General features: G+C 71.3%; 51 protein-coding genes. 21 read left to right on the forward strand and 30 right to left on the reverse strand.

Annotated elements, in window-relative coordinates; genetic code table 11:
* The 4 genes from DVH02_RS13890 to DVH02_RS13905 form a co-directional block, all read right to left on the reverse strand.
* On the reverse strand, positions 1 to 1,225 hold a 1,225-nt coding region (locus DVH02_RS13890; RefSeq protein ID WP_114624114.1), incomplete at its 3' end, for an acyl-CoA mutase large subunit family protein.
* A gap of 123 nt (positions 1,226 to 1,348) precedes the next feature.
* Positions 1,349 to 1,675, reverse strand: a complete 327-nt coding sequence (locus tag DVH02_RS13895; RefSeq protein WP_114624115.1) for a DUF3817 domain-containing protein — start codon at positions 1,673 to 1,675, stop codon at positions 1,349 to 1,351.
* A gap of 89 nt (positions 1,676 to 1,764) precedes the next feature.
* Positions 1,765 to 2,271: a MarR family winged helix-turn-helix transcriptional regulator gene (locus DVH02_RS13900; RefSeq protein WP_114624116.1), complete on the reverse strand. Its 507-nt coding sequence runs from the start codon at positions 2,269 to 2,271 to the stop codon at positions 1,765 to 1,767.
* A 10-nt stretch (positions 2,272 to 2,281) separates the two neighbouring features.
* Positions 2,282 to 3,541, reverse strand: coding sequence for an MFS transporter (locus tag DVH02_RS13905; protein WP_114624117.1), 1,260 nt, complete (start codon positions 3,539 to 3,541; stop codon positions 2,282 to 2,284).
* 85 nt (positions 3,542 to 3,626) lie between these two features.
* On the opposite strand from DVH02_RS13905, the gene DVH02_RS13910 reads away from it, so the two are divergent.
* Together DVH02_RS13910 and DVH02_RS13915 are read left to right on the forward strand one after the other, a co-directional pair.
* Positions 3,627 to 4,625, forward strand: a complete 999-nt coding sequence (locus tag DVH02_RS13910; RefSeq protein ID WP_114624118.1) for an ArsR/SmtB family transcription factor — start codon at positions 3,627 to 3,629, stop codon at positions 4,623 to 4,625.
* Positions 4,626 to 4,705: 80 nt separating this feature from the next.
* The gene (locus DVH02_RS13915; RefSeq protein ID WP_114624119.1) at positions 4,706 to 5,758 is read left to right on the forward strand and encodes a glycoside hydrolase family 6 protein; all 1,053 of its coding nucleotides are present in this window, start codon (positions 4,706 to 4,708) and stop codon (positions 5,756 to 5,758) included.
* Between the two features lie 24 nt (positions 5,759 to 5,782).
* Here DVH02_RS13915 and glxA read toward each other — a convergent pair whose 3' ends face one another.
* The 4 genes from glxA to DVH02_RS13935 form a co-directional block, all read right to left on the reverse strand.
* Positions 5,783 to 7,777, reverse strand: a complete 1,995-nt coding sequence (gene glxA / locus DVH02_RS13920; RefSeq protein ID WP_114624120.1) for a radical copper oxidase GlxA — start codon at positions 7,775 to 7,777, stop codon at positions 5,783 to 5,785.
* 3 nt (positions 7,778 to 7,780) lie between these two features.
* The gene (locus DVH02_RS13925) at positions 7,781 to 9,688 is read right to left on the reverse strand and encodes a glycosyltransferase family 2 protein (protein WP_233518215.1); all 1,908 of its coding nucleotides are present in this window, start codon (positions 9,686 to 9,688) and stop codon (positions 7,781 to 7,783) included.
* A 262-nt stretch (positions 9,689 to 9,950) separates the two neighbouring features.
* Positions 9,951 to 10,244 carry an MTH1187 family thiamine-binding protein gene (locus DVH02_RS13930; protein ID WP_114624121.1) on the reverse strand — a complete coding sequence of 98 codons (294 nt, stop codon included), beginning with the start codon at positions 10,242 to 10,244 and terminating at the stop codon, positions 9,951 to 9,953.
* Positions 10,241 to 10,585 (reverse strand): DUF3817 domain-containing protein, encoded by a 345-nt coding sequence (locus DVH02_RS13935; RefSeq protein ID WP_114624122.1) that lies wholly within the window; start codon positions 10,583 to 10,585, stop codon positions 10,241 to 10,243. The genes DVH02_RS13930 and DVH02_RS13935 overlap by 4 nt, the downstream gene beginning before the upstream one ends.
* A gap of 217 nt (positions 10,586 to 10,802) precedes the next feature.
* Here DVH02_RS13935 and DVH02_RS13940 point away from each other — a divergent pair, with 217 nt between their 5' ends.
* The 4 genes from DVH02_RS13940 to DVH02_RS13955 all read left to right on the forward strand — a co-directional run bounded on the left by DVH02_RS13940 (position 10,803) and on the right by DVH02_RS13955 (position 13,454).
* Positions 10,803 to 11,441, forward strand: a complete 639-nt coding sequence (locus DVH02_RS13940) for an AIM24 family protein (protein ID WP_114624123.1) — start codon at positions 10,803 to 10,805, stop codon at positions 11,439 to 11,441.
* Positions 11,441 to 12,091: an AIM24 family protein gene (locus DVH02_RS13945; protein WP_114624124.1), complete on the forward strand. Its 651-nt coding sequence runs from the start codon at positions 11,441 to 11,443 to the stop codon at positions 12,089 to 12,091. Before DVH02_RS13940 ends, DVH02_RS13945 begins: the two co-directional genes overlap by 1 nt.
* Positions 12,092 to 12,129: 38 nt before the next feature.
* Positions 12,130 to 12,858 carry an AIM24 family protein gene (locus DVH02_RS13950; RefSeq protein ID WP_114624161.1) on the forward strand — a complete coding sequence of 243 codons (729 nt, stop codon included), beginning with the start codon at positions 12,130 to 12,132 and terminating at the stop codon, positions 12,856 to 12,858.
* Positions 12,859 to 12,977: 119 nt separating this feature from the next.
* On the forward strand, positions 12,978 to 13,454 hold the full coding sequence (locus DVH02_RS13955) for a MarR family winged helix-turn-helix transcriptional regulator (protein ID WP_114624125.1): 477 nt from the start codon (positions 12,978 to 12,980) through the stop codon (positions 13,452 to 13,454).
* Between the two features lie 169 nt (positions 13,455 to 13,623).
* Here DVH02_RS13955 and DVH02_RS13960 read toward each other — a convergent pair whose 3' ends face one another.
* Positions 13,624 to 15,168 (reverse strand): sensor histidine kinase, encoded by a 1,545-nt coding sequence (locus DVH02_RS13960; protein WP_114624126.1) that lies wholly within the window; start codon positions 15,166 to 15,168, stop codon positions 13,624 to 13,626.
* Positions 15,165 to 15,827, reverse strand: coding sequence for a response regulator transcription factor (locus DVH02_RS13965; RefSeq protein ID WP_114624127.1), 663 nt, complete (start codon positions 15,825 to 15,827; stop codon positions 15,165 to 15,167). Before DVH02_RS13965 ends, DVH02_RS13960 begins: the two co-directional genes overlap by 4 nt.
* A 126-nt stretch (positions 15,828 to 15,953) precedes the next feature.
* On the opposite strand from DVH02_RS13965, the gene DVH02_RS13970 reads away from it, so the two are divergent.
* Positions 15,954 to 16,655, forward strand: a complete 702-nt coding sequence (locus DVH02_RS13970; RefSeq protein ID WP_114624128.1) for a PepSY domain-containing protein — start codon at positions 15,954 to 15,956, stop codon at positions 16,653 to 16,655.
* Between the two features lie 128 nt (positions 16,656 to 16,783).
* Here DVH02_RS13970 and meaB read toward each other — a convergent pair whose 3' ends face one another.
* The gene (meaB, locus tag DVH02_RS13975; RefSeq protein ID WP_114624129.1) at positions 16,784 to 17,743 is read right to left on the reverse strand and encodes a methylmalonyl Co-A mutase-associated GTPase MeaB; all 960 of its coding nucleotides are present in this window, start codon (positions 17,741 to 17,743) and stop codon (positions 16,784 to 16,786) included.
* Positions 17,744 to 17,802: 59 nt separating this feature from the next.
* On the reverse strand, positions 17,803 to 19,002 hold the full coding sequence (locus DVH02_RS13980; RefSeq protein ID WP_114624130.1) for an acetyl-CoA C-acetyltransferase: 1,200 nt from the start codon (positions 19,000 to 19,002) through the stop codon (positions 17,803 to 17,805).
* 180 nt (positions 19,003 to 19,182) lie between these two features.
* On the opposite strand from DVH02_RS13980, the gene mce reads away from it, so the two are divergent.
* From mce to DVH02_RS14015, 7 genes are all read left to right on the forward strand, one after another.
* The gene (gene mce / locus DVH02_RS13985) at positions 19,183 to 19,611 is read left to right on the forward strand and encodes a methylmalonyl-CoA epimerase (RefSeq protein WP_114624131.1); all 429 of its coding nucleotides are present in this window, start codon (positions 19,183 to 19,185) and stop codon (positions 19,609 to 19,611) included.
* 159 nt (positions 19,612 to 19,770) lie between these two features.
* Positions 19,771 to 23,487 carry a polarized growth protein Scy gene (gene scy / locus DVH02_RS13990; protein ID WP_114624132.1) on the forward strand — a complete coding sequence of 1,239 codons (3,717 nt, stop codon included), beginning with the start codon at positions 19,771 to 19,773 and terminating at the stop codon, positions 23,485 to 23,487.
* Between the two features lie 114 nt (positions 23,488 to 23,601).
* A complete protein-coding gene (locus DVH02_RS13995) occupies positions 23,602 to 24,540 on the forward strand; it encodes a coiled-coil domain-containing protein (RefSeq protein ID WP_114624133.1) in 939 nt (312 codons plus the stop codon).
* Between the two features lie 149 nt (positions 24,541 to 24,689).
* Positions 24,690 to 25,688 carry an ABC transporter ATP-binding protein gene (locus tag DVH02_RS14000; RefSeq protein WP_114624134.1) on the forward strand — a complete coding sequence of 333 codons (999 nt, stop codon included), beginning with the start codon at positions 24,690 to 24,692 and terminating at the stop codon, positions 25,686 to 25,688.
* 2 nt (positions 25,689 to 25,690) lie between these two features.
* A complete protein-coding gene (locus DVH02_RS14005) occupies positions 25,691 to 26,470 on the forward strand; it encodes an ABC transporter permease subunit (RefSeq protein WP_114624135.1) in 780 nt (259 codons plus the stop codon).
* A gap of 174 nt (positions 26,471 to 26,644) precedes the next feature.
* A complete protein-coding gene (locus DVH02_RS14010) occupies positions 26,645 to 27,844 on the forward strand; it encodes an ABC transporter ATP-binding protein (RefSeq protein ID WP_114624136.1) in 1,200 nt (399 codons plus the stop codon).
* Positions 27,841 to 28,743 carry an ABC transporter permease subunit gene (locus tag DVH02_RS14015; protein WP_114624137.1) on the forward strand — a complete coding sequence of 301 codons (903 nt, stop codon included), beginning with the start codon at positions 27,841 to 27,843 and terminating at the stop codon, positions 28,741 to 28,743. Before DVH02_RS14010 ends, DVH02_RS14015 begins: the two co-directional genes overlap by 4 nt.
* A 31-nt stretch (positions 28,744 to 28,774) precedes the next feature.
* On the opposite strand, the gene DVH02_RS14020 is transcribed toward DVH02_RS14015, so the two are convergent.
* Positions 28,775 to 29,104, reverse strand: a complete 330-nt coding sequence (locus DVH02_RS14020) for an ATP/GTP-binding protein (protein WP_114624138.1) — start codon at positions 29,102 to 29,104, stop codon at positions 28,775 to 28,777.
* Positions 29,105 to 29,312: 208 nt separating this feature from the next.
* Here DVH02_RS14020 and DVH02_RS14025 point away from each other — a divergent pair, with 208 nt between their 5' ends.
* Positions 29,313 to 30,452 carry an LLM class flavin-dependent oxidoreductase gene (locus DVH02_RS14025; RefSeq protein ID WP_114624139.1) on the forward strand — a complete coding sequence of 380 codons (1,140 nt, stop codon included), beginning with the start codon at positions 29,313 to 29,315 and terminating at the stop codon, positions 30,450 to 30,452.
* Positions 30,453 to 30,539: 87 nt separating this feature from the next.
* On the opposite strand, the gene DVH02_RS14030 is transcribed toward DVH02_RS14025, so the two are convergent.
* Positions 30,540 to 30,932 carry an SCO5389 family protein gene (locus DVH02_RS14030; RefSeq protein ID WP_114624140.1) on the reverse strand — a complete coding sequence of 131 codons (393 nt, stop codon included), beginning with the start codon at positions 30,930 to 30,932 and terminating at the stop codon, positions 30,540 to 30,542.
* Between the two features lie 214 nt (positions 30,933 to 31,146).
* Here DVH02_RS14030 and nucS point away from each other — a divergent pair, with 214 nt between their 5' ends.
* Complete coding sequence (nucS, locus tag DVH02_RS14035) at positions 31,147 to 31,818, forward strand: endonuclease NucS (protein WP_199566277.1); 672 nt, start codon at positions 31,147 to 31,149, stop codon at positions 31,816 to 31,818.
* 70 nt (positions 31,819 to 31,888) lie between these two features.
* Here nucS and DVH02_RS14040 read toward each other — a convergent pair whose 3' ends face one another.
* The 3 genes from DVH02_RS14040 to DVH02_RS14050 form a co-directional block, all read right to left on the reverse strand.
* Positions 31,889 to 34,678: an ATP-binding protein gene (locus DVH02_RS14040; protein ID WP_114624142.1), complete on the reverse strand. Its 2,790-nt coding sequence runs from the start codon at positions 34,676 to 34,678 to the stop codon at positions 31,889 to 31,891.
* A gap of 331 nt (positions 34,679 to 35,009) precedes the next feature.
* Positions 35,010 to 35,333, reverse strand: coding sequence for an STAS domain-containing protein (locus tag DVH02_RS14045; protein WP_114624143.1), 324 nt, complete (start codon positions 35,331 to 35,333; stop codon positions 35,010 to 35,012).
* 156 nt (positions 35,334 to 35,489) lie between these two features.
* Positions 35,490 to 36,338, reverse strand: a complete 849-nt coding sequence (locus DVH02_RS14050; RefSeq protein WP_114624162.1) for a 3-hydroxyacyl-CoA dehydrogenase family protein — start codon at positions 36,336 to 36,338, stop codon at positions 35,490 to 35,492.
* A 478-nt stretch (positions 36,339 to 36,816) separates the two neighbouring features.
* Between DVH02_RS14050 and DVH02_RS14055 the strand changes: the two genes are divergently transcribed.
* Positions 36,817 to 37,404 carry a cob(I)yrinic acid a,c-diamide adenosyltransferase gene (locus tag DVH02_RS14055; protein ID WP_114624144.1) on the forward strand — a complete coding sequence of 196 codons (588 nt, stop codon included), beginning with the start codon at positions 36,817 to 36,819 and terminating at the stop codon, positions 37,402 to 37,404.
* A gap of 74 nt (positions 37,405 to 37,478) precedes the next feature.
* Here the strand turns inward: DVH02_RS14055 and DVH02_RS14060 are convergent, their stop codons facing one another.
* On the reverse strand, positions 37,479 to 38,063 hold the full coding sequence (locus DVH02_RS14060) for a hypothetical protein (RefSeq protein ID WP_114624145.1): 585 nt from the start codon (positions 38,061 to 38,063) through the stop codon (positions 37,479 to 37,481).
* A gap of 153 nt (positions 38,064 to 38,216) precedes the next feature.
* Between DVH02_RS14060 and DVH02_RS14065 the strand changes: the two genes are divergently transcribed.
* The 3 genes from DVH02_RS14065 to DVH02_RS14075 all read left to right on the forward strand — a co-directional run bounded on the left by DVH02_RS14065 (position 38,217) and on the right by DVH02_RS14075 (position 42,140).
* Positions 38,217 to 39,509 carry a sensor histidine kinase gene (locus DVH02_RS14065; protein WP_407697623.1) on the forward strand — a complete coding sequence of 431 codons (1,293 nt, stop codon included), beginning with the start codon at positions 38,217 to 38,219 and terminating at the stop codon, positions 39,507 to 39,509.
* Positions 39,506 to 40,156, forward strand: coding sequence for a response regulator (locus DVH02_RS14070; protein ID WP_114624147.1), 651 nt, complete (start codon positions 39,506 to 39,508; stop codon positions 40,154 to 40,156). Before DVH02_RS14065 ends, DVH02_RS14070 begins: the two co-directional genes overlap by 4 nt.
* 127 nt (positions 40,157 to 40,283) lie before the next feature.
* Complete coding sequence (locus DVH02_RS14075; protein WP_114624148.1) at positions 40,284 to 42,140, forward strand: glycoside hydrolase family 18 chitinase; 1,857 nt, start codon at positions 40,284 to 40,286, stop codon at positions 42,138 to 42,140.
* Positions 42,141 to 42,209: 69 nt separating this feature from the next.
* Here DVH02_RS14075 and DVH02_RS14080 read toward each other — a convergent pair whose 3' ends face one another.
* The 12 genes from DVH02_RS14080 to DVH02_RS14135 form a co-directional block, all read right to left on the reverse strand.
* Complete coding sequence (locus DVH02_RS14080) at positions 42,210 to 42,656, reverse strand: DUF2550 domain-containing protein (RefSeq protein ID WP_114624149.1); 447 nt, start codon at positions 42,654 to 42,656, stop codon at positions 42,210 to 42,212.
* A 125-nt stretch (positions 42,657 to 42,781) separates the two neighbouring features.
* Entirely contained in the window at positions 42,782 to 43,156 is a 375-nt protein-coding gene (locus DVH02_RS14085) for a F0F1 ATP synthase subunit epsilon (protein WP_114624150.1), read from the reverse strand.
* 122 nt (positions 43,157 to 43,278) lie between these two features.
* Positions 43,279 to 44,727, reverse strand: a complete 1,449-nt coding sequence (atpD, locus tag DVH02_RS14090; RefSeq protein WP_114624151.1) for a F0F1 ATP synthase subunit beta — start codon at positions 44,725 to 44,727, stop codon at positions 43,279 to 43,281.
* Positions 44,728 to 45,660 carry a F0F1 ATP synthase subunit gamma gene (locus DVH02_RS14095; protein WP_114624152.1) on the reverse strand — a complete coding sequence of 311 codons (933 nt, stop codon included), beginning with the start codon at positions 45,658 to 45,660 and terminating at the stop codon, positions 44,728 to 44,730.
* Between the two features lie 20 nt (positions 45,661 to 45,680).
* Positions 45,681 to 47,276, reverse strand: a complete 1,596-nt coding sequence (gene atpA / locus DVH02_RS14100; RefSeq protein WP_114624153.1) for a F0F1 ATP synthase subunit alpha — start codon at positions 47,274 to 47,276, stop codon at positions 45,681 to 45,683.
* A gap of 196 nt (positions 47,277 to 47,472) precedes the next feature.
* Positions 47,473 to 48,294 carry a F0F1 ATP synthase subunit delta gene (locus tag DVH02_RS14105; RefSeq protein ID WP_114624154.1) on the reverse strand — a complete coding sequence of 274 codons (822 nt, stop codon included), beginning with the start codon at positions 48,292 to 48,294 and terminating at the stop codon, positions 47,473 to 47,475.
* Entirely contained in the window at positions 48,291 to 48,836 is a 546-nt protein-coding gene (locus DVH02_RS14110) for a F0F1 ATP synthase subunit B (protein ID WP_114624155.1), read from the reverse strand. The genes DVH02_RS14105 and DVH02_RS14110 overlap by 4 nt, the downstream gene beginning before the upstream one ends.
* 43 nt (positions 48,837 to 48,879) lie before the next feature.
* Positions 48,880 to 49,113: an ATP synthase F0 subunit C gene (gene atpE / locus DVH02_RS14115; RefSeq protein ID WP_114624156.1), complete on the reverse strand. Its 234-nt coding sequence runs from the start codon at positions 49,111 to 49,113 to the stop codon at positions 48,880 to 48,882.
* Positions 49,114 to 49,195: 82 nt separating this feature from the next.
* Positions 49,196 to 50,053, reverse strand: a complete 858-nt coding sequence (atpB, locus tag DVH02_RS14120; protein ID WP_114624157.1) for a F0F1 ATP synthase subunit A — start codon at positions 50,051 to 50,053, stop codon at positions 49,196 to 49,198.
* A 183-nt stretch (positions 50,054 to 50,236) separates the two neighbouring features.
* Positions 50,237 to 50,674 (reverse strand): hypothetical protein, encoded by a 438-nt coding sequence (locus tag DVH02_RS14125; RefSeq protein ID WP_114624158.1) that lies wholly within the window; start codon positions 50,672 to 50,674, stop codon positions 50,237 to 50,239.
* 276 nt (positions 50,675 to 50,950) lie between these two features.
* Positions 50,951 to 52,405: an MraY family glycosyltransferase gene (locus DVH02_RS14130; RefSeq protein WP_114624159.1), complete on the reverse strand. Its 1,455-nt coding sequence runs from the start codon at positions 52,403 to 52,405 to the stop codon at positions 50,951 to 50,953.
* 323 nt (positions 52,406 to 52,728) lie between these two features.
* Positions 52,729 to 53,934, reverse strand: a complete 1,206-nt coding sequence (locus tag DVH02_RS14135) for a serine hydroxymethyltransferase (RefSeq protein WP_114624160.1) — start codon at positions 53,932 to 53,934, stop codon at positions 52,729 to 52,731.
* 111 nt (positions 53,935 to 54,045) lie between these two features.
* Between DVH02_RS14135 and DVH02_RS36090 the strand changes: the two genes are divergently transcribed.
* A partial coding sequence (locus DVH02_RS36090; protein ID WP_233518218.1) for a serine hydroxymethyltransferase occupies positions 54,046 to 54,160 on the forward strand: 115 nt, incomplete at its 3' end.

The raw sequence follows: 54,160 nt of genomic DNA on the forward strand, positions 1-54,160 counted from the left end.
CGATCCGGTCGGTGAGCTGCTCGACGTACCAGGAGCCGCCGAGCGGGTCGGCGACATTGGCGACGCCGGTCTCCTCCATCAGCACCTGCTGGGTGCGCAGCGCGATCTCGGCGGCCTGCTCGCTCGGCAGGGCGAGGGTCTCGTCCAGCGCGTTGGTGTGCAGCGAGTTCGTACCGCCCAGGACGGCCGACAGCGCCTCCACCGCCGTCCGTACGACGTTGTTGTACGGCTGCTGGGCGGTGAGCGAGACTCCGGCGGTCTGGGTGTGGAAGCGCAGCCACTGCGCCTTGTCGGTGCGCGCCCCGTACACGTCCCGCATCCAGCGCGCCCAGATCCGCCGGGCCGCGCGGAACTTGGCGATCTCCTCGAAGAAGTCGAGGTGCGCGTCGAAGAAGAAGGAGAGGCCGGAGGCGAAGACGTCGACGTCCATCCCCCGGCTGAGCCCCAGCTCCACATAGCCGAAGCCGTCCGCGAGGGTGTACGCCAGCTCCTGCGCGGCCGTCGAGCCCGCCTCGCGGATGTGGTAGCCGGAGACGGAGAGCGGCTTGTACGCGGGGATGGCGGCGGCGCAGTGCTCCATCAGGTCGCCGATCAGCCGCAGATGGGGCTCGGGCTGGAACAGCCACTCCTTCTGGGCGATGTACTCCTTGAAGATGTCGGTCTGGAGCGTGCCGTTGAGCACGGCGGGGTCGATGCCCTGGCGCTCCGCCGCGACGAGGTACATGCAGAAGACGGGGACGGCCGGGCCGCTGATCGTCATGGAGGTGGTGACGTCCCCGAGCGGGATGCCGTCGAAGAGGATCTCCATGTCGGCGGCGGAGTCGATGGCGACCCCGCAGTGGCCGACCTCGCCGAGCGAGCGGGCGTCGTCGGAGTCGCGGCCCATGAGCGTGGGCATGTCGAAGGCGACGGAGAGCCCGCCGCCGCCGTTGGCCAGGATCGTCTTGTAGCGGTCGTTGGTCTGCCGTGCGTTGCCGAAGCCGGCGAACTGCCGGATGGTCCAGGTCCTGCCCCGGTACCCGGTCGGGTGCAGGCCCCGGGTGAACGGGTACGCACCGGGCCAGCCGATCCGTTCGAATCCCTCGTACGTGTCACCGGGCCGGGGCCCGTAGACCGGCTCCACCGGGTCGCCGGAGAGCGTGCTGAAGTCAGCGTCACGCTTGCGGGCCTTGTCGTAGCGGGCCTGCCAGCGCAGGCGGCCCTCCTCGATCGCGTCAGCGTTCATACCTTCAAATTTACTAGGACGTCCAAGTAAATGTCGATGGAAAACCGCCCGCACACCGTGCGGGCGGAGAGGGGCGGCGCCGTGCGGGCGGGGAGAGTGCCGCCGCGGGGGCCGCGGGGGGCGCTACGCCTTGGCGGCGACCGGCTCGCGGTCCGTCAGGAGCGGCCGGATCTCGCGCGTGATCTTCGGCTCCACGAAGAACGACGCCGCCGGGATGCAGCCGGCGGCCAGCACCCAGAGAAGCTTGCCGAAGGGCCACTTCGCCTTGGAGCCCAGATCGAAGGCGAAGACGACGTAGACGATGAACAGCACGCCGTGGATCTGGGAGATCAGCATCGTGTCACCGGTGTCGAACCCGTACTTCATGACGATCGCGACGGTGAAGACCAGCAGCCAGACGGCGGTGATGTACGCCATCACCCGGTAGCGCGACAGCACATTTGACTTCATGGAAGGAGCCTAACCGGGCACATTGGGCGATCTTCGCGCGCCCCCGGACGCGCGCCCACGCCCCCCGGGCACGCCCTCCCACCGCTGGGCTACTGCTCGAAGTCCCGCGCCGCGACGCGCAGCGGGCGCAGCACCGCGAAGATCTCCGCGCACTCCTCGGCGTCGTACGCGCCCAGCCCGAAGTCCATGTCCATCAGGTCCTTGGTGGCCGACTCCACCACGTCGCGGCCCTTGTCGGTGATGGAGGCGAGGGTGCCCCGGCCGTCGGCGGGGTTGGGCCGCTTGTCGACCAGACCGGAGGTGACGAGCCGGTCCACCGTGTTGGTGACCGACGTCGGGTGCACCATCAGCCGCTCGCCGATCTTGGACATCGGCAGCTCGCCCGCCTGGGAGAAGGTGAGCAGCACCAGCGCCTCGTACCGGGCGAAGGTCAGCCCGTACGGTTTGACGACCGCGTCGACCCCGGCCAGCAGGATCTGGTGCGCGCGCATGACCGAGGTGATCGCGGCCATGGAGGGGACGGGACCCCAGCGCTGCCGCCAGAGTTCGTCGGCGCGGGCGATCGGGTCGAAGGGCAGACCGAGCGGTTTTGACACGCCCTCGACCTTACCGATCGGCCACGTACGGGTCAGCCCCGTCTCGCACTCCGAGCACCTCAGCCCGCCGGACCGCGCGGACCTCCCGTACGAGCAGCAGGCAGCACCCGGTCCCGACCGCGCCCGCTCCGGCCACGACGTGGTGGACCGGGAAGAACTCGGCGGCCAGACCGGCGAGCGCCATGCCGAGGCCCTGGACCGTCATCAGCCCCGCCGTGAGCAGGGTCATCGCCCGGCCGCGCAGCTCTTCGGGGACCGCGTCGACGAACCACCGGTCCAGCCCGACCACGTACGCGGCGCCCGCCCCGGACAGCGCCAGCGCCGCCACCGCCCCGCCGAGACCGGGCTCGGCCGCGTACACCAGGAGCGGCAGCAGCCCGGTGGCGGCGACCGGCAGCACGATCCGGGTCCTGGCCCGCGGGGAGAGCACCGAACCGACGTACAGCTCGGCCACGATGTGCCCCACGGGCATCGCGCACATCAACAGCCCCAGAGCGACCGGGCCAGCCCCGAGCGAGTCGACGTACGGGGCGACCAGGGCCTCCGGGGCGACGACGAACATCGCGGGCACCCAGAAGAGCAGCAGCAGCGCCCGGGTCCCGCGCTCGCCGAGCACGAGCCGGGCTCCGGCGAGCGAGTCCCGAAGCAGCGCACCGCCCTGCCCGGCGCTTCTGGCCGGCCGGTCGCGGGTGCCGAAGCGCAGCAGCGTGGCCGAGCACAGGAACGTCGCGAGGGTGACGGCGATCGCGGCGCGGGCGGGGATGACGGCGAGCAGGACCCCTCCCACCCCGAACCCGACGAGCTGCGCGCTCTGCGAGACGATCCGCAGCAGCGAGCGGCCGAGGACGTAGAGGTCGCCGCCGCCGAGGATGTCGGTGAGCGCGGCCGTCCTGGTCCCGGTGAACACCGGCGCGACGGCGGCGATCAGGCAGCGCAGCGCCAGCAGCCCGGCGATCGGGATGCCGGGCAGCACCATCACGCCGACGCAGCCGGCACACAGCAGGTCGCAGACCACCAGGACCCGCCGGGCGGGGTAGCGGTCGGCGACCCCGGCGAGCAGTGTGCCGCCGACGAGGTACGGCAGCAGGCCGAGCGCGAAGGTGAGCGCGCTGAGCAGCGGGGAGCCGGTGAGGACGTAGACGAGGTAGGTCAGCGCGATCTCGCTGACGACCACGCCGAGCAGCGAGAGCAGGTGCGCGGCGAACACGAACCGGAACTCGCGCACGGCGAAGACGGCCCCGTACCCGCCGGGGGCTGGGTTCTTGGACATGGTCGGAGCGTGGCGGGACGCAGGTGTCCGGACCTAAACTTTCGGCCAGGTCCGAATCTTCCGCCCCCAGGGGTCGTCCGCCGCCATGCCGTTCCAGCTCCACTTCACCGAGAGCGACCTGCTCCGCTGCCGCTTCGCGATCTCGCCGCTCTGGGAGACCCAGGAGGCCGTAAGGACCCTCGTGCGACCCCGGCGGCACGGGTACCACCTGCCGTGGCTGCGGCGGATCCGGCAGGCCGCCGACGGGCTGGATCTGCGTCCGCTCCATCTGCTGATGCCGGAGTTCGGCCACAACCCCGACCTTCTCAGCCGGGTGCCACCCGGCCCGAGCCCCGTCTTCGAGGACGAGATCGCGGCCGTCCGCACCACCGACCCGCGGGCGGCGGGGGCCGATATCGCCCTGGCGCTCGCCGAGACCCCCGGTGCCGCGGAGAGCCCGGCGGGACGGGCGATGCTGGCGGATCCGGCGCGGGCCGTCGGTGAGCTGGCCGGGCTGCTGGAGCAGGCGTGGCGGGTGCTCGTGGAGCCCGACTGGCCCCGGCTGCGGGCGCTGCTGGAGGCCGATGTGGCCTATCACTCGCGGCGGTTGGCGGAGGCGGGCTTCGAGCGGCTGATAGCGGAGCTGAGCCCGCAGCTCGGCTGGACCGGCGGATCCACCCTGACCATCACCGGGATGAACGGCAGCCACGCGCGGGTCCTGGGCGGCGACGGGCTCGTGCTGATGCCGAGCGTCTTCTGCTGGCCCCGGGTCGTGAGCGGTTATCTGCCGCCGTGGCAGCCCGCCGTGATCTATCCGGTGCGCGGGATCGGCGGTCTGTGGACGGAGCCGTCGGACCGTACCCCCGAGGCGCTCGCCCGGCTGCTGGGCCGGGCGCGGGCCCGCGTGCTGTGCGCCCTCGACGAGCCGGCCTCCACCACGGCGCTCGCCCGGATGCTGGGGCTGGCGCCCTCCTCGGTGTCGGCGCATCTGTCGGTGCTGCGCGGGGCGGGGCTGCTCGGGGCGCGGCGGTACGGACATGAGGTGCTGTACGAGCGGACCCCGCTCGGGATCGCGCTCGCGGTGTCGCACCCCGGAACCGACTGAGCGTCATGTAACGATATGCCGGTCTTGCCATTCCCGTGCGCTCCCCCAGTCGCTCCCCAGTCGTTCTCCGAGGGGTATGGATGTCCGGCCGCAGACCACACCGCTCCCGCACCGCAGCCGCCGCAGTCGCGGCCCTTCTCGGGCTGGCGGTGAGCGGCTGCTCGGCCTTCTCGTCCGGCCCGGCGTCCTCCGCCGCGTCCGCCCCCGGGCCCTCGGGACCGGCGTCGGTCCTGGGCGAGGCCGCCCCCTCCGTGGCGTCGCCCTTCTGGGTCGACCCGGACAGCGACGCGGCCCGGCAGGTCAAGGCGTGGGAGAAGCGGGGGCGCGAGGGCGAGGCGAAGATCCTGCGACGCATCTCGGAGCGGGCGGTGGCCGAGTGGCCCGCGGGCGACGACCCAGAACCGCAGATCCGCAGAACCGTACGGGGCGCCAAGGCCGACAAGCGCACCGCCGTCCTCGTCGCCTACAACATCCCGCACCGCGACTGCGGCCTCTACTCGGCGGGCGGCGCGCACGACGCCGCCGCCTACCGCTCGTGGATCGGCGCCTTCGCCGACGCGATCGGCGACGCCGACGCCATCGTCGTCCTGGAGCCGGACGCCGTACCGCACCTCGCGGACGGCTGCACGCCCGAGCAGCACCAGGGCGAGCGGTACGAGCTGCTCTCCGAGGCCATCGGCACCCTCAAGCGTCGGCCGCACACCCGCGTCTACCTGGACGCGGGCAACCCGGCCTGGGTCACCGACCCGGGCAAGCTCGCCGACACGCTCCGCCGCGCGGGCGTCGAGGCGGCCGACGGCTTCTCCCTCAACGTGTCCAACTTCCAGACCGACGACGCGGTCAAGACGTACGGCACCCGGCTCTCCGGCCTGCTGGGCGACGCCCACTTCACGGTGGACACCAGCAGGAACGGCGCGGGCCCGCTCTCCGGCGACCGCGACCAGGGCTGGTGCAACCCACCGGGCCGGGCCCTGGGCACCCCGCCCACCACCAACACCGGCAACGAACTGCTCGACGCGTTCCTCTGGATCAAACGCCCCGGCGACTCCGACGGCCCCTGCCGCGGCGGCCCGGCCGCCGGCACCTGGTGGCCGGAGTACGCGCTCGGCCTGGCCCGCCGGGCGAAGAACTGACGCACGGCGCAGCGCCGCCGCCCGTCAGGTGACCTGGATCCACTTCGCCTCCGACGGGACACCCGCCTTGTCCGTCGCGAAGAGCATGTACCAGCCAGGCGGGACCACGGCCCGGTCGTTCGGGGCCTCCAGCGTCACCGCGTTCTTCGACTTGCTCAGCGTGAGTTCCACGGAGCGCTGTTCCACGTCCGTCGTGTGGGTGACGGCGCTCGGGCGCATCAGGCGGGCCTTGGCGATGCGGTCGGGGTGGGCGGTGCGGAAGGTGGCGCGGCCCTTGGCGTCGAGCCGGTCCGGGCCCTTGCCGAGGTCCGGGCGGTTCTCCTTCTTTCCCTTGTCGCCCTGGAGGTAAGGGGGCGTGTAGATCTCCACGCGCTGTTCGAAGGTGCCCAGTTTGGTGTTGTCGGCGTCGTTGAACAGCGGGTCGGAGCCGAAGGTGACGACCCGGCCGTCGGGCAGCAGCAGCGCCTCCGAGTGGTAGTTGCGGCCGACCGTGGGGTCCGCCGCCGGGCGGAACGAGTTGGTCGCGGGCTCGTAGAACTGCGCCTTGAGGATGTCGCTGGCGCTGCGCCCCCGGTAGTCGGAGGAGCCACCGGTGGTGAACACCGTGTCGTCGGGCAGCAGCACACTGCTCAGATAGCGGGTGCCCTGCGGCAGCCTGGGGCCTTCCCGGAAGGCGGGGCTGTCCTTGCCGAGGTCGACGATGGCGGTGCGGGCGGTGGCCTTGGAGGACTCGCCGACGCCGCCGCCGCCCAGCAGCATCACGCGCTGGTCCTGGACCGGGGGCAGCATCAGGGAGGCGGAGGTCTCCGTCTGGTCGGCGTCGGTGAGGCCGTCGACCTTGGTGAAGGTGTTCTTCTTCAGGTCCCACAGCCCCGGCTGCCGGCCCTTGTCGGCGGGCCCGTACCCGGCGTTGGAGCCGGAGTAGAAGAGTTTGCCGCCCTTGGTGAGGAAGAGCGCCGGGTAGGTGGGGAAGTAACGGGTGGGGCCCTGGCTCCACTTCTTGGTCTTCGGGTCGTACAGCTCGTTGTCGCCGGTGACCACGGCGCCGACGTCGTCGAGACCGGAGACGGCGAGGACTTTGCCGTCGTCCAGGGTGACCAGGGTGGGGTACCAGCGGGCCTCCCTCATCGGGTCGACGGGGACGTACTTCTCGGCCCTGGGGTCGAATTCGTAGGCCGACTTGATGCCCTGGAAGTCCTGCTTCTCCGTGGTGAGCTTCTGCGCGAGTCCGTAGAGGTTGTCCGCGTCCTTGCCCTTCAGCCCGAGGATCTCGTACTGCGCGGCCTGGGTGGTGAGCGCCTGCGGGCCCTTGTCGACCGCCTCCACGAAGACCCGGGCCTCACCGGCGGTGACCTTGGTCTGCCAGGGGAGCATCCGGCCGCTCTTGCCGTAGCCGACCTTGAACTCCTTCTTCGCCTTGGGCACGGTGACGTCGGAGGTGCTGACGTACTCGACACCCGACGGGGAGCGGAAGCGGGTGCCTTTCTTGAACGTGTGCCCGCGGTCCGGGTTCTCGTTCTTGACGCGCATCCCACCGCCCGCGCGGCTGACCTCGCCGTCGAGCACCTCGTAGCGCGCGGTGCCGCCCGCCACCAGCAGGCGGCCGTCGGGGAGCTGGGAGTGACCGGCGCAGAAGAAGTCCTCGGGGGTGGGGATCTTCTTGAAGGAGTCGTCGGCCGGGTTCCAGAGGATCGTGTCGAAGGAGCCCTCGTCGAACTTCTTCTGGTTGTTGCCGGAACCGGCGATGATCAGCACCTTGCCGCTGTGCAGCAGGGCCGCGTGGATCGCGTTCGTACGGTACTGCTCGGGGACGTCGAGCATGGCCCACGAGCCGTACTGGCGCTTGTAACCGGGCTGGGCGATCTTGTACGCGTGGTACTTCTCGGAGGCGAAGGAGTAGGCCGCGGGCGCGTTGAGGCCGACGAGCACCACCAGCGCCCCGCCGCCCAGCAGCGTCTTCTTGAACTTGTCGGACGGCCGGTACCGCGATGTCCCGGCCTTCCTGCTGCGCTTGGCCATGGCTCAGTTCCCTCCTGACGTCGATACGGTCGCGGTCTGTACCGTGTTGGCGGCGAACGCGGGCCGCGGCTCGTCGTCCGCGGGGCGCCCTGCGGGGCGCCCTGCGGGGCGCTCGGCGGGGCGCTCGGCGGGCCGCTCCGTCGTCATGGAGGCGACGCCGGTCGCCGGTACGGGCCCGGTGAGGGCGGCCGTACGCTCCGCGCGTTCGCCCCACAGCGTCCAGCACCACACGGCGACCGGCGCGAGCGCGATCACCAGCGCCAGTACGGCCCAGGTGCGCATCGCCACATGGGTGTGGCCGAGGAAGACCGACGCGATGAGCGAGCCGACGAGGACGGCGGCCCAGAAGAGATGGAGCCGGAACGTCATCGGCCGGTCGGGGCTGGCCTGGCCGCCCTTGGGGGTGACGACGAACCGCCCGTCGGTGCGCAGCAGCGCCGCGCCGAGCGACTTGAGGTAGAGGGGCGCGGAGAGCGCCGACATGGCCATCCCGGCGAGTCCGCCGGAGCCGCTCGGCTCGTGGGGCGAGACGTTGTGGCGCCTGTTCCAGAGGTAGAGGCCGATCTGGAGGGCGGCGGCGTCGCTGTAGAGCATCAGCAGGACCGCCGAGGAGACCTGGGTGCCGGAGGCGCCGAGCCAGAGGAAGAGGACGCAGCTGAGGATGCCGAGGAACCAGTTGACGGCCGTCATCGGGTAGTACACGAGCATCAGCGTGTAGCTGAGCAGCCGCCCCGGCGGCACCCGGAAGGGCGCCTTCCAGTACTGCTTGATGAGCGTCTCGTAGGTCCCTCTCGACCAGCGCAGCTGCTGGGTGAAGAAGTCGGTCCAGGACGCGGGCCCCTCCCCCACGGCGAGCACGTCGGGGGTGTAGACGGAGCGCCAGAACCGGCCGGTGAGCGGGTTTCTCGTGCGGTGCAGCTCGAAGCCGGTGGCCATGTCCTCGGTGATCGAGTCGTACAGCCCGCCTATCTGCTTGAGCGCCTTGATCCGTACGACGTTGTTGGTGCCGACGAACATCGGGGCGTGGTAGCGGTTGCCTGCCCGCTGGATCAGCGCGTGGAAGAGGAACTGCTGCGACTCGGCGGCCTTGGTGACGGGCGAGGTGTAGTTGCCGTACACCTGAGGGCCGACGACGAAGGCGATGTCCGGGTCGCGGAAGTAACCGAGCATCCGCTCCAGGAAGTTGGGCAGCGGTATGTGGTCGGTGTCGACGGAGGCGAAGAAGTCGTAGTCGTCCCCGTGCATGGCGAGCCAGGCGTTGTAGTTGCCGTGCTTGGTGCGGGTCTTGTGGACACCTTTCGCACGGTTCCACTGCGGGACACCCTTACGGGTGAAGTGACGCACCCCCAGCTCCGCGCAGAGGGCGCGGGCGGCGGAGTCGTCGCCCTCGTCGAGCAGCCAGAGGTCGAGCGGGCCGCTGTGGCGCAGCCGTACGGCGCCTTCGAGGGTGGCCCGCACCATGGCGAGCGGTTCTTTGCCGGGGACGTACGTGGTGAGGAAGGCGACCCGGGTGCCCACTTCGGCGGCGACGGGTATCGGATCCCTGGCGACCATGGTGGCGTGGGCCACCGAGGCGACGTTGACCAGCATGAACAGGGCGATGAACCCGATCGAGCCGAGCATCACGTGGTCGAAGGCGATGAGCCAGCGGTCGCCGCCCTCGCGCTCGGTGCGGTGGCTGGGCCAGACCAGATAGGCCAACAGGGAGCCGGAGAGGACCGGCGCCAGGGCCATCAGCAGCACGGCGCGTATTCGGCGGGGCTCCCGGGCCAGCAGACTGCGGTACTCCACCCGGTAGGGGGCCCTCGGGTCCGGCTCCGTGAGCGGGCCGGCCAGACGGCTGTGGAGGTCGTAGTCGTAGTCGGGTTCGTCGTCGGGATCGAGGTCGTGGTCGTAGCCCTCGGGCCGCACGGTGCCTCCAGCTGAGTCGCGAGGTCGATATCCCCACAGAAAGGGAGATTGACCGGCGTGTCGACTGGAGGCGTCCGTGCGAGGGGTTTTACGCTCGCGGGTTACTGCGTACGGGGCGTCGGGCACGTGCCGAGGGCTATGCGCCGTGGGCTATGTGCCGTCAGCTACGGGGCGTGGACTACGTGCCGTGGGCTATGTGTCGTCGGCTACGGGGCGCGGGCTACGTGCCGTGGGCTATGTGTCGTCGGCTGTCTACCGTGGACTACGGGGCGAGGTGGCGCTCGACGGTCTCGACCTTCGAGGTGAGTCCGTCCGTGACGCCCGGCCTGATGTCGGCCTTGAGGACCAGTGAGACGCGGCCCGACCGGGCCTCGACGGCGGCGACGGCGCGCTTGACCACGTCCATCACCTCGTCCCACTCGCCCTCGATCGAGGTGAACATGGCGTCCGTACGGTTCGGCAGGCCGGACGCACGGACGACCCTGACGGCGTCGGCGACGTACTCGCCGACGTCCTCCCCGACACCGAGGGGAGAGACGGAGAAGGCGACGATCATGCGCTCACCGTACCCTCGCGCCGGGCGCGGGAGGCGATGACGGCGTCGTCGGCGGCGCGCTTGAGCCTGCGGTCGGCGTAGAAGCCGCCGAACGGCAGGACGGAGAGGACGAAGTAGAGCGCGGCCGTGCCGAGGGGCCACTTGACGCGGTTCCAGGCGTCGGCCCAGAAGATCACGTAGATGATGAAGAGAACACCGTGGACGGCCCCCATCACAGGAACCGCGTTGAACTCGGTCGTGCGCTTCAGCACCGAGCAGACAGCGAGCACCAGGAAGGACACGGCCTCCGGGGCCGAGATCAGGCGGAGGCGGTGGAGGGCGGATGCGGTCTTGATGTCCACGAGGCAGGCACCTTCGTCTTCGGGGGTACGTGATCTCGCGCGCGCGATCTTGTGAACGCGTGCACAAGCGCTCCGGTCATTGTGACAGCCCGGCACCGGACGGCCGTGGTCAGGGTCGGTACGGGGTGCGGACCGGGGGTCGGGTCAGGGACGGATCCGGGGCGGATCGGGGGCGGGAGCCCTGTCCCGCGCCGGTGGCGCCGGATACCTTCGACCTGTGGCTCAGTTCCGACTGCAAGGCAGCAGGGTGCTCGCCGTCGAGATGACAGGCGACGCCGTCAAGGCGAAGAACGGGTCGATGGTCGCGTACGACGGCCGGATGACCTTCAAGAAGCTGACCGGGGGCGGTGAGGGACTGCGCGGGATGGTGACGCGCCGGCTCACCGGCGAACAGATGACCGTGATGGAGGTGAAGGGCCAGGGCACCTGCTATTTCGCCGACCGCGCGAGCGAGATCAACCTCGTCTCGCTGCACGGCGACAAGCTCTATGTCGAGTCGAGCAATCTGCTCTGCACGGACGCGGCCCTGCGTACGGGCACGACCTTCACCGGCCTGCGCGGCGGAGCGTCGGGAAATGGCCTGTTCACGACCGTCGTGGAGGGCACGGGGCAGGCGGCGATCATGTCGGACGGCGAGGCGGTGGTGCTGCGGGTCTCGTCGCGTTACCCGCTGTACGTGGACCCGGGGGCGTACATCGCGCATCAGGGCAAGCTCCAGCAGAAGCTCCAGTCCGGGGTGAACTTCCGCACGCTCATCGGCGAGGGCTCCGGCGAGTCCTTCCAGATCCGCTTCGAGGGCGAGGGGCTCGTGTACGTACAGCCGAGCGAGCGGAACACGATCGGGGGCGATCTGTAGTGCCGTTCCGTGAGATCAACTCGAAGATGGTCGAGGCCACGGTGGTCCCCGGCCAGAAGCTGTTCAGCCAGCGCGGCGCGATGCTCGCGTACCGGGGGGAGGTCGGTTTCACACCCGACATCCGGGGCGGGCAGGGCGGCCTCATGTCGATGATCGGCCGCCGCGTGGCCAACGAGGCGACCCCGCTGATGACGGTGGAGGGCAGCGGCACGGTGATGTTCGGCCACGGCGGGCACCACATCCAGGTGATCGACCTGGCCGGGGACACGCTGTACGTCGAGGCGGACCGGCTGCTCGCCTTCGACGGGACGCTCCAGCAGGGGACGATGTTCATGGGCTCGCAGGGCGGGGTGATGGGCATGGTGCGCGGCCAGGTCACCGGCCAGGGGCTGTTCACCACCACCCTGAAGGGCCACGGCTCGGTCGCGGTGATGGCACACGGCGGGGTGATCGAGCTGCCGATCACCCCGGGCACGGAGATCAGGGTGGATCCGCAGGCGTACGTGGCCCACCACGGCGACGTACGCAACAAGCTCTCCGCCGCGCTCGGCTGGCGCGAGATGGTGGGGCGCGGCTCGGGCGAGGCGTTCCAGCTGGAGCTGAGCGGAAACGGCGTGGTGTACGTCCAGGCATCGGAGGAGAAGCTGTGAGCACGGGAGCGGCGAGCGCACCGGTGGTGTTCGACCCGATGACGCTGCCGGGTGACGACAACGTCAACGCGTACACCTTCTGTGTGGAGCTGACGGGGAGCCGGTGGTTCCTCCAGAAGGGGAAGATGATCGCCTATTACGGGCAGATCGTCTTCGACGGGATCGGCCACGGGCGCTTCGAGGGGCTGGTGCGCAGCAGCTTCCACTCGCCGCTGCACACCGCCGACTGGGTGGTCGCGGAGGGCGAGGGCAAGATGCTGCTGGCCGACCGGGCCTTCGACGTCAACTCCTTCGACCTGGAGGACGGGAATCTGACGATCCGGTCCGGGAATCTGCTGGCCTTCCAGCCGTCGCTGGCGCTCAAGCAGTCGATCGTGCCGGGCTTTCTGACCCTGATCGGCACGGGGAAGTTCGTCGCCGCGTCGAACGGGCCCGTGGTGTTCATGGAGCCGCCGCTGCGGGTGGATCCGCAGGCCCTGGTCGGCTGGGCGGACTGTCCGTCCCCCTGTCACCATTACGATCATGGCTATATGTCCGGCGTGCTGGGCGGGATCCGGTCACTGACGGGCATCGGAGGCGCTTCGGGCGAGGAGCACCAGTTCGAGTTCGTCGGGGCGGGGACCGTGCTCCTCCAGTCGACGGAGGAGCTGATGGCGGAGCAGCCGACCGGCACGGCGCCCTCCGAGGCAGGGGTGCCCGGCGGCGGCGCCCCGGCGGGCGGGGGCGCGGGCCGGCCGGGCGACCTCCAGCGTCGCTTCGGGCTGTGAGCGGTAGTCTGCGGAGTGTCACGTCGAACGCGTGGTCTCCCTTCGCGCGCGTGGCTGGCATCACACTCCACAGACCGGCAATTTCGTCCAGAATTCAACTTCTTAGGTAGAATAGATACATGGAGACCGAGACGGCCACCCGGTGGCTGAGCGACGCCGAGCAGTGTGCGTGGCGCACGCATCTGGATGTCAACAAGCTGCTGACGCATCAGCTGGAGAAAGATCTCCAGCCGTTCGGCCTGACCATGAACGACTACGAGATCCTGGTGAATCTCTCCGAGTCCGAGGAGCGGCGTATGCGGATGAGCGACCTCGCCGCCACCACGCTCCAGTCCAAGAGCCGCCTCTCGCACCAGATCACCCGGATGGAGAGCGCCGGGCTGGTCCGCAGGGAGCACTGCGAGTCGGACCGGCGCGGCCTGTTCGCGGTGCTCACGGACAGCGGCATGGAGACCATGCGGAAGGTGGCGCCGCACCATGTCGAGTCCGTGCGCAGGCACTTCATCGATCTGCTCTCGCCCGAGGCGCTGGCGGAGCTGCGGGCCTCGCTGACCCCGGTCGCCGAGCATCTGCACGGCCGGCGCGGCAAGGTCTGAGCCCGCTCGCGGCGGCCCCGTGCCGGGACCGGCCCGCGCCGGAGATGCCGGGTGCCGGGTCCGCCGAGGATGCCGTGGATGCCGGGATGTCGGAGATCCCGGGGATGCCGGGAGGCCGTGGATGCCGGGATGTCGGAGATCCCGGGATGCCGGGGATGCCGGGACGGCCTCAGTCGGCCGCGGGCAGCCGCAGCTCGAACAGGGCGCCGCCCCGCTCCGCGCGGCCGGCCGTGAGCGTACCGCCGTGCCGCTCGGCCACATCGCGGGCGATGGCGAGACCGAGCCCGGCACCGCCGTCGTCGCGGCTGCGGGCGTCGTCGAGCCGTACGAACCGCTCGAAGACCCGCTCACGCTCCGCCTCCGGCACCCCGGGACCGTCGTCGGCGACCGCGAGCACAACCGTGGCGCCCGACCGCCGCACGGACGCGGTGACCGAACCGGCGGCGTGGCGCTGCGCGTTGTCCAGCAGATTGCCCAGCACCCGCGCCAACTGGCCACTCGATCCCGCCACTTCCGCCCCCGGCCGCACATCGAGAACGACCGGGCAGCGGTCCGCGGTCCGCTGCGACACCTCCTCGTGCGCCAGAGCGCCCAGATCGAACCGGGCGGCACGCACGGGCCGCTCCCCCGCGTCCAGCCGGGCCAGCAGCAGCAGATCGGCCGCGAGCCGCTGAAGCCGTACGGTGTCCGCGACCGCGCCGGGAACGTCCAGCAGCGCCGGATGCGCCTCGCCCACCTCCAGCTGGGTACGGAGCGAGGCGATCGGGCTGCGCAGCTCGTGCGAGGCGTCCGCGACGAAGCGGCGCTGCCGCTCCACGGACGCCTCCAGCGCCGTGAGCGTCTCATTGGTCGTACGGGCCAGCCGCGCCACCTCGTCGTGCGTGGCGGGCTCCGGCACCCGTCGGGACAGGTCCTCGGAGGCGGTGATGGCCGCCAGCTCGCGCCGGATGCCCTCGACGGGCCTGAGCGCCCGACGGGTCATCAGCCAGGTCACTCCCCCGACGACCAGCAGCAGGACGGGCAGCCCCGCCAGCATGGCGAGCCCGGTGGTGCGCACGGCGCTCTGCCGGTCCGCGAGCGGGGCGCCCGCCTGGACGAGGACCGTCTCACCGGCCCGGTCGGTCGCCTCGATCGTCGCGAAGCGGTAGTCGGCGCTGTCACCGTCCACCGTGGCGCTGCCCGAGCCGTACGTGGTGGTGTCGCCGATCTCGCCGACGGCGGGGTCGTCGTCGTCCCCGTCGCGGCCGTCCCCGTCTCTGCCGTCCCCGTTCCTGTCGCGGCCGTCCGCTTCGTCGTCCCCTTCGGCCTGCCGGGAGCCGGAGGCGGTGCCGCCCGCGCCCGGCCTCGCGGTGGCCCTCTCCCCTGCCGCGCGGACCCCGGTGCCGCTGATCCGTTCCAGCCCCTCACCGGCCACCAGCAGCCGGCCGTCCTCGTCGGTCACCCGCACCGGGTGGTCCTCCTCGTCGGGCAGTTCGAGGTCCGCGTACGCGACCCGGTCCGGGACCTGGGAGGCGATGTCCAGCGCGACCTCGCGCGCGGCCCTGTCGGCCTGCCGGTCCGCCTGCTCCGTGAGGTTCGAGCGCAACGAGAGGAGCACCGCGAGGCCGGCGGCCACCAGCGCGACCGCCACCACGGCCGTCGCGCCGAGGGACGCCTTGGCGCGTACGGAGCCGAACCGGCGGCGTCCCACCAGGCGTCCCACAGGGCGTCTCATGACGCGACCAGCCGGTATCCGGCACCGCGCACCGTCTGGATCGCCGGGGCGCCGAGCTTGCGCCGCAGCGCGCTGATGTAAACCTCAATGATGTTCGGGTCACCGTCGTAGGCGAAGTCCCAGACGTGCTCCAGGATCCACTGCTTGCCGACCACCTCGCCCGCCCGCACCGCCAGCTGCTCCAGTACGGCGAACTCCTTCGCCGTCAGGGCCACCTCGGTCTCCTCCCGGAAGACCCGGCGGGCCGCCGTGTCGATGCTCAGCGCCCCGACGCGCAGCACGGGCGAGGCGCCGGGGGACCCGCGTCTGCGCAGCAGCGCCCTGACCCGGGCGACGAGCACGACGTACGAGAACGGCTTGGTCAGATAGTCGTCGGCGCCCGTGTCGAGCCCCTCCGCCTCGTCGTACTCGCCGTCCTTCGCGGTGAGCATCAGGATCGGTACGTCGTGCCCGGCGGCGCGCAGGGCCGCGCAGACCCGGTAGCCGTTCATGCCGGGCAGCATGATGTCGAGCACGACGAGGTCGTGGACGCCCTCACTCGCGCGGTGCAGCCCTTCGAGGCCGTCGTGCACGACATCGACGGCGAAGCCCTCGGCCCGCAGTCCCCCGGCGAGGGAGACCGCGAGCCGCTTTTCGTCCTCCACGATCAGCAAGCGCATGCCCTCAGCCTGCCAAACAGAACCTGAAGACCGCTTCAGCCGGCTTCAGGTGGCCTTCAGCCTCCGTGGGACACATTGAGAACCGGATCGACACGGATCACACCGACCGACTCGGGAGGACCCCTCATGAAGCTGAAGCTCGCCATCTCCGCGATCACCGCGGCGGTGCTGATCGGCGGCGGCACCTACACGGCGCTCGCCGCCTCGCACGGCACGGACAGCACGGACAGCACGGACAGCGCTCGGGCGGAGCGGTCGGATCGGGCACCGGCCGCCGACGGCCCGGCCGCCGACGGCCCGGCCGCGACGCCCACGGCGGCGACCGCGCCCGGCGCCCGCGGGGAACTCACCGCGGGCGAGGCGGTGGCCGCGGCGCTCGCGAGGTTCCCCGGCGCCGTGTCCTCCGTCGAGCGGGACGACGACCGCGCCGGCCGCTGGGAGGTCGACCTGTTCGGCGCGGACGACGTCCGGCGCGAGCTGACGGTCGACGCGGCCGACGGCACGGTGCGCGTGGACCGCGCGGGCCGGGACGACGACGGGGACGACGACGCCCGGGACCGTGCCGCGCTGCGCGCCGCCGCCGTGGACGTCCGGCAGGCCGCGGTCGCCGCCCTCGCCTCCGTACCGGGCACCGTGACGTCCGCCGAGATCGACGACGCCCCGGGCGCCCGCTGGGAGGTCGAGGTACGCGGCGAGGACGGACGTGAGCACGAGCTGAACGTCGACGCGCGGACGGCGAAGGTGACGGCGGACCACGACGGCGACCACGACGACCGAGACGCCCACGACGACCACGACGGCGACCGAGACGCCCGCGACGACGACTGAGGCGCGGCTCCCCGGCCCGCACGCGACGGACGGCCCCGCGCGGGACGCATGAGGTGCGCGGGGGACGCGGGACGCCTCGGGGGAGGTCCTGACGGGCGCCAGGACCTCCCCCGAGGGCCGCGGACCGGTCAGCGCCCGCCCGTGACCCCCGCCACCAGCTCGTCGGCCGCCGCGTACGGGTCGAGGTCACCCGCCACGATCCGCTCGGCCAGGGCGTCCAGCCTGCGGTCCCCGTGCAGGTCGGCGATGCGCGCGCGCAGGGCGGTGACGGCGAGGGTCTCCACCTCGTGGGCGGCGCGCCGGGTACGGCGGGCGGTCAGCACGCCGTGCTCCTCCATCCAGGCACGGTGCTTCTCCAGCGCCTGGACGACCTCGTCGATGCCCTCGCCGCGCGAGGCCACCGTCTTGACGATGGGCGGGCGCCAGTCGCCGGGGCCGCGGGACTCGCCCAGGGCGAGCATGTGGTTCAGCTCGCGGGCCGTGGCGTCGGCGCCGTCCCGGTCGGCCTTGTTGACCACGTACACATCGCCGATCTCCAGGATGCCCGCCTTCGCCGCCTGGATGGAGTCGCCCATGCCCGGGGCCAGCAGGACCACCGAGGTGTCGGCCTGGGCCGCGATCTCGACCTCCGACTGGCCGACCCCTACGGTCTCCACCACGATCACGTCGCACCCCGCCGCGTCCAGCACCCGGATCGCCTGCGGCGCCGCCCTGGCCAGACCGCCCAGATGGCCCCGGGTGGCCATGGAGCGGATGTAGACGCCGGGGTCGGAGGCGTGCTCGGACATCCGTACCCGGTCCCCGAGGAGCGCGCCGCCGGAGAACGGCGAGGAGGGGTCGACGGCCAGCACCGCGACCCGCCTGCCCGCGCGCCGGTACGCGGAGATCAGCGCCGAGGTCGAGGTCGACTTGCCCGCTCCCGGCGGCCCGGTCAGCCCGATCACGTACGCGTTGCCCGCGAAGGGCGCGAGCGCCGCCATCACCTCGCGCAGCCGCGGGGACGCGCCCTCCACCAGCGAGATCAGCCGGGCCACGGCGCGCGGCCTGCCCTCCCGTGCCTGGGCGACCAGCTCGGGGACGTCCTGCATCACAGCTCCCACAGCTCCCGTCGGTTCGGTACGTACCGTATGCGCTGGGCGGTACGCGCCTATCCGGCGACCCGGACGATCAGCGCGTCGCCCTGGCCGCCGCCGCCGCACAGCGCGGCCGCGCCGGTCCCGCCGCCGCGCCGCTTCAGCTCCAGCGCCAGATGCAGCACGATCCGGGCGCCCGACATGCCGATCGGATGGCCGAGGGCGATCGCGCCGCCGTTCACGTTCACCTTTTCCGGGGATACCCCGAGGTCCTTCATTGACTGCACGGCGACCGCCGCGAACGCCTCGTTGATCTCGATCAGGTCGAGGTCCTCGACGCCGATGCCCTCCTTCTCCAGTGCGTGCCGGATCGCGTTCGACGGCTGGGACTGGAGCGAGTTGTCCGGGCCCGCCACATTGCCGTGCGCGCCGATCTCGGCGATCCAGTCGAGCCCCAGCTCGACCGCCCTGGCCTTGCTCATCACGACGACCGCCGCCGCGCCGTCGGAGATCTGCGAGGCCGTACCGGCCGTGATCGTGCCGTCCTCGGCGAACGCGGGCCGCAGCCGCCCCAGGGACTCGGCGGTCGTCTCAGGACGGATGCCCTCGTCCTCGGCGAAGACCACCGGCTCGCCCTTGCGCTGCGGGATCTCGACCGGGGTGATCTCCGCCTCGAAGACACCGTTCTTGCGGGCCGCCGCGGCCCGCTGGTGGGAGAGCGCGCCGAACTCGTCCTGCGGCAGCCGCTCGATGCCCAGGCGTGTGTTGTGGTGCTCCGTGGAGGCGCCCATCGCGATGTTCTCGTAGGCGTCGGTCAGCCCGTCGTGCGCCATCGAGTCGAGCATCTCGATCGCGCCGTACTTGTACCCGGCGCGGGACTTGGGCAGCAGATGCGGCGCGTTGGTCATGGACTCCTGGCCGCCCGCGACGATCACGTCGAACTCCCCCGCCCTGATCAGCTGGTCGGCCAGCGCGATCGCGTCCAGACCGGAGAGACAGACCTTGTTGACGGTGAGCGCGGGCACGTTCATCGGGATGCCGGCCTTGACGGCGGCCTGACGGGCCGGGATCTGCCCGGCCCCGGCCTGCAGCACCTGCCCCATGATCACGTACTGCACCTGGTCGCCGCCGATACCGGCCCGCTCCAGCGCCGCCTTGATGGCGAAGGAGCCGAGGTCGGCGCCGCTGAAGGGCGTGAGGGAGCCGAGGAGCCGCCCCATCGGGGTACGGGCGCCCGCGACGATCACAGAGGTGGTGGTGTTCGATCCAGACATGAGACGCGATCCCCTTTGTGTGGAGCGTGCGGCACGAGGGCGGGAGCGGCGCCTCGCGACGCCGCCGCGTGAACGATGGTTCACTTCAAATGTACTGACCGGCACCGCTCCGGGTCACCCGGCGGTGCGTGTGACGGCGCGCACGTTGCGTAATCGCCCCCGTAGCGCTGCACTGTCTGCATGCTGACGCGAATCGACCACATCGGAATCGCCTGTTTCGACCTCGATGCGACCGTCGAGTTCTACCGGGCCACGTACGGCTTCGAGGTGTTCCACACCGAGGTCAACGAGGAGCAGGGCGTACGCGAGGCCATGCTCAAGATCAACGAGACGTCCGACGGCGGGGCTTCCTACCTTCAGCTCCTCGAATCCGTAAGGGAGGATTCGGCCGTGGGGAAATGGCTGGCGAAGAACGGCGAGGGCGTGCACCACATCGCGTTCGGCACCGCCGACGTGGACGGGGACGCCCAGGCCGTGCGTGACAAGGGCGTACGCGTCCTCTACGACGAGCCGCGCACCGGTTCCATGGGCTCGCGCATCACCTTCCTCCACCCCAAGGACTGCCACGGAGTCCTCACGGAACTCGTCACCTCCCGCCCGGAGCACTGACCTTAAGGATTCCCGGCCCGGTACAGTGGGGCGCTCCGGGCCGGGGCCGGGCCGGGGCCGCGCCCCTGTCGATGATCTGTCACCATTCCCCGGGGGACCGTTCGCCGAGAGCGGTGCTCAATTGGGCAGTTGCGACCAGGGGACGGATGGGACCGCGCAGTGCGGGGCTACGAACGCCAGGAGAGCCACCGAGCTGACGACGACCACCTTTCGCGGTTCGAAGCCGAGATGGACCGGCTGAAGACCGCGCGGGAGAAGGCCGTCCAGCACGCCGAGGACCTCGGTTATCAGGTCGAGGTCTTGCGCGCCAAGCTTCACGAGGCGCGCCGCAGTCTGGCGACCCGCCCGTCCTATGACAGCGGCGACCTCGGCTATCAGGCCGAACAGCACCTGCGCAACGCCCAGATGCAGGCCGAGCAGATGCGCGCGGACGCCGAGCGCGAGCTGCGCGAGGCGCGCGCCCAGACCCAGCGGATCCTCCAGGAGCACGCCGAGCACCAGGCGCGGCTCCAGGCCGAGCTGCACACGGAGGCCGTGCAGCGCCGCCAGCGGCTCGACCAGGAGCTGGCGGAGCGCCGGCAGACCGTCGAGTCCCACGTCAACGAGAACGTCTCCTGGGCCGAGCAGCTCAGGGCCCGTACGGAGTCGCAGGCCAGGCGGCTGCTCGACGAGTCGCGCGCCGAGGCCGAGCAGGCGCTGGCCGCCGCGCGCGCGGAGGCCGCCCGGGTCGCCGAGGAGGCACGCCGTCGGCTGGGCTCGGAGGCCGAGTCGTCCCGCGCCGAGGCCGAGGCGATCCTGCTGCGGGCCCGCAAGGACGCCGAGCGGCTGCTGAACGCCGCCTCGGCGCAGGCGCAGGAGGCCGCGGGCCACGCCGAGCAGCTGCGCTCGTCCACGGCGGCCGAGTCCGACCAGGCCCGCCAGCAGGCAGCGGAGTTGAGCCGCGCCGCCGAGCAGCGGATGCAGCAGGCGACGGAGCGGCTGCGCGAGGCGCGCGCCGAGGCCGAGAAGGTCGTCGGGGAGGCGAAGGAGGCCGCCGCCAAGCGGCTGTCCGGCGTCGAGTCGCAGAACGAGCAGCGCACCCGTACGGCCAAGTCCGAGATCGCCCGGATGGTCGGCGAGGCCACGCAGGAGGCGGAGGCCACCAAGTCCGAGGCCGAGCAGGCGCTCGCCGACGCCCGCGCCGAGGGCGAGAAGCTCGTCGCCGACGCCGCCGAGAAGGCCCGTACGGTCGCGGCGGAGGACACCGCCGCCCAGCTCGCCAAGGCCGCCCGTACCGCCGAGGAGGTGCTGACCAAGGCGTCCGACGACGCCCAGGCCACCACCAGGGCGGCGAGCGAGGAGGCCGAGCGGATCCGCCGCGAGGCGGAGGCCGAGGCGGACCGGCTGCGCGGCGAGGCCGCGGAACAGGCCGACCAGCTCAAGGGCGCCGCCAAGGACGACACCAAGGAGTACCGGGCCAAGACCGTCGAGCTGCAGGAGGAGGCCCGCAGGCTGCGCGGCGAGGCCGAGCAGCTGCGCTCCGAGGCGGTCGCCGAGGGCGAGCGGATCCGCGGCGAGGCGCGCCGCGAGGCCGTCCAGAACATCGAGGAGGCGGCGAAGACCGCCGAGGAGCTGCTCGCCAAGGCCAAGGCGGACGCGGACGAGCTGCGCTCCGGTGCCACGACCGAGAGCGAGCGGGTCCGCACCGAGGCCATCGAGCGCGCCACCACGCTGCGCCGGCAGGCCGAGGACACCCTGGAGCGCACCCGCGCCGAGGCCGAGCGGCTGCGCGCGGAGAGCGAGGAGCAGGCCGAGGCCACCACCTCCGGCGCCGAGAAGGCCGCCGCCGAGCTGCGCGAGGAGACCGAGCGCGGCGTCGAGTCGCGCAAGGCCGAGGCCGCCGACGAGCTGACCCGGCTGCACACCGAGGCCGAACAGCGGGTCGTCTCCGCCGAGGAGGCGCTCGGCGAGGCCCGTACCGAGGGCGAGCGGATCCGCCGGGAGGCCGCTGAGGAGACGGACCGGCTGCGCGCGGAGGCGGCCGAGCGGGTCCGTACGCTCCAGGCGCAGGCCGAGGAGGAGGCGCGGCGGCTGCGCACCGAGGCCGCCGCCGACGCCGCGCAGGCGCGCGCGGAGGCGGAGAGCGCCGCGGTACGGCTCCAGTCGGAGGCCGCCGCGGAGGCGGAGCGGCTCAAGACCGAGGCGCAGGAGAGCGCCGACCGGACCAGGTCCGAGGCGGGGGCCGCGGCCGAGCGGGTCGAGACCGAGGCCGCGGAGGCGCTGGCCGCCGCGCAGGAGGAGGCCGTACGCCGCCGCCGCGAGGCCGAGGAGACGCTGAGCGCCGCCCGCGCGGAGGCGGACCAGGAGCGCGAGCGCGCCCGCGAGCAGAGCGAGGAGCTGCTCGCGTCGGCCCGTAAACGGGTGGAGGACGCGCAGACCGAGGCGCAGCGGCTGGTCTCCGAGGCGGACTACCGGGCCACCGAGCTGGTGGCGGCGGGCGAGCAGACCGCCCAGCAGGTACGGGACTCGGTCGCCGGTCTGCAGGACCAGGCCGAACAGGAGATCGTCGAGCGGCAGGCCGCCGCCGAGCAGGCCGCGGACCGGGTGCGGACCGAGGCGCAGGACGAGTCCGACCGGGTACGGGCGGACGCGTTCGCGGAGCGGGAGCGCGCCGCCGAGGACGCGAACCGGCTGCTCGTACGGGCGCAGGAGGAGACGGACGCGGCGCAGGCGCTGGCCGAACGCACCGTCAACGAGGCGATCGCGGAGGCGGAGCGGTTGCGCTCCGAGACCGCGGAGTACGTGCGACGGGTGAGGACCGAGGCGTCGGACTCGCTCGCCTCCGCCGAGCAGGACGCCTCACGCGCCCGCGCGGAGGCCCGCGAGGACGCCAACCGGATCCGGGGCGAGGCGGCGGTGCAGGCCGACCGGCTCATCGCGGAGGCCGGCGGCGAGTCCGAGCGGATGCGCGCCGAGGCCGCCGAGACGGTGGGCGCCGCCCAACAGGCCGCCGAGCGGCTGCGGTCGGAGGCGGCGCGGCTCACCTCGGAGAGCGAGGCGGCGGCCGAGCGGGTCAGGACCGAGGCGCAGGAGGAGACGGACTGGCTGCTGGACGAGGCGCGCAAGGACGCGGCGAAGCGCCGCTCCGACGCGGCCGAGCAGGCCGACCAGCTCATCAACAAGGCCCAGGAGGAGGCGCTCAACGTCGCCACCGAGGCCGAGGCGCAGGCCGACCGGATGGTGGCGGTGGCCCGCAAGGAGGCCGGCCGGATCTCCTCGGACGCGACGGTCGAGGGCAACTCCCTGGTGGAGAAGGCCCGTACGGACGCGGACGAGCTGCTGGTGGGCGCGCGCCGGGACGCCACGGCCATCCGGGAGCGCAGCGAGGAGCTGCGGGCCAGGACCGAGGCCGAGGTCGAGCAGCTCCACGAGCGGGCGCGCCGGGAGACGGCCGAGCAGCTGCGCACCGCGGGCGAGCGCGTCGACAATCTGATGAAGGCGGCGAGCGAGCAGCGGGCCGAGGCCGACGAGAAGGCCAAGGCGCTGGTCGCGGACGCCAATTCGGAGGCGAGCAAGGTCCGGATCGCCGCGGTGCGCAAGGCGGAGGGGCTGCTCAAGGAGGCCGAGCAGAAGAAGGCCGATCTCACCCGGCAGGGCGAGAAGTCGCGCGCCGACGCCGACCAGGAGGCGAAACGGATGGTCGAGGAGGGCCAGCGCGAACTCGACATCCTGGTGCGCAGGAGGGAGGACATCCAGGCCGAGATCTCCCGAGTCCAGGACGTGCTGGAGGCGTTGGAGTCGTTCGAGTCGCCGTCGGGTCCCGCGAAGGACAATGCCGTCAAGGCGGGCGCCACGGCCGGAACCACCCGTTCGAGTGGCAAGTCTTCCGACAACTAGCCACTCAAAAGGCTGGACATTCTCCAGATCAAACCGACATCCGCTCGATGACACGCCGCTTAGGCCCCTAGGATTCCCCCTATCACCTCACCGGTCTCATTCGACAGGAACCCCATGAGCGACACTTCCTCCCCATTCGGCTTCGAGCTCGTGCGGCGTGGTTACGACCGCGGTCAGGTGGACGACCGCATTACCAAACTCGTCGCCGACCGTGACAGCGCGCTGTCCCGCATCACCGCACTCGAAAAGCGCATCGAGGAACTCCATCTCGAAACGCAGAACGCCCAGGCACAGGTCACCGACGCGGAGCCGTCGTACGCCGGCCTCGGCGCCCGCGTGGAGAAGATCCTCCGTCTTGCCGAGGAGGAGGCGAAGGACCTGCGCGAGGAGGCCCGTCGCGCGTCCGAGCAGCACCGCGAGCTGGCCGAGTCCGCGGCCCAGCAGGTGCGCAACGACGCCGAGGCGTACGCCACCGAGCGCAAGGCGAAGGCCGAGGACGAAGGCGTCCGCATCGTCGACAAGGCGAAGGGCGACGCGTCCACGCTCCGTTCGGACGCACAGAAGGACGCGCAGTCCAAGCGCGAGGAGGCGGACGCGCTCTTCGAGGAGACCCGCGCCAAGGCCGCCCAGGCCGCCGCGGACTTCGAGACGAACCTCGCCAAGCGGCGTGAGCAGTCGGAACGCGACCTGGCGTCCCGTCAGGCGAAGGCCGAGAAGCGGCTGGCGGAGATCGAGCACCGCGCCGAGCAGCTGCGGCTGGAGGCCGAGAAGCTGCGCACGGACGCGGAGCGCCGGGCCCGGCAGACCGTCGAGACGGCCCAGCGTCAGTCCGAGGACATCGTGGCCGACGCGAACGCGAAGGCCGACCGGATCCGCAGCGAATCGGAGCGCGAGCTGGCGGCGCTCACCAACCGCCGCGACTCGATCAACGCGCAGCTGACCAACGTCCGCGAGATGCTCGCCACGCTGACCGGAGCCGCGGTGGCCGCCGCCGGTACCCCGGCCGACGACGAGCCGATCTCGCGCGGGGTCCCGGCTCAGCAGTCCCGCTGAACCGACGGCTCCGCTCGTTACGGGCGCACCGGCCCTGCTCACGGGGCAGCCGTACGGTCCGCGGTCGGTCCGTACGATTACGTAACGATCGTGCAAGCCCCTCGTCACTCCGGTGGCGGGGGGCTTTGTGCGCCTTTAGGTTGGGCCGCATGATCGAGGTAACGGGGCTCACCAAACGCTACGGTCGCAAGGTCGCCGTGAACGATCTCTCCTTCACGGTGAGACCCGGAGTGGTGACGGGTTTTCTGGGACCCAACGGCGCGGGCAAGTCGACGACGATGCGGATGATGCTCGATCTGGACAACCCGACGAGCGGCTCGGTCAAGATCGACGGGAAGCACTACCGGGAACTCTCCGAGCCGCTCAAGCACATCGGCGCGCTGCTGGAGGCCAAGGCCATGCACGGCGGACGCAGCGCCTACAACAATCTCCTCTGTCTCGCGCAGAGCAACCGCATTCCGGCGAGCCGGATCACCGAGGTGCTCGACATGGTCGGGCTGACATCGGTGGCGAAGGGCAAGTCGAAAGGTTTCTCCATGGGGATGGGGCAGCGGCTCGGTATCGCGTCCGCGCTGCTCGGCGACCCCGAGATCCTGATGTTCGACGAACCGGTCAATGGTCTGGACCCGGAGGGGATCCACTGGATCCGCAATCTGATGAAGGGGCTCGCGACGGAGGGCCGTACGGTCTTCGTCTCCAGTCATCTGATGAGTGAAATGGCTCTGACGGCAGACCATTTGATCGTGATCGGGCAGGGCAGGCTGCTGGCGAACACGTCGATGGCCGACTTCATCCACGAGAATTCCCGCAGCTTCACCCGGCTGCGCTCTCCGGACCGCGAGCGGGTGAAGGACGCCCTGGACGAGGCGGGTATCACCGCGGTCGAGGGGACCGGCGGAGTGCTGGAGATCGACGGGGTGGAGCCCGAACGGCTCGGTGAGCTGGCCGCGCGCCACGGCATCGTGCTGCACGAGCTGAGTTCCCAGCGCGCCTCGCTGGAGGAGGCGTTCATGCGGATGACGGCGGAGTCGGTCGAGTACCACGCGCACACGGGCCCGGACGGCGGCGGGGCGCCCGCGACGGGCTGGGGTTCGCCGGGGTGGGGCACGCCCGCCGGTGGCGGGAACGACCAGGGCAAGGGGGCCTGAGCATGGCATCGGTACCGGCGGTCCTCCAGTCGGAGTGGACCAAGATCCGTACGGTTTCCTCCACGACCTGGACCCTGATCAGCGCCCTGGTGGTGACCGTGGCCCTGGGCGCGGCGCTCTCCGCGCTGCTCAACTCGCAGTTCGGCGATCTGGGCGCGGCGCAGCAGGCCACCTTCGACCCGACGTACACCAGCTTCTCCGGGATGGTGCTCGGGCAGCTGGCGATGGTGGTCTTCGGCGTGCTGGTGGTCGGCTCCGAGTACAGCTCGGGCATGATCCGCACCTCGCTGGCCGCCGTGCCGCAGCGCGCCACGTTCCTCTTCGGCAAGATCCTGGTGGCCGGGGTGCTGGCGCTGGCGGTCGGGCTGCTGACCGGCTTCCTGTCGTTCTTCCTCGGCCAGGCGCTGCTGGGCGACCACGGTACGGGCATCGGCGAGCCGAACGTGCTGCGCGCGGTGATCGGCAGCGGCCTGTACATGGCGCTGATCGCGGTGTTCTCGATGGGCGTCGCGGCGATGCTGCGCAGCTCGATGCTGGCGCTCGGCATCCTGATGCCGTTCTTCTTCCTGGTCTCCGGAATCCTCTCGGCGGTCCCGGGCGCCAAGGACGTCGCCCACTACTTCCCGGACCAGGCCGGATCCCGGATCATGCAGGTCGTGCCGGACGCGCTGAACTCCTCGGACCGGCCGTACGGGCCGTGGGGCGGGCTGGGGATCATGGCGCTCTGGGTGGTGGCGGCGCTGGTCGGCGGCTACCTGGTGATGCGGAAGCGGGACGCGTAGCGCGGGCGCGCGGCGCGGCCGGCCGGGAGACCCCGGTACGGCCGCGCGGCGACGCTCCGCCGTAACGACTTGGCCGGAACCGTCAGCGCCCGGATATCCTCCTTACTCTTACGGGGGCTTTCGGTCGGACCCGGCCACTGCCCCGACGACCTGACCTGTCGATGGGGCTGGAGAATGATCGAGGCGATCGGCCTGACCAAGCGCTACGGCGCCAAGACGGCCGTGCACAACCTTTCCTTCCAGGTACGGCCCGGCCATGTCACCGGGTTCCTCGGTCCCAACGGCTCCGGCAAGTCGACGACGATGCGCATGATCCTCGGTCTTGACCGGCCGACCTCGGGGCATGTGAGCGTCGGCGGTCACCCGTTCCGCGCGCTGCCCAACGCGCCGCGCCAGGTCGGCGCGCTGCTCGACGCCAAGGCGGTGCACGGCGGGCGCAGCGCGCGCAACCATCTGCTGTCGCTGGCGCAGCTCTCCGGCATCCCGGCCACCAGGGTGGACGAGGTGCTCGGCGTGGTCGGTCTCCAGGACGTCGCGCGGAAGCGGTCGAAGGGCTTCTCGCTCGGTATGGGGCAGCGGCTGGGCATCGCGGCGGCGCTGCTCGGCGACCCGCGGGTGCTGCTGTTCGACGAGCCGGTCAACGGTCTGGACCCGGAGGGGATCCTCTGGGTGCGCAATCTGATGAAGCAGCTCGCGAACGAGGGCAGGACCGTCTTCGTCTCCTCGCACCTGATGAGCGAGATGGCGGTGACCGCCGACCATCTGATCGTGATCGGCCGGGGGCAGCTGCTGGCCGACATGAGCGTCAAGGACTTCATCTCCGCGAACTCGGCGGACTTCGCCCGCGCCCGGACCCCGGACGGCGACCCGGGGCAGCGCGAGAAGCTGGCGGCGGTGCTGACCGAGGCCGGCGGCCAGGTGCTGACCGAGCCGGGCGGTGCGCTGCGGATCACGGAGCTGACGCTGCCGCGCATCAGCGATCTCGCGTATGACGCCGGGGTACGGCTCTGGGAGCTGTCACCGCACCAGGCGTCACTGGAGGAGGCGTACATGCGGATGACGCAGAGCGCCGTGGACTATCGTTCGACGGCTGATGAACTGGCCGGTTTTGAACCCCCGCACGCGGGTTACGGGGCGGGTTCGCAGGGGTACGTGACGCCGGTCGTGCCCGAGGTGCCGCAGCAGGGCTGGTACGCCCCGCCGCCGCCCGGACAGAACCCGTACGCCGCCGCCGCGCCCCGGGCCGCCCAGGGGGCGCCCGGAGCGCCCGCGCAGGCACCCGCACCGCCACCGGCGCACGCGCCCGCGCCCGCCACGGCCCCCGCGCCCGCCACCGGTCCCACGAAGAGCGACACCGACGAGGACGCCCGATGACGACCCCGTACCAGCAGGGCCCGCGGCCCGGGTACCAGCAGGGCCCGCACTCCGGCCCCCCGCAGCCGCACGGCCACGCGCCTGGCGACGGTTCCTTCGGATACACCTCGCCGATCCCGGCCCGGCCCACTCATCTCGGCGACGCCGTGGCCTCGGAGTGGACCAAGATCCGCTCCGTGCGGTCCACCATGTGGACGCTCGGCGTGATGGTCGCGCTGATCCTGGGGATAGGGCTGCTGACCGCGGCGGCGGTCGCCGCCACGAGCGACGACGTCGGCAACGAGAACGTTCTCATTCTCGGATTCTTCGGTGTCCTGCTCGCCACCATGTGCGTGATCACGCTGGGGGTGCTGGTCATCTCCTCCGAATACGGCACGGGCCTGATCCGTTCGACCCTGACCGCGTGCCCCAGCAGGGGCCGGGTACTGGCGGCGAAGTCGCTGGTCTTCTCCCTGGTCGTCTTCGTGGTCTCGACGGTCACCACGCTGGTCACGGGCGCGCTCCAGGTCGCCGTCCTGGACGGCCGCTCCCCCACCGGTGAGGAGTGGTTCCGTTCGACCGTGGGGGTCAGTCTCTATCTGGCGGTGCTCGGGCTGCTCTCGCTGGCGGTCGGCGGGCTGATCCGGCACTCGGCGGGCGCGATCACCGTGATGATCGGGCTGGTGCTGCTGCCGCTGGTCATGGCGATGTTCATGCTCTCGGAGTCGCTCACCTGGCTGCGCGAGGCCATGTTCACCTACAGCATCCCGGCCCAGCTGTCGGTCTTCTACGGCAGTGACGTCAGCCTCGACTCCGTCGGCTCGGGGCCGCGGGGCTGGGAGCCGCTGTGGATCATGCTCGTGGTGACGGCGGTCGCGATGGTGGGCGCGTACTTCTCGCTGGACCGGCGCGACGTCTGAGCCGGTCAGGGCCGTCGGCGGACCGGCGCCGTCAGTACCTCGGCCCGTTGCGGGACCGCTGCACCCGCGAGGTGCGGCGGTCCTTCGCCTTCCAGCACGCCTGGTGCCAGTGGCGCCGGTCGTCCACCCCGCCGTACTCGGGCCAGGCCACCACATGGGGCACCGAGGAGGGAATCTCCTGGTCGCACCCCGGGCAGCGGTACCGTTTGCCCGCGGCACTTGCCCCGGCCACGTGACGGACTGACCAGTTCTCGCCCTGCCATGTTTCGGATCTCTGGAAGCCGCCGTACCGCTCCCCCGTCTCCGCGGCGGGCTCGGTCGGACTCTCGCCGCCTCGGGGGCGGTTGCGGCGCGGGGACACAGGACACCTCACGGGACAGACGGCACGATCCGCCCCAGCCTACGGCTCCCGGCACCGGGTACACGTCCCGCGCGGCGCGAATCCCCCGATACGCAGAAGGTACTTACCGGACAATCGCAAGACTTTTACGTTTGGCCGTGCCTTTGGCACGTGTCAGACGTTGTTGCCGGTAGGGGGAGTCGCGTCGGCCGCAAGGAGGCAGAAGGCGATGCGTGTTGGAGCTTTTGTACTGGCCGCCCAGTTCCCGGGCCAGGGACAGGGGGAAGCCCTGCACCGGGCGGTGCGCACCACCGAGCTGGCGGAGGAGTCCGGGCTCGACTCGGTCTGGCTCGCCGAGCACCATTTCGTGCCGTACGGCGTCTGCCCGTCCGCCGTGACCCTGGCCGGGCTGCTCCTCGGCCGTACGCGACGCATCAGGGTGGGTACGGCGGTCAGCGTGTTGCCGAACGTACATCCGGTGGCGCTCGGGGAGCAGGCGGCGCTGCTGCATCTGCTGTCCGGCGGACGGTTCACGCTCGGGGTGGGCCGGGGCGGGCCCTGGGTCGACCTGGAGGTGTTCGGGACCGGCCTGAGGGCCTATGAGCGGGACTTCCCCGAGTCCCTCGGCCTGCTGCTGCGCTGGCTGCGCGAGCCGCGCGTGTCGGCCGACGGGGACCGGTTCGGCTTCCGCGAGGTCCCGGTCGTGCCCCGGCCCGACGAGCTGCTCGCCCCGGACCCGGACGCCCGGCCGGGCACCTGCCGCGCGGTCGGCTCCGGGGAGCCGGGCCGCGCGGGCGGCAAGGACCGACCCGGCGGTACGGACGGTAAGGACGGACCCGGCGGACCCGGCGGACCCGAGACGATCATGGCCTGCACGTCACCCACGAGCGTGAAGCTGGCCGCCGAGCACGGGCTGCCGATGCTGCTGGGGATGCACTGCGGCGACGAGGAGAAGGCGGAGATGGTCGCCCTCTGGCGTCGGCACGCGCGCGCGGCGGGCCGCCCGGCGGCGCAGATCGAGCGGGCCGCGCACGTGTCGGCCGGGGTGGCGCAGATCGCGGACCACCAGACCGAGGCCAGGGAGACCCTGGTCAAGGCGATGCCGGGCTGGCTGCGCCAGGGGCTCGGCGCGCATGTGACCGTCGACGGCAGGGAGCGCACGATGCGCGACCCCGTCGCGTACACCGAGCTGCTGTGCGGCCTGCACCCGGTGGGGCGGCCCCGGCTGGCGGCGGACCGGCTGGCGGCGACCGCGGAGCGTACGGGCATCACCCGGTTCGCGCTGCTCGTGGAAGGCTCGGGCGATCTCGCCTCGACGGAGGAGAACGTGCGGCGCCTGGGGGCCGACGTACTGCCGCTCCTCATCTGACCGGGCCGGGCCGGGACCACACCCGTGACCCGGCTGCCGCTCCGGCCCCGCGACTGCTCTCACGGTATGGAGCGGCAGCAAGAGGCTTCAGCAGTCCCGGAGTTCGGGTGACTGGTTGAGCAGCTGGGCCCTCACCGAGGTGAAACGGGCGAGCCGCTCGTCGACCGAGGCGTCCAGTGGAAACACCGCGACACGGTGGCAGTTCTGGAATGCGAGCCGCACTCCGAAATGTCGCTGAAGAGCGCCACGAATGGCATCACTGGCAAGCGCGCGCAGCAGCTGACCGCGTGCCTGCTCGTCCGGCGGGGGCGTCTGGTTGTCGGCGAACTGTCCACCGTCCACCTTCAGCTGAGCCACCAGAGAACTGATCATCTCCCATGCGTAGGGCAGGGAGGTCCGGACGCAGTCGACGAAAGCCGCTTCGTCGACCTCGCCTCGCTCGGCCTGATCCAACAGCGCCGGTGAGACGTCGAGCGACATGGGTTCTCCTCTCGCGACCCCGGAGAAGCCGGGGCCTTACGGGCAGGGAAGGAGGCGACGACGACGCAGCGTGCACGACCGGCGACCTCCTGCATCCACGTTAGGCGTGCCGCCCCGGCCGCACCAGGAGAATGGGACCACAACCGGCCAATAACGAACGGGGCTTCCGGGGCGAATCGCGCGGGGCGCCGACGGTCGAGTAGCGTTGCCGACCATGCGTCTCGTCATCGCCCGCTGCTCCGTCGACTACGCGGGCCGCCTCACCGCCCATCTGCCCTCCTCCCCCCGCCTCATCCTGGTCAAGGCCGACGGCAGTGTGTCGATCCACGCCGACGACCGGGCGTACAAACCGCTCAACTGGATGTCTCCGCCGTGCACGCTGAAGGAGGGTGTGGACGACGAGGCCGGCGTATGGACCGTCGTCAACAAAGCGGGCGAGAAATTGATCATCACCATGGAAGAGGTCCTGCACGACTCCTCCCATGAGCTGGGTGTCGACCCGGGCCTGATCAAGGACGGCGTGGAGGCCCACCTCCAGGAACTGCTCGCCGACCGGATCGAGACACTGGGCGAGGGCTACACCCTGATCCGCCGCGAATACCCGACGGCGATCGGCCCCGTGGACATCCTGTGCCGCGACGCGGACGGCGCGACGGTGGCCGTGGAGATCAAGCGGCGCGGCGAGATCGACGGTGTCGAGCAGCTCACCCGCTATCTGGAACTCCTCAACCGCGACCCGCATCTGGCCCCGGTCCGTGGGGTGTTCGCGGCTCAGGAGATCAAGCCGCAGGCCCGGGTGCTGGCGACGGACCGGTCCATCGGATGCGTCGTCCTGGACTACAACGGCATGCGCGGTATCGAGGACGACAAGCTGCGGCTGTTCTGAGAGCCCGTCGGCACCACGGACCACAGCGAAGGGCGGCCCCGCGGGGCCGCCCCTTTCGCGTACGGCGCGACTACAGCAGCGTCGCGTCGCCGGTGTACGGCTCGGCCGGGTCCGACGACGCGGCCGTCGTCGCGGGCTGCTCGTCCACGCTGACGGTGGCGCTCGGCATCGGGCCGCTCAGCGTCGTCTGGGGCGACGACGGCGGCGGGTCGGACTCCGTGTCCGTGGGCTCCTCGGACGGCTCGTCCGTGGGCTCGGTCGGCGGCTGGGAGACGGGGGACGAGGGGCCGGTCGGCGGCGGGGAGTGCGACGCCGAGGGCTCCGACGGAGTGCCCGTGGGCTCCTGCGGCTCGGACGGGGTCTCGTCGTCGGGTGAGGTGCCGTCGTCCGACGGGCTCTCGTCGGACGGGGACGCCGTCGCGGAGGGGCTCGCGCTGCCCGTGGGGTCCGGGGAGTCGGGGGCGCCGCCCCCTGTCCACGGCCCGCCGGGGTCGTTGTCCGTGTGGTCGGCGGGCTGCTCGGCGGGGGTGGTGTCCTCGCCGCTGTCCGGGTCCGCGGTCTGTTCCGTGTGGAGCTTGTCCGCCGGGGCGTCCTTGCCGCCGGAGGTGGCGCCCAGGGTCACCACCGTGCCCAGGACGGCGGCGAGTACGGCGCCCGCACCGGCCGCGACCAGGTTGCGCCGGGCGCCGCCGAACGCGGGGCGGCGGCGGCCGTGCGCGCCCGGTGTGCGGGAGACGACGGTGGCGGGCCCCCGCTCCTCGTGGCGGACCGGGTGCGCGACCGCCTCGGGGGCGCCGCCGCCGATGCCGATGCCCGGGGTGCCCATGCCGGGGGTGCCGGTGCCCGGGGTGCCGGGGGCGGCGCCCGGCAGCCCTGTGCCGTACGCCGGGTCCGCGCCGTACGCCGGGGCCGGTGTGACGGGCGCGGGCACCGGCGCTCCCGCGTACCGTACGGTCGGCGCCTCCGCGCCCAGTCGGCCCTCGCGGTCGGTGACCAGGGCCAGCGCCCGGCGTCCCGCGACGGTGCCGATCTTGTCGGCGACGGCGCCGCGCATCCCGATGGACGCCTCCAGCTCGGCGCGGGCCCGGTCGAGGTTGCCGAGGCAGAGCGCGAGGACGCCCAACTCGTGGTGGAAGTACGCCTCCTCGGCGACCTCACCGGCCAGCCGCGCCGCCTCGGACCCGGAGCGCAGGACGCGTTCCCAGGCGCCCCAGTGCAGCCCGGCCAGGAAGGCGGGCGCGGCGCTGCGCGCCAGCAGGACGGCGGCGCTGGGGTGGACGGTCTCCTCGCCGGGCACCAGCGGGCCCATCGCGGCCAGGATGGCGTCTGCCTCGGCGGAGACGCGCTCGGGGGTGACGGAGGGGTGCCCGGCCCACCAGCCGTAGTGCTGGGCGGCGGTGTGGGCGTGGGCGGTCGCGTCGTCCGCGTAGCCGTGGGCGGCCAGCTGCGCGGCGACGCCGGGGGCGAGCCGGTAGCGCGGGCCGACCGGCGTGAGCAGGCCGCAGCTCATGAGTTCGCCGAGGGCCGCGTCGGCGTGGGTGTCGCCGACCAGGGCCGGCAGATGGGCCTGGTGCGGGACCTCGCCGCCGAGCGCCACGGCGAACCGCAGGGTGGCGCGGGCCGCCTCGCTGAGCCGGGAGGCGAGCAGCGCGGCGGGCGCGGCGCCCTCGCCGAGGCTGGGCAGCGGAATGTCGTAGGCGTCGGCGCCCTCGCCGCTCTCGCGGGGGGTGTTGCCGCCGGTGACACGTTCGAAGGGGGTCGCGGAAGGGGCGTCCTGGGCGGGCTCTGCGGGGCGTTCGAAGGGCTCGAACTCGTCGGACGCCTCGGCTCCGGCGCGCAGCCGGTCGCGCTGGCGCAGCAGCGCGCCCGCCTGGACGAAGCGCAGCGGCAGCCCCTCGGACTCGAACCAGAGGTCGCCCGCCCAGTTGGCCTCCTCGTCGGTGAGCGCGCGTTCCACGACGCGCTCCAGCAGTTCGAGCGAGGAGCCCCGGCCGAGTCCGCCGAGCGGGACCTCCTCCAGGCGCGCGTCCGCCGAGGGCGGTTCGGTCTCGGGGGTGGCGGCCAGCAGGTAGGCGCATTCGGGGGTGGCGGCGAGGAGTCCGTCCAGCGCCTCGGCGCCGAGTTCCAGGTCGTCGAGGACGACGACCGCGGCGACGTCGCGGACGAGTTCGCGCAGCGCGGTGCGGTCGGGCCGTACGAGCGGGGCGTGGTGGACGGCCGCGTACAGCTCGTGGAGCAGCTCGGTGGTGGTGCGGCGGTGTCCGCAGAGGCGCACGACGCCGTCGGGCGCGAGGTCCGCGCAGTCGGCCGCGACGGCTTCGAGCAGCGCGGTGCGGCCGGAGCCGGGCGCTCCGGTGAGGCGTACGGACCGGCCGCGGCCCAGGAGTTCGGTCAGCCGCGCGCGCTCCTCGCCGCGTTCGAGCAGCGGCAGCGCGGGCGCGGCGGGGCCCGGCGGTACGGGCGGGCGGCCCGCGCGCTGGAGCGCGGCGCGCTCCTCGGCGGTGCGCCGGGCGGGCGTGGCGGCGCGGTGGCCGGGCGGGCAGTGTTCGATCTCGCTGCCGTCGACGGGGTTGACGGTCAGCAGGAGGTCGCCCGCGATGAGCTGGACGGTGCGCGCGGGCGGCGGGGTGAGGGGGCCGGCGCCCTTGATGTGCGCGACGGCGCCCGAGGAGGCGGTGACGGTCTCGGGGCGCGCGGGTGTGTGCGCGGGCGCGGGTGGTGCCGCGTCGCGCGGTGTGCCGTGCGGCGTGGCCTCCGTCGCGCCACGCGCCACGGCCGCGCTGTCGCCGGGGTGTTCGCCACCGCCGTCGCGTGCTGTGTCGTGACCGTACTCTTCCGGTCCCCGGTGTATCGGGTCCATGGTGAAAGCCCCCCAGATCGTGGCGTGCCGTTGCCCCCGGCCTCACACGCCCATCTGTCGCTTCTGGTCCGGTGCCTGCTCTTCGGGTCGGTCAATGCGCAGACGGCCGAACCCTAGACCTCGGACCAGTATCTACGATCGGCCGGGGTGGCACCCAGTCCAAGACATCACGGTCTTATGAGGATTGCGTGATGTGACCGGTCCGGACCGCGATGTCCGGTGCGGCCGGACCGCGATGTCCGGTGCGGCCGGACCGCGATGTCCGGTGCGGCCGGACCGCGATGTCCGGTGCGGCCGGACCGCGATGTCCGGTGCGGCCGGACCGCGCAGGTCAGACCCGAGGAAGCGATTCAGCGGCGATGCCGCCCTCGATGGCGAGGATGCGGTGCAGCCGGGTGGCCACCAGCAGACGCTGCATCTGCGGGGGGACACCCCTCAGCACAAGCCTCCGGCCGCACCGCCCCGCGCGTCGGTGGGCTCCCATGATGACGCCGAGTCCGGTGGCGTCCCAGGAGTCCAGTCCGGTCAGGTCGAGCACCAGGTCGCCGACTCCGTCGTCGACGGCCGAGTGCAGGACCGTACGGGCGTCCGCCGCGCTGCGGACGTCGAGGCGGCCCCCGACGACCAGCTCGGCGTGGTCGCCCCTGATGTGCATATGCGCTCCCCGAGAGTGCTTTTCCGTGCTCGGTGCCTGAATCCGTCTTTTCCGTACTTTCAACAACTGACTGCCCGACGGCCGCGGAAGTTGCCGTTCGTGAGCGAACCGATACCGAATTCACCCGGTGGGGTGAGGAAAAACGAGCGGTGCGGCTCAGTGCTCGTAGAACCCCTGCCCGCTCTTGCGTCCGATGTCACCCGCGTCCACCATCCGGCGCATCAGCTCCGGCGGGGCGAACTTCTCGTCCTGGGACTCGGCGTAGATGTTGCCGGCCGCGTGGAGGAGGATGTCGACACCGGTCAGGTCGGCGGTGGCGAGCGGGCCCATCGCGTGCCCGAAGCCCAGTTGGCAGGCGATGTCGATGTCCTCGGCGGACGCGACGCCCGACTCGTGGAGCTTGACGGCCTCGACGACGAGCGCGGAGATCAGCCGGGTCGTGACGAACCCCGCGACGTCGCGGTTGACGACGATACAGGTCTTGCCCACCGACTCCGCGAACCGCCTTGCGGTGGCCAGCGTTTCGTCGCTGGTCTTGTAGCCGCGCACCAGCTCGCAGAGCCGCATCATCGGCACGGGCGAGAAGAAGTGCGTCCCCACCACCCGGTCGGGGCGCTCGGTCACGGCCGCGATCTTGGTGATGGGGATGGCGGAGGTGTTGGAGGCGAGGACCGCGTCGTCCCGTACGAGCTTGTCGAGCGCGCGGAAGATCTCGTGCTTGACGTCGAGCTTCTCGAAGACGGCCTCGACGACGATGTCGGCGTCGGCCACGGCGTCCAGATCGGTGGTCGTGGTGATCCGGGACAGCGCGGTGTCGGCGTCGGCCTCCTCCAGCTTGCCCTTCGCGACGAATCTGCCGTACGAGGTCCTGATCCCGTCCATCCCCCTGGCCAGCGCGGCATCGGTGACGTCCCGCAGGACGACGTCCCAGCCCGCCTGGGCCGAGACCTGCGCGATACCCGACCCCATGAGTCCGGCTCCGACGACGGCGAGCTTCCCGGCCACGACGCACCCCACGATTCTCGAACGGCTTTTGTTCAGCATTGACGTCTGTTTTACGTTTCCGTGCTGTGCCGGAGGTTAGCGGTCGTGGACGGCCGTGTGAGGGTGAAGAGATGCGCGTCACGTCTCACATGACGGACATCACACCGCGGGGGCCGATCAGGCGTCGCGCACGGCGTACTTGAGCGCCGTGCCGCCGAGGACGCCCGCCATGTCGTCGAGCGGCGCGAGGGCTTCGCGCGCGACCCGGCGCGGCTCCCGGTTCGGCTCACGGCCCGGCTCCCGGTTCGGCTCCTGGCCCGCGAGTTCCGGCGGCCGATCCGCCCGTCAGGGCCCGGCGCGCCGGATCAAGGCCCGGTGCACACACGCGAGCTGACCGGGCGCCAGAGCGGGCGGCGTGTCGGCCTCTTCCGCGCCGGTCTCCTCGCGACGCGGGGGCCGGTCGAGGCCCGCCCGCACCGCCACGTCCTACCCTGGCGGCATGGTCAATCTGACGCGCATCTACACCCGCACCGGCGACAAGGGCACCACCGCCCTCGGCGACATGAGCCGGACCGCCAAGACCGACGTGCGGATCGCCGCCTACGCCGACGCCAACGAGGCCAACGCCGTCATCGGTACCGCGATCGCGCTGGGGCAGCTCGCCCCGGAGGTCGTCAAGGTGCTGGTGCGGGTGCAGAACGATCTCTTCGACGTGGGCGCGGACCTCTCCACGCCGGTCGTAACGGATCCGGCGCTGGTGAAAAACGCGGCTCCGCCGCTGCGGGTCGAGCAGTCCTACATCGACAAGCTGGAGGGCGACTGCGACCACTTCCTGGAGACGCTGGACAAGCTGCGCAGCTTCATCCTCCCCGGCGGCACCCCGGGCGCCGCGCTGCTGCACCAGGCGTGCACGGTCGTACGCCAGGCCGAGCGCTCGACCTGGGCGGCCTTCGAGGCGCACGGCGACTCCATGAACCCGCTGACCGCCACGTACCTCAACCGTCTCTCCGACCTCCTGTTCATCCTGGCCCGCGTGGCGAACAAGGAGGTCGGGGACGTGCTGTGGGTCCCGGGCGGCGAGCGCTGAGCGGCCCGGCCACCGGGCCCCGTCACCGGCCCTCCCGTCACCGACCCCCGTCAGCGCCCCGTCACCGGCCCCCGTCAACGCCTTGTCAGCGGCGTGGAATCCTCCACTGGAGCCGGTGCGCCGTCCCTCGGGGGCTTCTTGCGCCAGAGCAGATACGACAGCGCGACGACGGCGTGGACACCGGCGGCCCGGACCGCGGTCAGCTGCCAGTCGGCCAGCGGCCCGGTCCTGGCCGCGTCGCCCACGTACCCGATCGCGAGCTGGAGGAGCGCGACGGCGATCGCCGCCGCCACCACCGTGCGCAGCCACAGCCCGCCCTCGTGGCGGGCGCGGGCCCTTCCGTAGCGCGGCGGCCCGGCCGGGGGCGGGCCGTCGGCGAAGCGGTGCGCGAAGCGCGCGTCGGCCCGCTTGACCAGGTAGTGGCCGTAGCCGACGGTGAAACCGATGTAGAGCGCGGCCAGGCCGTGTTTCCAGTCCGGCTGCGCGCCGTTCTTGAGGTCGACGACCGTGACCGTCAGCAGGACGACCTCCAGCAGCGGTTCGAGCAGCAGGACCGCCGCGCCGAGGCGCTCCCGCCGCGCCAGGTAGCGCAGGGCCAGTCCGGCGGCCAGCAGCACCCAGAAGCCGACCTCGCAGATGACGATCAGTGTGACGATCACAGCGTCGCTCCTTTCCTCTTCCCCTCCAGGCTCCCGTCCGCGCGTACGCGTCACGTCGTCGCCGGTGACGAGATGTGACTGCATCCTTCGATGGAGCGGGCGCTCCCCCGTGGTGCGGACGCCGGGCCGGGATCCGCCGTGTTGGATGGTGCCGTGACCATCACAGCCCACTCCCTCCGGCCGCACCGTGACGATGTGCTGCTCGCCGCCGCGGGACTGGTGGGCGGGGTGGCGCTGTGGGCCGCCGGGGTCGGGACCCAGGGCGTCCGGGTCCTGCTGCCCGGGGCGTGGGTGCTGGCGCCGCTGGCCGTCATGGCCGGTCTCGAACTGCTGCGCAGGACGAGGCCGGGGACCGTTCTGCCGGTCGGCACGGTGGCGCTGATCGCCCATCAGTTCACGACGGGCAGCCTGGCGACGATTCTGCTGTACACCGACCTCGTGTACGCGGCGGTGCTGTACGGGAGCCCCGCCGCGGCCCGCCGGATCCCCTGGATCACCGGGCTGGTCACGGTGGGGGCCGCGATCGGGCTCACCGCCTGGCTCCAGAGGGCGGACGGTCTGCTGCTCGGCCTGGCGATCGGTCTGGTCTGCTTCCTGCCCGCCGTCACCGGGGTCCAGGTCAGGGGCCACCGGGACGCCGCCGAGACGGCGCGGCTGCGGACCGGGCAGATCGCGCTGCTGGCCGAGATGGACCGCGCCCAGGCCGTGACCGCCGAGCGCGCCCGGATGGCCCGCGAGCTGCACGACCTGGTCGCCAACCACCTCTCCGCGATCGCGATCCACTCGACCGCCGCGCTCTCGCTGGACGACGCGCGCACCACCCGCGAGGCGCTCGGCGTCATCCGGGAGAACAGCGTCGACGGGCTCGCCGAGATGCGCCGGCTGATCGGGCTGCTGCGCGCGGGCGACGACGAGGAGGGCCTGCGGCCGGCCGCGGCCCCGGACCTCGCCGCCCTGGACACGCTGCTGGAACAGGCCCGCGCGAACGGCGCCTCCAGCGGGCTCCGCTTCACCCTCGACGACCGGCGCGGCACGCCGACGGCGCTGCCCGCGCCGGTCGAGCTGGCCGCGTACCGCGTCGTCCAGGAGTCGCTGACCAACGCGCTCAAGCACGCGGCCCCCGGCACCGTCGCCGTCGAACTGGGCCGCTCCGGGCACGCGTTGACCGTACGGGTGGGCAACCCGTACGGAGCCGGTCCCGGCCCGCGCGCACCGGGCTCGGGCGCCGGTCTGATCGGGATGCGCGAGCGGGTCGCGCTGCTGGACGGGGTGTTCGAGGCGGGCCCGGCCGCCGCCGGGCCCGACGGCGTGCGCAGGTGGGTGGTACGGGCCGAGCTGCCCGTACCACGGGGCCCCGGCCGCACGGGAAAGACCGGCACGGGCCAGACCGGCACAGGACAGACCGGCGCCGGGGAGAGCGACACGCGAGGGAGCGGTACGTCATGACGATCCGGGTGCTGGTCGCCGAGGACCAGTCGGCGGTACGGGCGGGGCTGGTGCTGATCCTGCGCGCCGCCCCGGGCATCGAGGTCGTCGGCCAGGCGGCGGACGGCGAGGAGGCGCTCGCGCTGGCCCGGGAGCTGCGCCCGGACCTGGTGCTGATGGATGTGCGGATGCCGCGCCTGGACGGGGTGTCGGCGACCCGCGTGGTGGTCGCCGAGGGGCTGGCCGATGTGCTCGTGCTGACCACGTTCGACCTGGACGAGTACGTCTTCGGCGCGCTGCGGGCGGGCGCGGCCGGGTTCCTGCTGAAGGACGCGGAGGCCGGGGAGCTGCTCACGGCGGTGCGCACGGTGGCGCGCGGCGAGGGGCTGATCGCCCCGGCCGTGACCCGCAGGCTGATCGCGGAGTTCGCCGCGCCCACCCGCGTACGGCCGCGGGACGCGGCGCCGCACGCGGCGCTCGGCACCCTGACGCGCCGGGAGCGCGAGGTGCTGTCCTGTCTGGGCGAGGGGCTGTCGAACGCGGAGATCGCCGGGCGGCTGGAGATGGCGGAGGCGACGGTGAAGACCCATGTGAGCAGGCTGCTGGGGAAGCTGGAGCTGCGCAGCCGGGTACAAGCGGCGGTGCTCGCGCAGGAGTTGGGTATCTGACCGGGATCGGCCGCTTTGGTCTGGACCTATTGACGGGTGGTCCAGACCTTTCTACTCTCACCGCACACACCACGATGAGAGCCGTCGCGGGGTGTGCCTTCCCCCACCTCACCTCTGAGGAGCACGCGTGAAGACCCGACTCGCCTCCCCCAGACCGCGTTTCAGACACAGAACCGTCGCCGGGCTGACCGCCCTGCTCCTGCCGTTCGCGGCGCTCGTCGCCCTCGCCACCCCCGCCCAGGCCGCCGATTCGGCGACCGCGACCTACACCAAGGTCTCCGACTGGGGCACGGGCTTCGAGGGCAAGTGGACGGTGAAGAACACCGGCACCACGAGCGTCTCCACCTGGACCGTGGAGTGGGACTTCCCCTCCGGCACGGCCGTCACCTCCGGCTGGGACGCCGACATCACCGGCTCGGGCAACCACTGGACCGCGAAGAACAAGAGCTGGAACGGCACGCTCGCCCCCGGCGCCTCCCTCAGCTTCGGCTTCAACGGCAGCGGCGCCGGATCACCGTCCGGCTGCAAGATCAACGGCGGCTCGTGCGACGGCGGCCCCAGCCAGCCCGGCGACAACCCGCCCTCCGCGCCCGGCACCCCGACCGCGAGCGACATCACCAACACCTCGGTCAAACTGACCTGGACCGCCGCCACCAGCACCAAGGGCATCAAGAACTACGACGTGCTGCGCGGCGGCGCCAAGATCGCCACGGTCACCGGGACGACGTACACCGACACCGGTCTGAGCGCCGGCACGGACTACTCGTACACCGTCCAGGCCCGCGACACCGCCGAGGTGACGGGCCCGGTCAGCGGCGCCCGTACGGTACGCACCACCGGCGGCGGCACCGACCCGGGCCCCGGCACGGGCGGCAAGGTCAAGCTCGGCTACTTCACCGAGTGGGGCGTCTACGACCGCAATTACCACGTCAAGAACCTGGTGACCTCCGGCTCCGCGAGCAAGATCACCCACATCAACTACTCCTTCGGCAACGTCACCGGCGGCAAGTGCGCCATGGGCGACAGCTACGCGGCGACCGACAAGGCGTACACCGCCGACCAGTCCGTCGACGGCGTCGCCGACACCTGGGACCAGCCGCTGCGCGGCAACTTCAACCAGCTGCGCAAGCTCAAGGCGAAGTACCCGGGCATCAAGGTGCTGTGGTCCTTCGGCGGCTGGACCTGGTCCGGCGGCTTCGGCCAGGCCGTACAGAACCCGACCGCCTTCGCGCAGTCCTGCTACGACCTGGTGAAGGACCCGCGCTGGGCCGATGTCTTCGACGGCGTCGACCTGGACTGGGAGTACCCGAACGCCTGCGGCCTGTCCTGCGACACCAGCGGTCCCGCGGCGTTCAAGAACATGATGCAGGCCATGCGCGCCAAGTTCGGTACGGGCAGCCTGGTCACGGCGGCGGTCACGGCGGACGCCTCGTCCGGCGGCAAGATCGACAAGGTGGACTACGCGGGCGCCGCGCAGTACATGGACTGGTTCAACGTCATGACGTACGACTTCTTCGGCGCCTTCGCCGCCCAGGGCCCGACGGCCCCGCACTCCCCGCTCACCTCGTACCCGGGCATCCCGCAGGCGGGCTTCAACTCCGCCGACGCGATCGCCAAGTTCAAGGCGCAGGGCGTGCCGGCCAAGAAGCTGCTGCTCGGCATCGGCTTCTACGGGCGCGGCTGGACCGGCGTGACCCAGGCGACGCCGGGCGGCACCGCCACCGGCGCCGCGCCCGGGACGTACGAGGCGGGGATCGAGGACTACAAGGTCCTGAAGAACACCTGCCCGCCCACCGGCACCATCGCGGGCACCTCCTACGCCAAGTGCGGATCGAACTGGTGGAGCTACGACACCCCGGCCACCATCACGTCGAAGATGGCGTGGGCCAACCAGCAGAGCCTCGGCGGAGCCTTCTTCTGGGACTTCACCGGTGACACGGCCAACGGCGAGCTGGTGAGCGCGATCAACAGCGGCCTCGGGTAACCGGCGCCACGCACACGGGAGGGGCGGTGCCCGCGGGCGCCGCCCCTTCTCGATGCCGTACGCCGCCCCTCAGGCCACGTTCACGCGCTGTCCGGGCGGCGCCGCCTCCAGCCAGGCCAGGAAGCCGGTGAGGGCGTCGTCGCTCATCGCCAGCTCCAGCCGGACGCCGCCGTGCGTACAGCCCAGGATGACCGCGTCGGAGAGCAGCGCCAGCTCCTCCTCGCCCTCGGGCGCCCGCCGGGCCAGCACCTCGATCGCCGAGCGCTCCAGGGTGCGGCGCGGGCGCGGGGCGTAGGAGAAGACCCGGAACCAGTTGATCCGGTCGCTGTTGTAGCGGGCCACGCCGTACACCCAGCCCTTGCCGGACAGGTCGGGCTCCTCCGGCACGTTCCAGCGCAGACTGCAGTCGAAGGTGCCGCCCGAACGCTGAATCAGCCGCCGTCGCAGCCCGAAGACGAAGAGCCCCACCGCAACCAGTACGACGACCAGTCCGCAGACAAGCAGAGCGAGGACCATCAACACCGACCTCCTCGCCTCATCCAGTACCGGAACAAACCGCAGCCGCATCGCCTCAGCCGCGACCCGGTCCGGAGGGTTCCGGAACGAGCCGCGGCTGAGGGTGAATCCGTGGTGGCAGCCCCTTATCGGGCCGCCACCGCACGCAGTCGGACGTCGGCACGGCGCCCAGCGGCGTCGTCGTCACCCGATTTCGCGCGGTCCAGCGCACGCTCGGCGCGCTGGGGGTCGATCTCGTCCGCCAGCTCGGCGGTCTCCGCCAGCAGCGAAAGCTTGTTGTCGGCGAACGAGAGGAAACCACCGTGTACGGCGGCCACCACCGTTCCGCCGTCGCTCGTACGAATGGTCACCGGGCCAGACTCCAGCACACCGAGCAGCGGCTGGTGACCGGGCATGACACCGATGTCGCCGGACGTGATGCGCGCGACGACGAGAGTGGCCTCACCGGACCAGACCCTGCGGTCCGCGGCGACCAGCTCGACATGCAGCTCAGCAGCCATGGGTGGCTCCTCGGGTCACCACCCGGCCGTATCGCCGGGTGTTGGCTTCAATTCTATGGGGTGTCGATGGGAGCGTCGGACGGGGGGCGGGCAAACCCGCCCCCCGTCCTGAGCCGACCGGCTCAGGAGACGCCCAGCTCCTTGGCGCTGGCCTTGAGGTCGTCCAGGCCACCGCACATGAAGAACGCCTGCTCGGGGAAGTGGTCGTAGTCCCCGTCGATGATCGCGTTGAACGCGGCGATCGACTCGTCCAGCGGTACGTCGGAACCGTCCAGACCGGTGAACTGCTTGGCGGCGTGGGTGTTCTGCGACAGGAAGCGCTCGACGCGACGGGCCCGGCTGACGACGAGCTTGTCCTCCTCGCCCAGCTCGTCGATACCGAGGATCGCGATGATGTCCTGGAGGTCCTTGTACTTCTGCAGGATCCCCTTGACGCGGCTGGCCGCGTTGTAGTGGTCCTGCGAGATGTAGCGCGGGTCCAGGATGCGGGACGTCGAGTCCAGCGGGTCCACCGCCGGGTAGATGCCCTTCTCCGAGATCGGACGCGACAGCACGGTCGTCGCGTCGAGGTGCGCGAAGGTCGTGGCCGGGGCCGGGTCGGTCAGGTCGTCCGCCGGCACGTAGATCGCCTGCATCGAGGTGATCGAGTGACCGCGGGTCGAGGTGATGCGCTCCTGGAGCACACCCATCTCGTCCGCCAGGGTCGGCTGGTAACCCACCGCGGACGGCATACGGCCGAGCAGCGTGGAGACCTCGGAACCGGCCTGGGTGAAGCGGAAGATGTTGTCGATGAAGAGCAGCACGTCCTGCTTCTGCACATCGCGGAAGTACTCCGCCATGGTCAGCGCGGAGAGCGCGACCCGCAGACGCGTGCCCGGCGGCTCGTCCATCTGGCCGAAGACCAGCGCGGTCTTGTCCAGAACGCCCGAGTCGGTCATCTCGTCGATGAGGTCGTTGCCCTCACGGGTGCGCTCACCCACACCGGCGAAGACGGAAACACCGTCGTGCAGCTTGGCCACACGCATGATCATTTCCTGGATGAGGACCGTCTTGCCGACGCCCGCACCACCGAACAGACCGATCTTGCCGCCCTTGACGTACGGGGTCAGCAGGTCGACGACCTTCAGGCCGGTCTCGAACATCTCGGTCTTCGACTCGAGCTGGTCGAAGGCCGGGGCCTTGCGGTGGATCGGCCAGCGCTCGGTGATCTGCGCCTCGGCCTCCGGCTCGTTCAGGATCTGACCGAGGGTGTTGAACACCTTGCCCTTGGTCACGTCCCCGACGGGCACGGTGATACCGGCGCCCGTGTTGACGACCGGGGCCTGGCGGACCAGACCGTCGGTCGGCTGCATCGAGACGGCACGGACCACGCCCTCGCCCAGGTGCTGGGCGACTTCGAGGGTCAGCGTCTTGAGCTTGCCGTCCTCGGCGGGGTCAGCCACCTCGACGTGCAGCGCGTTGTAGATCTCCGGCATCGCGTCGACGGGGAACTCCACGTCGACGACCGGGCCGATGACCCGGGCGACGCGGCCCGTGGCTGCGGCCACAGCGTTCTCGGTAGTCGTCGTCATTTACCTGTCACTCCCCGCGGTCGCGTCGGCCAGGGCGCTGGCGCCACCGACGATCTCGCTGATTTCCTGGGTGATTTCGGCCTGGCGGGCCGCGTTGGCGAGCCGGGAGAGGCTCTTGATGAGATCCCCGGCGTTGTCGGTCGCCGACTTCATCGCGCGGCGGGTGGCAGCGTGCTTGGAAGCGGCGGCCTGGAGCAGCGCGTTGTAGATACGGCTCTCGATGTAGCGCGGCAGCAGGGCGTCGAGGACGTCCTCCGCCGACGGCTCGAAGTCGAACAGCGGCCGGACCTCGCCACCGCGCTTGAAGACCTCGGCCGACTCCTCCGCGCTGCTCGGCGCGATGGTGAGCGGCAGCAGCCGCCGCTCGACCGGCGTCTGCGTCATCATCGAGACGAACTCGGTGAAGACGATGTGGATCTCGTCCACCCCGCCGGCCGCCGTGTCCTTGGTGATCGCCTCGATGAGCGGGGCGGCCACCACCTTCGCGTCGGCGTAGGTCGGGTTGTCGGTGAAGCCCGTCCAGGAGTCCGTGACCGGGCGGTCGCGGAAGCCGTAGTAGGCCAGGCCCTTGCGACCCACGATGTAGGTCACGACGTCCTTGCGCTCACTGCTCAGCTGGCTGGTGAGATGCTCGGCAGCCTTGATGGCGTTCGAGGAGTAGCCCCCGGCCAGACCGCGGTCGCTCGTGATGAGCAGGACCGCGGCCCGGGTCGGGTTCTCGACCTCGGTGGTCAGGGCGTGCTTGGTGGTGGAGCTGGTGGCCACCGACGTCACCGCGCGGGTGAGTTCGGTCGCGTACGGCTCCGACGCCGCCACCTGGCGCTGCGCCTTGACGATGCGCGAGGCGGCGATCATCTCCATCGCCTTGGTGATCTTCTTGGTCGCGGTGACGGATTTGATGCGACGCTTGTAGACCCGGAGCTGGGCTCCCATGAGTCAGGTCCCTTCCGTCGTCACTTGGAGACGTTGGCGGCCGGGGCGTCGTCTCCGAGGAGCTGGCCGTCCGAGGTCTCGAACTGCTGCTTGAAGGCGGCGATGGCGTCCCCGATGGCCTGGATCGTGTCGTCGTTCATCTTGCCGCCCTCGGCGATGCCGGTCAGCAGCTCCTTGCGCTCGCGGCGCAGGTGCTCCAGCAGCTCGCTCTCGAAGCGGCGGATGTCCTCGACCGGGACGTCGTCCAGCTTGCCGGTGGTGCCGGCCCAGACGGAGACGACCTGCTCCTCCATCGGGAACGGGGCGTACTGCGGCTGCTTCAGCAGCTCGACCAGACGCTTGCCGCGCTCCAGCGACGCCTTGGAGGTGGCGTCCAGGTCGGAACCGAAGGACGCGAACGCCTCCAGCTCGCGGTACTGGGCGAGGTCCACGCGCAGTCGGCCGGAGACCTGCTTCATGGCCTTGTGCTGGGCGGAGCCACCGACACGGGAGACCGAGATACCGACGTTCAGCGCGGGCCGCTGGCCGGCGTTGAACAGGTCGGACTCCAGGAAGCACTGGCCGTCGGTGATGGAGATGACGTTGGTCGGGATGAACGCCGACACGTCGTTCGCCTTGGTCTCGACGATCGGCAGACCGGTCATCGAACCGGCGCCCAGCTCGTCGGAGAGCTTGGCGCAGCGCTCCAGCAGACGCGAGTGCAGGTAGAAGACGTCGCCCGGGTAGGCCTCACGGCCCGGCGGGCGGCGCAGCAGCAGGGACACGGCGCGGTAGGCGTCGGCCTGCTTCGAGAGGTCGTCGAAGATGATCAGGACGTGCTTGCCCTGGTACATCCAGTGCTGGCCGATGGCCGAGCCGGTGTACGGCGCCAGGTACTTGAAGCCGGCCGGGTCGGACGCGGGGGCGGCGACGATGGTCGTGTACTCCAGCGCGCCGGCCTCTTCCAGCGCACCGCGTACGGACGCGATGGTGGAGCCCTTCTGGCCGATGGCGACGTAGATGCAGCGGACCTGCTTGTTCACGTCGCCCGAGCGCCAGTTGTCGCGCTGGTTGATGATCGTGTCGACGGCCAGCGCGGTCTTGCCGGTCTGCCGGTCGCCGATGATCAGCTGACGCTGACCGCGGCCGATCGGCACCATGGCGTCGACGGCCTTGTAGCCGGTCTGCATCGGCTCGTGGACCGACTTGCGGACCATGACGCCGGGAGCCTGCAGCTCCAGGGCGCGCCGGTCCTCGGTCGCGATCTCGCCGAGGCCGTCGATCGGGTTGCCGAGCGGGTCGACGACACGGCCGAGGTAGCCCTCGCCGACCGCCACGGAGAGGACTTCGCCGGTACGGGTGACCGACTGTCCCTCCTCGATACCGCTGAACTCGCCGAGGACGATCGAACCGATCTCGCGCTCTTCGAGGTTGAGGGCGAGACCGAGGGTGCCGTCCTCGAACTTCAGCAGTTCGTTCGCCATGGCCGAGGGGAGTCCCTCGATCCTGGCGATACCGTCTCCGGCCACGCTGACCGTACCGACCTCCTCGCGCGAGGCCGCGTCCGGCTTGTACGACTGGACAAAGTTCTCCAGCGCATCCCGGATCTCCTCCGGCCGGATCGTGAGCTCCGCCATCTGGGTTCCCTGCTCTCCTTGTTGGGCCCGAAGTTTCTTTGGGGGTCTGCCATGTTCCGGGGTCGGCCCCCAGAAAAATCTTCTGCAGTCTCTGCACGGCCCAACCGGGCCGCTGGTCTTGCTCTGTATCTGTTGCCGGCGCCGGCCGGTCGCCCGGCTGGTGCCGGCGGCTGTCCGTCGGGCAGTCGGGCTGCCGTCAGCCGGCCAGCCGCCGCTGCGCCTCTTCGAGGCGGGCCACGACCGTGCCGTTGATGATCTCGTCGCCGACCCGCACGGTGATCCCGCCGAGGACCTCGGGGTCCACGTCCAGGTTCAGGTGCATGGTGTGCCCGTAGAGCTTCGCCAGAGCGGCGCCGAGACGCTGCTTCTGTACGTCGGTGAGCGGCACCGCCGAGGTGACCACGGCCACCCTGCGGTCCCGGCTCGCGGCCGCGAGCCGGGAGAGGGTCTGGAGACCCGCTTCCAGGCTACGTCCACGGGGCCGGGTCACAAGGCGCACTACCAGACGCTCGGTGACCGGATTCGACCGGCCGCCGAGCAGGCTGTTCAGCAGCTCGGTCTTGGCGGGGACCGTCGCCGACCGGTCGGTCAGCGCGGCACGCAGGCCGGTGCTGGACTCGACGATCCGGCCGAACCGGAACACCTCGTCCTCGACCTCGTCCAGCGTGCCGGCCCGCTGCGCGGCGGTCAGGTCGGCGACGGCCGCCAGCTCCTCCACCGCGTCGACCAGGTCGCGCGGACCCGACCAGCGGGCCCGGACCATGCCGGAGACCAGGTCGGCGGTGGTGCCGCTGACCTGTCCCGCCAGCAGCTGCCCGGCCAGCTCCGCCTTGGACTCACCGGTCCGCGCGGGGTCGGTGAGGACCCTGCGCAGCGACACCTCGCGGTCGAGCAGCGCGGTGACGGCGGCCAGCTCCTCCGCGAGCTTCGCCGCGTCGGCCGACGTGGAGTCGGTCAGCGCGTCGAGACGCTCGCGGGCGGCGGCGAAGGCCGCGCGGCTCGCTCCGTGGGCAGTCACCGGCTCGCCTCGGCCTTCACGGCGCCGTCCTCGAGTTCGTCGAGGAAGCGGTCGATGGTGCGGCTCTGCCGGGCGCTGTCCTCGAGGGACTCGCCGACGAGCTTGCCGGCCAGGTCGGTGGCGAGCTTGCCCACGTCCTGACGGAGCGAGCTGGCGGCGGCCTTGCGGTCGGCCTCGATCTGGGCATGGCCGGCGGCGATGATCTCCTCGCGCTGCCGCTGGCCTTCCGCCTTCATCTCCTGGATGATCGCGGTGCCCTGCTCGGTCGCCTCCTGGCGGAGACGCGCGGCCTCGTGCCGGGCTTCGGCGAGCTGGGCCTTGTACTGCTCAAGGACGCTCTGCGCCTCGATCTGAGCCGCTTCGGCCTTCTCGATACCGCCTTCGATCGCCGCGTGACGCTCGTCCAGGGCCTTGTTGATGGCCGGGAGGAGCTTCTTGGCGAAGACGAAGTAGATAATGCCGAAACAGATCAGACCGATGACGACCTCGGGCCAGACCGGGAGCAGCGGACTCTGCGGCTCCGTGGATGCCAGGTACATCATGGTGGACCTTTCGTCGGAAACGGCTGTGTCCGGACCGTCAGTGTTACTTGACGATGAACGGGACGACGAAGCCGATCAGGGCGAGGGCCTCGACGACCGCGAAGCCGAGCAGCATGTTCTGACGGATCAGGCCGGCCGCCTCGGGCTGACGGGCGATCGCCTGGACACCGTTGCCGAAGATGATGCCGACGCCGATACCGGGGCCGATCGCGGCGAGGCCGTAACCAATGGTGCCGATGTTGCCGGTGATGGCCGCGGTGGTCTCGAGAGCAGACATTGCGTGGTTCCTTCTCTTGGTGGGCCGGTGGGTGGTTGGTCCACCGGACGATGTGGGGTTCCGCGAGGCGAGCCCGTGGGACTCAGTGGGCCTCTTCGAGCGCCTGGGAGAGGTAGGTGGCGGTCAGCACGGTGAACACGTACGCCTGGAGCGCCTGGATGAACATCTCGAAGACCGTGAGCACGAGAGTCAGCGCGAAGGACGCGGTGGCGTAGACGGTGCCGAGCAGCGTGCCGAGCATGTACCAGGTGGCGGTCGTGAAGATCAGGATCAGCACGTGGCCGGCGAACATGTTCGCGAACAGTCGGACGGCGAGCGTGAACGGCCGCACGAAAATGTTCGAGACGAACTCGATCGGGGTCAGGATGAAGTAGATCGGCTTCGGCAGCCCGGCCGGGACGCACAGGTTCCGGATACCGCCGACGAACCCGTTGGTCTTGAAGGTCACCGTCATGTAGGTGACCCAGACCACGATCGCCAGGCCCGCCGGGAAGGCGATCACCGAGCTGACCGGGAACTGGGCGAGCGGGATCAGGGCCCAGAGGTTCAGCATCCAGACGAAGAAGAACAGCGAGACGAGCAGCGGGATGAAGGGCTCGGCCTTCTTGCCGATGACCTCACGGCCGATGCCGCGCCGGACGAAGTCGTACAGCACCTCGGCGACCATCTGCGTCTTGCCGGGCACGACCTTCGGCTTGGCGAACGCCAGCCAGAAGAAGCCCATGATCAGGATCGAACCGATGACGGCCAGCAGCATCGGCTTGTTGATTTCCACCGGGCCGACTGTGGCGATCGGTTCGAAGATGAACGACCACACGCTCGGTCCCTCGAAACCACACCCCTTGAAGAGGTGGCAGTCGGTCTCGAAGGCGAGCACCTGCGTCGGGTCAGCACTCACCGGGGGCTCCTTCAGCGTGGCGCATAGGTACGGCAACCTCATGGTGTCGGCGCGGCGCGCAGCCACGATTCGGCACTGGACTGGTGAAACGGATGTGGGGACGACGGACGGGCGATGAGCCTCGCGTGAGGACAGGCGTCAGCTCGGATGCCCGCGTCCGCAATGCCGCAGTTGGCACCGGACGATAGCAGGGTCCCGAACAGGCACTTATCCCGGCCCTACCTCTCACGCCGAAGATCCGCTCTTCCCGGCCTGCTCGGCCGTGGCGGACTCGGGTTCGACGTAGAGGGTCTTGGCTGTCATGTACGCACGAGCCTGGGCCGCGATCCACACGAGGACCGCCGCGACCAGCGTGAACGCGAAAGCCTTGGGGTTGAACAGGGTGGTGTCCTTGACCGCCGCCATGAAGACGAACAGCAGGAGCAACTGCGTGGTGTAGAGCAGCAATCCCATCCCCTGGAACAGATGCGGCATTGACTTCGCGATGCGTTCGAGCACCACGAGGCCGATCCCCATGAAGACGATCACCACCGCCGTACCGATGACGGCACCCAACGCCCCCTTGCCACCCGCGACCACTCCACTGATCACAGCGGCGACCGCACCGACGGCGGCGGTGGGCACAACGGTGTGAAGGAGGGTCCGGACGTCGTTGGTCGGCATGGCGGCAGCTCCGCTGAACTGGGTGGGGCAGATGGTGTCGTCATGGACGAGCGTAAGGCCCGGTCCGAGAGGAGATTTCTCGGGCCAACGGACCGTCGCTCCAAGGTCCTTCGGCTCCGTCGCCGGGCTTAGTGAACAGTATCACAAACTATTTGATGAGGTCTTTACCATGACGGTGTGCTTACTGTCACACGTGAGAGTTAGCGCGCGCGTGTGTGCAGGACAGCGCGTCGCCTTGTCTGGTATTGCGACTCGATGTGAAAAATGACCCACCGGTCATCGACGGGAACCAGCCTTCCGGGGATCAGTCGAACGCGAACGAGCGCCGAGAGCGGTCGCCCCGTTGACGCCGGCGGGAACAGGTGTACGGTCGCACGCCTCGCCCGCCCCTGCGGGCTCCGGGGCCTCCCCCGGCTCCCGCGCCCCCTCCGAGGGCGCTCCGGACGCCTCGGCGGCGGCGTCGTCCGGCGCCGGAGCGGCCGTGTCGGCGGCCTCCTGGACGGCGGCCTCCTGGCCCGCGGCCTCCTCCTGGCCTTCCCGCCCCTGCGCGCCGTCCCCGCGGTCGCGCCGCCGGTAGCGCGGCGGCACGAAGGACTGCGCCCACAGCGGCGCCCTGGGGGTGAAGCGCGGCAGCAGCAGGAGCACCAGGCCCACCGCGCTCAGCCCGACGACGACGAAGACGATCCACATGGACGCCGAGTGCACCGAGTACGCCACGACACCGAACGCGATCAGCGCCGACCAGAAGTACATGATCAGTACGGACCTGCTGTGCGAGTGCCCGATCTCCAGCAGCCGGTGGTGCAGATGGCCCCGGTCGGCGGCGAACGGGGACTTGCCGTTCCAGGCCCGCCGCACGACGGCGAGCACCAGGTCGGTGAAGGGGATCGCGATGATCGTCAGGGGCAGCAGCAGCGGGATGAAGACGGGCAGCGCGGCGTGGGTGGCCTGCCGGGTCGAACCCTCGAAGATCTTCAGCGCGTCCGGGTCCACCTGACCCGTCACGGAGATCGCGCCCGCCGCCAGCACCAGTCCGATCAGCATCGATCCCGAGTCGCCCATGAAGATCCGGGCGGGGTGCATGTTGTGCGGCAGGAAGCCCACGCACATGCCCATCAGGATGGCCGCGAACAGGGTGGCGGGGGCGGCGGCCTCGATGCCGTAGCCGTACCACATCCGGTACGCGTACAGGAAGAACGCCGCGGAGGCGATGCAGACCATCCCGGCGGCGAGGCCGTCGAGACCGTCCACGAAGTTGACCGCGTTGATCGTGATCACGACCAGCGCCACGGTCAGCAGGGTGCCCTGGCCGGAGGTCAGCGAGACCGTACCGACGCCGGGGACCGGGATCCACAGGATCGTCAGACCCTGCATCACCATCACACCGGCGGCGATCATCTGCGCGCCGAGCTTGATCAGGGCGTCCAGTTCGAACTTGTCGTCCAGAACGCCGATCAGCCAGATCAGCGCGGCTCCGGAGAGCAGCGCGCGCGGCTCGTTCGACAGCTCGAAGACCCCGTTGAGGTTCTGGAGGTTGTCGGCGACGAGCAGTCCGGCGCACAGGCCGAAGAACATGGCGATGCCGCCGAGTCTCGGCGTCGGTTCGCGGTGAACGTCACGGGCGCGGATCTCCGGCATCGCGCCGGTCGCGATGGCGAACTTCCGCACCGGGCCGGTCAGCAGATAGGTCACCGCAGCCGTCACGCAGAGCGTCAGCAGGTAATCACGCACGGGCTGCCCCACAGGAATCGCTGGCCATCTCAGCCCCACACCCTAGACGAGTAAGTCCGAAGTAGCGTCGTCCGCCCCTTGGGGGCGGGCGGGGAGGTGCCAGGTGCGTGCAGCCGCAAGGCGGAGGAGGGAAGCGACGCGGAGCGTCGTTGACCGACGACAACGCCGCGGATGTGCGTGCATGGCGCCTCCCCGCAGACGGGACTTCGGACTTACTCGTCCAGCCCGCGCGGGGGCGGCGAGTGGCAACGGAGTCGGCATATGGGCAAGGACACCTGGGTAGGCCGGTTGGTTGCACCGCTCTCCCTCCACCGGCCTTTCCGTCAGGAAAGCCACGCATACGGCGGAAACATGCCCACCAGTTCCCGTACGTCTTCCCGCACGTCGGCGCGGCCCCTGCGCGCCCCGTCAGCGCCCTCCCGCAGCACGGAGGCCATCGTGTGCCCGATCCACTCCATCTCGGCCTCTCGCATGCCCTGAGTGGTCACGGCGGCGGTCCCCAGCCGGATGCCGCGCCCCTCCCCGTACGGCAGGGCGCAGGTGTCCAGCACCAGACCCGCCGCGGCGAGCCGGCCGCGCGCCGCCCTGCCGTCCGCGCCCAGCGGCGCGGTATCGGCGGTGATCAGGTGCGTGTCCGTACCGTCCGTGGTGACGCGCACACCCTCCGCCGCCAAGGTGCGGGCCAGTGCGCGGGCGTTGGCGACGACCTGGTGCGCGTAGCCGCCGAAGGCGGGTCCCGCCGCCTCGCCGAAGGCCACGGCCTTGGCGGCGATGGTGTGCATCTGGGCGCCGCCCTGCGTGAACGGGAACACGGCGCGGTCCACCCGCTCCGCGTACCGCCCGCCGCACAGGATCAGCCCGCCGCGCGGCCCCCGCAGCACCTTGTGCGTCGTCGCACACACGACATCCGCGTACGGCACGGGGCTGGGCGCCGCTCCCCCTGCCACCAGCCCGATCGGGTGGGCCGCGTCCGCGATCAGATAGGCGCCCGCCTCGTCGGCGATCTCCCGGAACGCCGCGTAGTCGACGTGGCGCGGATACGAGATCGATCCGCAGACGATCGCCTTGGGCCGCCGCTCCCGCGCCAGCGCACGCACCTGGGCGTAGTCGATCAGCCCGCTCCCGGGGTCCACGCCGTACCCGACGAAGTCGAACCAGCGGCCGGAGAAGTTGGCCGGCGATCCATGGGTGAGATGGCCGCCGTACCGCAGCCCCATCGCCAGCACCGTGTCCCCGGGCCGCAGCAGCGCCGCGTAGGCCGCGAGCACGGCCGACGAGCCGGAGTGCGGCTGCACATTGGCGTGCTCGGCGCCGAACAGCGCCTTCGCCCGCTCGACCGCGATCCCCTCGGCCACGTCCACCAGCGCGCAGCCGCCGTGATGGCGGGCGCCGGGGTAGCCCTCGGCGTACTTGTTGGCCAGCGGCGAGCCGAGGGCGGCGAGCACGGCGGGCGAGGTGAAGTTCTCGGCGGCGATGAGCTGCAGGCTGTCGCACTGCCGACGCGCCTCCCCGAGGATCACCTCGGCCATCTCGGGATCCTGGCGGCGGAGTGCGTCGAAGGGGCGGTCGGCGCGGGCGGCGCCGGGGGCGCCGCCCGCGCCGACCGCCCCTTCGCCGCACCCCGCCGCCCGGCTCCCGCGCTGGCCGAGGCGATCCTCGGGGAGGCGCGTCGGCAGTGCGCCAGCCTGCAGCTCATCGCCGCCGCGAACTTCACCTCGCCCGCCGTGCTCGCCGCCGTCGGCTCGCCGCTGGCCA

It is taken from the genome of Streptomyces corynorhini (assembly GCF_003346515.1).
Taxonomy (GTDB): domain Bacteria; phylum Actinomycetota; class Actinomycetes; order Streptomycetales; family Streptomycetaceae; genus Streptomyces; species Streptomyces corynorhini.

What these genes read in the sequence shown, in the direction of transcription:
- DVH02_RS14045 (WP_114624143.1), bottom strand. Translation starts at nt 35,333, where the DNA reads ATGCACATCAGGGGCGACCACGCCGAGCTGGTCGTCGGGGGCCGCCTC.
- DVH02_RS13960 (WP_114624126.1), bottom strand. Translation starts at nt 15,168, where the DNA reads ATGAGACGCCCTGTGGGACGCCTGGTGGGACGCCGCCGGTTCGGCTCC.
- nucS (WP_199566277.1), top strand. Translation starts at nt 31,147, where the DNA reads ATGCGTCTCGTCATCGCCCGCTGCTCCGTCGACTACGCGGGCCGCCTC.
- DVH02_RS13970 (WP_114624128.1), top strand. Translation starts at nt 15,954, where the DNA reads ATGAAGCTGAAGCTCGCCATCTCCGCGATCACCGCGGCGGTGCTGATC.
- DVH02_RS14095 (WP_114624152.1), bottom strand. Translation starts at nt 45,660, where the DNA reads ATGGGAGCCCAGCTCCGGGTCTACAAGCGTCGCATCAAATCCGTCACC.
- glxA (WP_114624120.1), bottom strand. Translation starts at nt 7,777, where the DNA reads ATGGCCAAGCGCAGCAGGAAGGCCGGGACATCGCGGTACCGGCCGTCC.
- atpB (WP_114624157.1), bottom strand. Translation starts at nt 50,053, where the DNA reads ATGAGGTTGCCGTACCTATGCGCCACGCTGAAGGAGCCCCCGGTGAGT.
- DVH02_RS14040 (WP_114624142.1), bottom strand. Translation starts at nt 34,678, where the DNA reads ATGGACCCGATACACCGGGGACCGGAAGAGTACGGTCACGACACAGCA.
- atpD (WP_114624151.1), bottom strand. Translation starts at nt 44,727, where the DNA reads ATGACGACGACTACCGAGAACGCTGTGGCCGCAGCCACGGGCCGCGTC.
- DVH02_RS14080 (WP_114624149.1), bottom strand. Translation starts at nt 42,656, where the DNA reads ATGGTCCTCGCTCTGCTTGTCTGCGGACTGGTCGTCGTACTGGTTGCG.
- meaB (WP_114624129.1), bottom strand. Translation starts at nt 17,743, where the DNA reads ATGCAGGACGTCCCCGAGCTGGTCGCCCAGGCACGGGAGGGCAGGCCG.
- DVH02_RS14055 (WP_114624144.1), top strand. Translation starts at nt 36,817, where the DNA reads ATGGTCAATCTGACGCGCATCTACACCCGCACCGGCGACAAGGGCACC.
- DVH02_RS13995 (WP_114624133.1), top strand. Translation starts at nt 23,602, where the DNA reads ATGAGCGACACTTCCTCCCCATTCGGCTTCGAGCTCGTGCGGCGTGGT.
- DVH02_RS14025 (WP_114624139.1), top strand. Translation starts at nt 29,313, where the DNA reads ATGCGTGTTGGAGCTTTTGTACTGGCCGCCCAGTTCCCGGGCCAGGGA.
- DVH02_RS13930 (WP_114624121.1), bottom strand. Translation starts at nt 10,244, where the DNA reads ATGATCGTCGCCTTCTCCGTCTCTCCCCTCGGTGTCGGGGAGGACGTC.
- DVH02_RS14000 (WP_114624134.1), top strand. Translation starts at nt 24,690, where the DNA reads ATGATCGAGGTAACGGGGCTCACCAAACGCTACGGTCGCAAGGTCGCC.
- atpA (WP_114624153.1), bottom strand. Translation starts at nt 47,276, where the DNA reads ATGGCGGAGCTCACGATCCGGCCGGAGGAGATCCGGGATGCGCTGGAG.
- DVH02_RS14085 (WP_114624150.1), bottom strand. Translation starts at nt 43,156, where the DNA reads ATGGCTGCTGAGCTGCATGTCGAGCTGGTCGCCGCGGACCGCAGGGTC.
- DVH02_RS14135 (WP_114624160.1), bottom strand. Translation starts at nt 53,934, where the DNA reads ATGGCCGAGGTGATCCTCGGGGAGGCGCGTCGGCAGTGCGACAGCCTG.
- atpE (WP_114624156.1), bottom strand. Translation starts at nt 49,113, where the DNA reads ATGTCTGCTCTCGAGACCACCGCGGCCATCACCGGCAACATCGGCACC.
- DVH02_RS14010 (WP_114624136.1), top strand. Translation starts at nt 26,645, where the DNA reads ATGATCGAGGCGATCGGCCTGACCAAGCGCTACGGCGCCAAGACGGCC.
- DVH02_RS14110 (WP_114624155.1), bottom strand. Translation starts at nt 48,836, where the DNA reads ATGATGTACCTGGCATCCACGGAGCCGCAGAGTCCGCTGCTCCCGGTC.
- DVH02_RS13895 (WP_114624115.1), bottom strand. Translation starts at nt 1,675, where the DNA reads ATGAAGTCAAATGTGCTGTCGCGCTACCGGGTGATGGCGTACATCACC.
- DVH02_RS13910 (WP_114624118.1), top strand. Translation starts at nt 3,627, where the DNA reads ATGCCGTTCCAGCTCCACTTCACCGAGAGCGACCTGCTCCGCTGCCGC.
- DVH02_RS13955 (WP_114624125.1), top strand. Translation starts at nt 12,978, where the DNA reads ATGGAGACCGAGACGGCCACCCGGTGGCTGAGCGACGCCGAGCAGTGT.
- DVH02_RS13905 (WP_114624117.1), bottom strand. Translation starts at nt 3,541, where the DNA reads ATGTCCAAGAACCCAGCCCCCGGCGGGTACGGGGCCGTCTTCGCCGTG.
- DVH02_RS14015 (WP_114624137.1), top strand. Translation starts at nt 27,841, where the DNA reads ATGACGACCCCGTACCAGCAGGGCCCGCGGCCCGGGTACCAGCAGGGC.
- DVH02_RS14070 (WP_114624147.1), top strand. Translation starts at nt 39,506, where the DNA reads ATGACGATCCGGGTGCTGGTCGCCGAGGACCAGTCGGCGGTACGGGCG.
- DVH02_RS14125 (WP_114624158.1), bottom strand. Translation starts at nt 50,674, where the DNA reads ATGCCGACCAACGACGTCCGGACCCTCCTTCACACCGTTGTGCCCACC.
- DVH02_RS14030 (WP_114624140.1), bottom strand. Translation starts at nt 30,932, where the DNA reads ATGTCGCTCGACGTCTCACCGGCGCTGTTGGATCAGGCCGAGCGAGGC.
- DVH02_RS13915 (WP_114624119.1), top strand. Translation starts at nt 4,706, where the DNA reads ATGTCCGGCCGCAGACCACACCGCTCCCGCACCGCAGCCGCCGCAGTC.
- DVH02_RS13980 (WP_114624130.1), bottom strand. Translation starts at nt 19,002, where the DNA reads ATGTCTGGATCGAACACCACCACCTCTGTGATCGTCGCGGGCGCCCGT.
- DVH02_RS14005 (WP_114624135.1), top strand. Translation starts at nt 25,691, where the DNA reads ATGGCATCGGTACCGGCGGTCCTCCAGTCGGAGTGGACCAAGATCCGT.
- mce (WP_114624131.1), top strand. Translation starts at nt 19,183, where the DNA reads ATGCTGACGCGAATCGACCACATCGGAATCGCCTGTTTCGACCTCGAT.
- DVH02_RS13950 (WP_114624161.1), top strand. Translation starts at nt 12,130, where the DNA reads ATGACGCTGCCGGGTGACGACAACGTCAACGCGTACACCTTCTGTGTG.
- DVH02_RS13965 (WP_114624127.1), bottom strand. Translation starts at nt 15,827, where the DNA reads ATGCGCTTGCTGATCGTGGAGGACGAAAAGCGGCTCGCGGTCTCCCTC.